Below are 57671 nucleotides of genomic sequence, written 5' to 3'. Positions count from 1 at the left end.
TTGCGCACCAGTTTCAACACAGTGTTGCGCTGCTTCCGCCATTAACTTTGGATCTGCCCCTGCAATTTGTACTGAGCGAATACCAGATTCACCTTCATGTACCATGCGATTTTGGGACTTAGATGTTTTCCACAGTTTTGGATTAGAAGACATCATTTCGCTCACGGCCATGCCTGCGCCGTAACGCATACACAACTCACGAAAAGGCCTATCGGTTACACCAGCCATAGGAGCAACGATAAGATTGTTGTTTAATGTATATTTACCTATCTGCAAAACATCCACACACGTTTGTGTCAGCAAGGGCGCGCATTTTACGCATTTTTTGCTCGCCTGAAAAGACCAAATTTTGAGCATTTACAAATTGTTTGTTCAATTTGTTTATATTTCAGTCAATTAGACGGTTTTATGCCTCAAATTTAGTATTGAGGCATTGAAGTTTTTTCTAGGAAGAGTAGGTCTGAGAGGACATTACTTCTTAATTCCTGAGATTCTACACCATTCTTGTTGCTCAGCAATTGCATCAAGAGTGAAGTTCTCAGAGTAGTATGAAGCGACATCAAGCGCTTGAGTATCAAGTACACCAGACATTGCTAAGACGCCTTTTGGCTTCACGTGAGCGGTGATAATACTTGAAAGCTCACGTAAAGGAGCAGCAAGAATATTAGCAACTACAACGTCAGCTACAAGGTTTTCAGGTTGGTCTTGAGGCAGGAATAACTCAAGTTGATCAGCGACGCCATTACGAGTTGCATTGTCTTTTGATGCCGTGATCGCTTGAGGATCAATGTCGATCCCTACGACTTTTGCAGCACCTAGTTTGATCGCGGCGATCGCCAAAATGCCAGAACCACAACCAAAATCGATAACCGTTTTACCTTTAAGATCGATGCTTTCTAACCATTCAAGACAAAGTGCTGTTGTGGCATGGGTACCAGTACCGAATGCTAAACCCGGGTCAAGCATTACGTTAACAGCGTCAGGTTCTGGGATTTCAAGCCAGCTTGGGCAGATCCATAAACGCTCACCAAACTTCATTGGGTGGAAGTTATCCATCCATTCACGTTCCCAATCTTTGTCTTCTAGTTGCTCAACTTTGTAAGCAAAGTTATCGTCTAGAACGTTACTTGCTTTCAACTGTGTAATCACTAAATCCATGTCGGTTTCTGCATCATAAAGAGCAACAATATCTGTCTCGCCCCATAAACGAGTCTCTCCAGGAAGAGGTTCGAAGATAGGGACATCTTTTGCATCTAAAAATGTGACTGAAAGAGCACCTGTCTCTTCCATTAGCATATCACTGATTTGTTCAGCATTTTCAGAAGTAGCGTTTAGTTTTACTTGAATCCAAGGCATGGGGATCACTTTATTTAGTTGAAAATATCGGCGAATTTTACCATAGAAAAAGGCCGTGAGTGTAATCACTCACGGCCTTTATTTATTTCTTTAACTTAAAGAATCAAATTGGCGTCTTATTGAAGACCTAATTTTTTCTCTAGGTAATGAATATTAGCACCGCCGTGTTGGAAGTTTTCATCGTTCATGATTGATAATTGAAGAGAAGTATTTACGTTAATACCTTCAACAATCATTTCACTTAATGCGTTCTTCATACGAGCAATAGCAACATCACGATTTTCACCGTAAGTAATTAGCTTACCGATCATTGAATCGTAATGTGGTGGCACTGTGTAGCCAGTATAGATGTGAGATTCCCAACGAACGCCCATACCACCAGGAGCATGGAAGCGCGTTATCTTACCTGGAGACGGTAGGAATTTAACAGAATCTTCAGCATTAATACGGCATTCAATAGAATGGCCACGTAGCTTAATATCATCTTGTGTATAAGATAATGGTTGGCCAGCCGCAATACGAAGTTGCTCTTTTACTAGGTCGATGCCCGTTACCATTTCAGTAATCGTATGCTCAACTTGGATACGAGTGTTCATTTCAATGAAGTAGAATTCACCATTTTCGTATAGGAATTCAAACGTACCAGCGCCACGATAACCAATTTCGATACACGCACGAGTACAACGGTCACCGATGTATTTACGCATCTCTTCAGTGATGCCAGGAGCCGGAGCTTCCTCAACTACTTTTTGGTGGCGACGTTGCATAGAACAGTCACGCTCACCAAGATGAATTGCATTACCTTGGCCATCAGCAAGAACTTGAACTTCAATATGACGAGGGTTTTCAAGGAATTTTTCCATGTAAACCATATCGTTATTGAAACATGCTTTTGCTTCTGCGCGAGTCATTGCGATTGCTTCAACAAGATCTTTTTCGGCACGAACAACACGCATACCACGACCACCGCCGCCACCAGAGGCTTTGATGATTACAGGGAAACCGATACGTTTTGCGTGAGCTTTATTTTTAGCTGCATCATCATCTAACGGACCGTCAGAACCAGGTACACAAGGTACGCCCGCTTTTTTCATAGAAGTGATTGCTGATACTTTGTCACCCATCATGCGAATAGTTTCCGCTTTTGGACCAACAAAGATAAAACCAGAACGTTCAACTTGTTCTGCGAAATCTGCATTTTCAGAAAGGAAGCCATAACCAGGGTGAACAGCTACAGCTCCTGTTACTTCTGCCGCACTGATAATACGAGGAATATTTAGGTAGCTGTCGATACCACGAGCAGGACCAATACAAATCGTTTCATCAGCAAGAAGAACGTGTTTTAAATCACGGTCGGCCGTAGAGTGAACAGCAACCGTTTTAATACCAAGTTCTTTACATGCTCGCAAGATACGCAGTGCAATTTCACCACGGTTTGCGATAACTAATTTATCTAACATAGAGGCCTCTATTATTCGATGATAACAAGAGGTTGATCAAACTCAACCGGGTTGCCGTCTTCAACTAGAATCGCGGTAACTACGCCTGATTTATCTGCTTCGATTTGGTTCATCATTTTCATTGCTTCGATGATACATAGAGTATCGCCAGCAGTAACTTGTTGACCAACTTTAACAAATGGTTTTGCATCAGGGCTTGAAGCGCCGTAGAAAGTACCAACCATTGGAGAGCAAACTTTATGACCAGCTACTTCAGCAGGAGCTGCAGCTACTGGAGCCGCCGCTGTTGCAACAGGTGCTGCTGTTGGAGCCGCAACTGGTGCAGGAGCTGCAACTGCTTGCATTGGTGCAAGTTGAGCCATAGGTGCTACCGCACGGCTGATACGTACAGATTCTTCACCTTCAGAAATCTCAAGTTCTGCAATACCAGATTCTTCAACTAGTTCGATCAGTTTTTTAATTTTGCGGATATCCATTGTGTAATCTCTTCTGTTTATATTCAGTGATTAATTTGAACGCAGGCGTTTTATCGCAGCATTCAAAGCAAATTCGTAGCCATCGGCACCTAATCCACAAATCACACCGACCGCTTTATCTGAAAGATAAGAATGGTGGCGGAAAGGTTCGCGTGCATAGACATTAGATAAGTGCACTTCAATAAAAGGAATATCAACCCCAAGCAATGCATCACGCAAAGCGACACTCGTATGAGTAAGCGCGGCTGGGTTGATAATAATGAAATCAATACGTTGATAAGCATTATGAATAGCTTCAATCAACTCATATTCACGATTTGATTGTAAATGCTCGAGTTCAACATCCAACGTATTAGCTTGAATGGTTAGAGCGTTAACAATCTGTTCTAAATTTTGACTGCCATAATGTGCCGGTTCTCGAAGACCTAATAAATTAAGGTTCGGACCATTGAGAACTAAAATTCGCGATTGAGTAGACATTGTGATGCTAAATTCCTTGTTTTTACGGTTAAAGTAAAAAAAGCACATCTTTTATATTAGATTCGATGAGCTTTTGCAATTTTTGTCTTGCGAATGCTCATAAAAAGCAATTATAGACAATATCACAGCAAATCGCAGCAAAATACTGGTCTTATCAGCTCTAAGTTTCATTCTTGGTGTCGTGAATAAAACATTTTTTGGCTCATATATGATAATTAGAATAGTAGAGGACTATTAAGTTCAGTGATTTTATCCGTTAGTTAACAAATACTTTCAACTTGTAGAACAACTATACAGTTTTTTATTTTGTTTATTAGCTTCAAAGAAGGTTGTTAGGAAAAGATCTGTCAATTTGAGCTAAGAGTCACAATAAAAAAACCACTATTATGATTAATAGCGGCTTTGGGGAGGTTAGATTCTTATTTTATCTAAGCAATTTTTCTTTGCTCTTCAATGAGTTTATCGACCACACTAGGGTCTGCAAGTGTAGAAGTATCACCTAAATTAGAGGTGTCGCCTGTTGCGATTTTTCGAAGAATACGACGCATAATTTTACCTGAACGTGTTTTGGGTAGTGAATCAGTCCAATGCAAGAAATCCGGTGTAGCGATAGGACCAATTTCTTTTCTTACCCAATCTTTTACTTCTTTATGTAATTCAGCACTTGGGTATTCACCTGAGTTTAATGTTATGTATGCGTAAATAGCTTGGCCTTTAATATCGTGTGGAACACCGACAATGGCCGCTTCGGCAATTTTATCAAAAGCAACAAGAGCAGATTCTACTTCAGCCGTACCCATGCGGTGACCTGATACATTTAATACATCATCGACACGTCCAGTAATCCAATAATAACCATCTTCATCACGTCTAGCGCCATCACTCGTGAAATACATGCCTTTAAAGGTTGAGAAATAGGTTTGTTCAAAACGTTCGTGGTCACCATAAATGGTACGCATTTGTCCCGGCCAAGAATCAGTAATAACTAAGTTTCCATCGGCAGCGCCTTCAATAAGGTTGCCCATGTTATCAACCAAAGCTGGTTGAACACCAAAGAAAGGGCGAGTTGCAGAACCTGGTTTCAATGCGGTTGCCCCAGGAAGTGGAGAGATTAAAATCCCGCCCGTTTCCGTTTGCCACCACGTATCAACGATAGGGCAACGGGCATCACCAATGGTGTTGTAATACCATTCCCATGCTTCAGGGTTAATTGGCTCACCAACAGAACCCATGACTCGTAATGATGTTCTTGATGTTCCTTCAATAGCATCATTGCCTTGAGCCATTAATGCTCGGATAGCCGTTGGTGCAGTATAAAGAATATTTACATTATGCTTATCCACCACTTCGCTCATGCGGCTTGTGCTTGGGTAATTTGGCACACCTTCAAATAAAATGGTTTTTGCTCCATTGGCCAGCGGCCCATAAATTAGATAAGTATGACCTGTTATCCAACCTACATCGGCAGTACACCAAAACACTTCGCCTTCTTGGTAATCAAAAATATATTTAAAGGTCATTGCTGCATAAACAAGGTAGCCGCCAGTGGTGTGTAATACGCCTTTAGGTTTACCTGTTGAGCCGGAGGTGTAAAGAATGAAAAGAGGATCTTCAGCATTCATTGCTTCAGGTGCACAATGTGCAGAAGCAACAGCGGTCGCTTCATGCCACCATACATCGCGTCCTTCATTCCAATCTACATCATTACCTGTACGTTGGAATACAACCACTTTTTCAATGGTGGTTACTTCAGGATTATTTAATGCATCATCGACGTTTTTCTTTAGAGGGACGGTACGCCCACCACGAACGCCTTCGTCAGCGGTGATCACTACTTTTGCATCTGAATCGACAATGCGACCCGCTAGTGCTTCTGGAGAGAAACCACCAAAAACAACCGTGTGAACTGCACCAATACGAGTACAAGCAAGCATAGCTACAGCAGCTTCAGCGACCATTGGCATATAAATACAGACCACATCACCTTTACGTACCCCTTGGCTTTTTAGTGCGTTTGAGAATTTACATACTTGTTCGTGAAGCTCGTTGAATGTAATTGAGGCATCATCTTGAGGATCATCGCCCTCCCAGATGATCGCAACGTCGTCACCACGAGTAGCAAGGTGGCGATCAATACAGTTTGCTGAGACATTTAACTCGCCATCTTCAAACCATTTAATGTCTACGTGACCAGTATCAAAAGAGGTATTTTTTACTTTAGTGTAAGGAGTCATCCAATCGACTATTTGTCCATGCTCACGCCAAAACCCCTCAGGGTTAATAACGGATTGCTGGTACATTTCACGGTATTTATCTTCATCAGCATGTGCATGTTTTGCGATGTCTTGATTGACTGGGTATACGTGAATGTCACTCATGTTGGTTCTCCTTGTGAATACAGCAAATATCCAGATTAGTATGTCGCTGGATTTATGGCAGCGCCTTCATTGGCTCTGCTTTTTTATTAGTAGGGTTGATATTACTTTCTGCTAGAAATGCGTTTTCAACAATTAGACTTTAGTCAGAGAAAGAAGGGTTTACTGAATTTTTGAACAGATAAGAGTTGGTTTTTGAGAGACAGATCAGTAACTATGGGCATTTCTTATTTTAGGTAGTTCAGGGAAATCTCCATAAGTTAAGCGCACATAAATAAGAGCAGCGGCAATGGCATCTTCAAGAGCATCATGGCGTTCGGCCTGTGGCAGGTCTAAATGTCGAGAAATAGCTTCAATGCTTAAATCGTAATATGCATTAGGTAATAATCTTTCTAATTTATGATGATAAAGGTGGCTCACTTCAATGAGTGAGTTTGGTAGGGGGTGTCTGAAGTGGCGTAGACTGACGCGATCTAAAATCTTCTTATCATAATGAATGTGGTACCCAACAATTGGGCGGCGTCCAATAAATTGAATGAGTTGCTCAAGGGCCTCTTTTTCTGATATCCCATGAGTTAAATCTTGGTGCCTTAGTTGATGTATTTTTATTGAATCAGAAGTAAGGTTCTGTGGAGGCCTTAATTTTAAATGTATGCTCTGGCTTGTGATTACTTTATTATTTTTTATTTTGATGGCGGCAATTGAGACCAATTCGGCATGACTCGGATCCAGACTCGTGGTTTCGCAATCAATCGAAACTAATTCATCTCCAGAATATTGAGTAAATAACTCACGGTGTGGGTGAATTCGTAATTTATAGTGCCACCAGTGACGTTGCAGTCGATTCATTATTATTAATCCCTGATCTGATAATGATAACCAAGCCATTCTTTGAATTTTTTAACTATGTGTAGACTGTGGCGCAATAAATCCCGTTCAGTTCTATCAAGTCGCTCTATGTGAATATGATTCGTGAGTTGAGTTGTTTTCTCTTGTAATTGATGGCGTAAGCGCCATTTGAAAAATAATTTTAATGCCTCACTTAAATTATCTGCGGTAGATGGTTCTAGTATTTTTCGTAGGCGTAACTCGTCAATACGTTGGAAAGTGTTGGTTTTATCTATCCCTTGCTCTAATGACAATGCTCGGATCCCGTGAACAATTGGAAAAATACCGCCTTGCTTGATATCAATGCCTTCTTTTTTATTTTTTATATTGCCAAACAAGGTTAATGGGACAGTAAATTGAAGAGCCGGACGAGTAAAAATACTGAGGATGAGATCGTTATCTTTGAGCTTGTTAGCGATGCATTTTTTTAAGGGAGAAAGTAACTCATGATTACCAGCAATCGCTTGAGAGTCAGAAAATATAGCTAAATTCATCATATTATTGCCATTATGTTCGGTGCATATTTTTTCAATATAACGTAGCCATTCTCCCTCTGTTTTTACCCAATGAGGATTACTTACCATTATGTTTCCTTTACATAATGGGTAACCTAACTGTTGTAGCGTTTGAGTTAACTTTTTCATCAGAGTATGAATATCAGGCCAGTCAACGTTATCTTTAATGATTAAGGCATTGTCTTGATCGGTTTTTAGAACCTGCTCACCTCTACCTTCGGATCCCATGACTATGAAGCAGCAATGATTATGTAAGCTTTTAGGCACAACCAAACTAAATGCTTTTTCAATAATTTGTTCATTAACGGTTGAAATTAATTCCATAATAAATCGAGTGCGAATACCGTTATTAATTAAGGTTTCAATTAGGTGTGTTTGGCTATTGGCGGCTATCGCAAGCTCTTCAATACTTTGTGCTCTGGCGATCCGTAATGTAAGAACATGAGAGTGAGTAGAAAAAAGACTCAAGACCTGAGTCATATCTAACATGCCAATGAGTTGATTATTTTCGAGAACAGCAACGCGTTTTACTCGATGGCGAGTCATTAATGTCATGGCATTAAAGAGATAGTCCCCTTTATTGATATGAACAATAGGGTAAGTTGCTATTGGTCCCGAGGGGTGATTAGGAGTAAGCCCATCAAGCATTAAGGCGTGCAATAAGTCGGTACGAGTAATAATGCCAAAAGGTAAGTGGTTGCTGGTTGCTTGATGTCGTTTGTCGTATTGATTCAATTCTACAAATAAAGCGTCTGCATTATGTTCTTTGAGTAAATGCGTGACATGTTTTAATGATGTATTTCCATCGACAACGAGGCACTCTTGAATCGTATCATTATCTACTTTAGTGAGTATAAATTCGGCGAGGTTTTGTTGTTGGTGTGCTTGTGTAATTAATGCTTTTCGTTTGGCTAAGCTGTTATTGAAATAGGCAGAAAAAGCATGATTATTTTCATATAAAGAGAGAAAAACAGAGCTAGGAAGAAGATGACATAATGTATCTTCGATTGCGTGATAGGAGTGTTTGGCGGAGCCTTCAAATTGAGATCGGATATCAAAAAGATCATCATGGGTATAATGTGCATAGATCTCTCCATTGCTATTTGAACGCTCTTCAACAACGCCTTTTATAATGATGAAGACATTATCAGACGCTTGTCCTTCATGCAGTAATGTATCCCCAGCTCGGAAATAGGCTATATCGACATGACGAGTTAGTTGCTCTTTTTCTAGGGTCGTTAGTGTATTAAATGGAGCAATTGAGACATTGAGTTCACTTGGCATAGCTCCATCCTTTCCTAGGTTAGTGATCTTATTTTCACTATAAATCACTAAGTAATGAAGACGACTTTAGTCTAGGTCTCTTATTAATTGATTAAAAATTGAAGTCGAAGTCACATTTTAAAAGGTGCAGTTTTCATCTGTCTTGTTTTCCCTTTTTATAAATCAATACGATGCCATAATGCTCACCTCTTTTTATTTCCTTTTGGACATTATCATGTTTCGCGTATCTCCCTTTGCTTGGATCTCTCAATATTTTGGTGGATTCTTTTTTGCCTACGGCGTGTATTTACCTTTTTGGGCGTTGTGGTTTGAAGACCAAGGGGTATCAGCTGGAGATATCGGTGTCTTAATTGGTTTAGGATTTGCGACGCGTTGTGTTGCGAATTTAGTGATAACTCCTCGTTTGCATAAAGTGGAATATTTGATCCCTGCATTACGAGTATTGACGCTCGCCTCCTTAGTTGCGCTTGGTTTGTTTTTAATTAATGGCGGTAATTTCTGGTGGATGGCATTTGTCACCGTATTATTTAATTTGTCATGCGGGCCAGCCGTTCCTTTGTCAGATGCGATGACAAATTACTATGCAAAAAATAATTTATTGGATTATGGTCGAACGCGCTTATGGGGCTCTGTGAGTTTTATTGCGGGATCTACGGTTGTTGGTTATCTAGTATCAGGTTTTGGTACTGATATGATCGTTTATACTGCGATTGCAGGGATATTAGCTGCACTATTCTTAGTCATGCGTAATCCTAATCCAATGCCTGTGTCGGTTGCTGAAGAAGATCAAACACGACCAAAATTACTTTCACTGTTGAGTGAAACGCCGGTCTTAAAATTTATTATTTTAGTGTCATTAATCCAAGGTAGTCATGCTGCGTATTATAGTTTTAGCTCTATTTATTGGAAAGAATCAGGGTATCAAGAGAGTACTATCGGTTACTTATGGAGCCTGGGTGTGGTAGCAGAAGTAATGATATTTGCTTTCAGTAAACAATTATTTGCAGGATGGAAAATATCAACGTTATTTAAAGTGGCGGCGGTAGGGGTAATGGTTCGTTGGGGCCTAACGGCAGCTACGACTGATTTATTTGCCTTGGTACTTGTTCAAGCATTGCATGGTGTGACTTTTGCTATGGCGCATTTAGCGGCGATCCAATACATTCAAAAATTCCCTCAAAACAAAATGATACCACTGCAAGCGTTATATAATGCAATTCCTCTTGGTGCGTTTATCGCCTTAATGACGACATTAAGTGGTTGGGGTTATGAAGCGTGGGGCGCAAATATTTTCTGGATAATGGCGGCAATGGGTATTTTTGCTCTGATGATTAAATTAGACAAAGTAAAAGATAAATAGGCCCTAATCACATTTGTCGGCTTGTATAAAAACGAAGCAGTAATAAAACGCTAGAATGGTGCTACAGAGTATTTGTACCCTTCTAGCGTTTTTTTATGGCACTAGAGTGGTATCACCAAGGATGAGTGATGACACAAGGATGGATTGTAGTGCCAGTTTCGTTGGCCTATTTAGGATTATTGTTTTTAATTGCCTGGTATGGTGATCGTCAAAAAGGGTGGTTAGCTCGTTATCGCTCATGGATTTACAGTCTTTCTATTGCCGTTTATTGTACCTCATGGACCTTTTATGGCACCGTGGGCCAAGCCACTAATAACCCGTGGGCTTTCCTTCCTATCTACCTTGCTCCTATTTTTGTTTTTGTCTTCGCATGGCGTTTTTTAGCCAGAATTATCTTAATTGCAAAGCGTGAGCATATCACTTCTATTGCCGATTTTATTGCGGCTCGTTACGGTAAATCTCAAGGTCTTGCTGGTGTGATTACTATCATCGCAGTGATTGGTATCCTTCCTTATATTGCGTTGCAATTGAGGGGAATAACAATGGGATTAGATCTTGTTGCTCCTAATTTAGCTCAAGATTTAGGGTATCAAGATGGTCATATCTCTTGGTTTGTTGGTGGGGCACTTGCTATTTTTACTATTCTTTTTGGAACTCGACATATTGATACCACAGAGCATCATCGAGGCTTAATGATGGCTGTCGCGTTTGAATCTATCGTTAAACTTATTGCTTTTCTTTCTGTTGGTGGGTTCATTGTTTATTTGGCTTATTCAGAGCCAAGTATTGATCTTATTTCGGTTGCAAAAGAGACGTATCAGTCACCAAATCTAATTACGTTATTGTTTCATACTTTGTTAACAATGGCGGCTATCATTTGTTTGCCGAGGCAGTTTCATACTATCGTAGTTGAAAATGAACGAGCTCAAGATCTACGTACAGCACGGTGGGTATTTCCTCTCTATTTATTATTGATGGGGTTGTTTGTTCTTCCTATCTCTTGGGCAGGGCAAGCTCTGCTTTCTGGTGATATTGCTAGTGATGGTTTTATCATTAGCGTTCCGCTTTCTATTGGTGCAGATCACATGGCGCTATTAGCGTTTGTCGGAGGCACCTCCGCAGCAAGTGGTATGGTGATCGTTTCTACTATTGCACTTGCTATCATGGTCTCGAATGATCTTGTTCTGCCTTTGTTATTGCGTCGAGTAAAAACAACGGCTCGAACGTTTGGTCATTTTTCTAATTTATTAGTGACCATTCGACGCTTGTTGATAGTTTTGTTATTAGTTGGGGCTTGGGGGTTTTATCAGGCTCTTGATTCGATAGAATCTTTATCGGTAATTGGTTTATTGGCATTTGCGGCTATCGCTCAATTTGCTCCTGCATTAATTGGTGGCTTGTATTGGCGACAAGGCAATAAAAAAGGGGTCTATGCCGGATTAGCGATAGGTTTTATGGTTTGGTTAATTACCTTAATGAGCCAAACTCAAATGTTGGCAGGAAGTGCTGAAAATAACGTTTTACTATGGATAATTACTCCGCCGGAATGGCTACAGCAATTAGAAGTAAAAGCTTCTGATTGGGGAATGATGATGAGTTTAGGCTTGAATGCTGTCTTATTTATTGTGGTTTCTTTTGTTACTAGAGCTTCACTGAGTGAGCGCTTACAAGCCGCCGCCTTTGTTGGAGCACCTTTGCCTGAGAGTGAAGATGTCAGCGTATATCAAACTCGGGTTACGGTTGGTGAGCTTGAAATGCTGGCTTCTCGATTTGTTGGGCGGAAAAGAGCACGAAAAGCATTTCGTCAGTTCGCAGAGCAACAGAGTGAAGAGTTACTTCCACAACAACAAGCGAGTTCTCAATTAATTAGGCATACAGAGCGTGTACTCGCTGGAGTCTTTGGTGCGTCTTCTTCTCGGTTGGTATTAACCTCGGCATTACAGGGAAGAAATATGCAGCTTGAGGAGGTAGCAACGATTGTAGATGAAGCCTCTGAGTTGTATGACTTTAGCCGTGGTTTATTGCAAGGTGCCATTGAGCATATCAGTCAAGGGATTGCCGTGGTGGATAAGCAAATGAAGCTAGTGGCATGGAATCAGCGTTATTTAGAATTATTTACCTTTCCTTCTGGACTGATTCAAGTAGGGCGACCAATTGCAGATGTTATCCGCCACAATGCAGAGCAAGGTTTATGTGGTCCGGGTGATCCTGAAATACACGTTCAACGACGAGTAGAGCATTTAGAGCGAGGAACGCGTCATGTATCTTCACGGATAAGAGCGGATGGTCAGGTTATTGAGGTACAAGGTAATCCGATGCCAAATGGCGGGTTTGTGATGAGTTTTAGCGATATCACCGTTTTTAGACAGGCAGAAAAAGCATTAAAAGAAACTAATGAGACTTTAGAGTCTAGGGTTCATGAGCGAACCAGAGAATTAGAAAAATTAAATCAACGCCTGGTTGGCGCAACCCAAAGTGCAGAGAAAGCCTCGCATTCAAAAACACGATTACTGGCAGCGGTGAGTCATGATTTAATGCAACCACTGAATGCGGCACGCTTGTTTGCTTCTTCATTAAGCGAAGTCGCTAAAGATGGTGAGACAAAGAAAATATCAGGGCATATTGAAAGTGCATTAGGGGCGGCAGAAGAGTTAATAGGTGATTTACTGGATATCTCTCGTTTAGAAGCGGGTAAGTTAGAAACAAACGTATATGGTTTTTCACTCAACTCAATGTTGTCAAATTTAGAAGCGGAGTTTGGTGCATTAGCCAAGCAACAAGGAATAGATTTTAACGTTATACATTCTAATTTAGTGGTGGAATCTGATCCAAAATTATTACGTCGAGTACTGCAAAACTTCCTAACCAATGCCTTTCGATATAATCCTCAAGGAAAAGTCGTATTGGGGGCAAGAAGAGTTGAGGGAAAAATTCGTCTCGATGTATGGGATAGTGGTATAGGCATTCCCGAAGAAAAACAGCAAGCTATCTTTGATGAATTTACTCGAGTTGATCAGAGCCGGGCCGATCAAGGTTTAGGCTTGGGATTGGCGATTGCTCGTGGGATATCTCATGTACTTGGACATACTATCTCGTTGCGTTCGTGGGTAAATAAAGGTTCGGTATTTTCTGTCACATTAGATCATGGCGTTGAGTTAAAAAGGGAAATGCCTACGGTAGCACAAAAGCCAGAATTACCATTAAGTTCGCTACGCGTGTTATGTGTGGATAATGAACCAGATATTCTGATAGGAATGGAATCTTTATTACAACGTTGGGGCTGTGAGGTGAAAACCGCCACTGATTTGTTTAGTAGTTTACATTGCTTGGAAAATGATTGGAGTCCTGATGTTATTTTCTCTGATTATCGATTGGATAATGATAGGACGGGATTAGAAGTATTACAACAATGTCGCCTGCGTTTAGGGAATCGTTTTGAAGGGGTAATGATCAGTGCAGATAAAACCGATGACTTATTAGAAAGCATTAAAAGCAATGGCTTTGGATTTATTGCTAAACCTGTAAAACCATTAAAGTTAAGAGCCGTGTTGAATCGCCATGTTAGCTCTTAGGTATTGATAAATAATATAAAAAAAGGAGTTAGTAATGACTAACTCCTTTTAATTTTAGCTGTTATTTCTGACGTTATTTATTGTTATTCATATCTTAGTTTAGTGGTCGTGAGCTTCACCCGCACCTTTAGGGTAACGGATTGATTCAACCATATCTTGCACATCTTGAGGTACTTCAGCGGTTACTTTATTTACTGCAATTGAAACAATGAAGTTCACACACATACCTAGCGTACCAATCCCTTCAGGACTAATACCAAACCACCAGTTATCAGGGGTGCTTGCTGTTGGGTTAATGAATTTGAAGTAAACAATATAAGCCGTAGTGAATACCACACCTGAAACCATGCCCGCAATTGCCCCTTCTTTATTCATCTTCTTATAGAAAATACCTAAGATGATGGCAGGGAAGAAGGATGCAGCGGCTAACCCGAAGGCGAAGGCGACAACCTGTGCAACAAAGCCCGGTGGATTTATTCCTAGATAACCAGCACCAACAATGGCGACAGCTGCTGCTACTCGGGCGGCGAGTAACTCTTGTTTATCTGTCATGTTAGGTTTTATCCCTTTCTTCAATAAATCGTGAGAAATTGAGGTAGAAATAACCAGTAATAGACCGGCAGCCGTTGATAGTGCAGCGGCTAAACCACCGGCAGCTAATAGTGCAACAACCCAGTTTGGTAAACTTGCTAATTCAGGAGAGGCTAATACGATGATATCTCGGTTGATGTCCATTTCATTTCGGTCATCACCAGAGTAGAACATCTTGCCATCGCCATTTTTATCTTCCCAACCAACAAGACCGGTGCTTTCCCAGTTTTTATACCAGCTAGGTGCATCAGCAGCAGCAACCCCTAGGCTATCTGGACCATTGATAGTTTCAATCATATTCACACGAGCAAATGCGGCAACCGCAGGTGCTGTGGTGTATAAGAATGAAATAAACAGTAATGCCCAGCCCGCAGAAATACGTGCATCTTTAACGCGAGGAACTGTGAAAAAACGAATGATTACATGAGGCAGGCCAGCAGTACCAACCATAAGAGCTGCACAGATGAAAAACACATCAACCATACTCTTAGATCCGTCAGTATAAGGTGTGAAGCCAAGTTCTGTTGTTAACCCATCTAATTTATCCAGCAAGTAAACTTCAGAGCCAGTAATGGTTGAGCCCATACCAACTTGAGGGAATACGTTACCTGTCATCATGATTGAAGTGAAAACGGCAGGAACAAGGAAGGCGAAAATGAGGACACAGAATTGAGCGACCTGCGTATAAGTGATGCCTTTCATGCCACCTAATACCGCATAGAAAAATACGATACACATACCAATGATGATACCGAGGTTAATATCAACCTCAAGGAATCGAGAGAATACTACGCCGACACCACGCATTTGCCCTGCCACGTAAGTGAAAGAAACAAAGATGGCACAGAACACTGCAACCATACGTGCTGTTTTTGAATAGTAACGCTCACCGATGAAATCTGGCACAGTAAACTTACCAAATTTACGTAAATAAGGAGCAAGACATAAGGCTAAAAGAACATAGCCGCCAGTCCAACCCATTAGATAAACAGCACCATCATAACCAACAAAAGAAATGATACCTGCCATGGAAATAAATGATGCGGCCGACATCCAGTCTGCGGCGGTTGCCATACCATTGGCGACAGGGTGAACCCCACCACCAGCAACATAGAACTCACTGGTTGATCCCGCGCGAGCCCATATTGCTATCCCGATATAAAGGGTAAAAGTGATACCTACTAATATAAACGTCCAAGTTTGGATATCCATGCTAATTCCTCTAGTCTTCTTGTACGTTGTATTTTTTATCTAGTGCATTCATGCGAATCACATAGATAAAGATCAGGGCAACAAAGGTATAAATTGAACCTTGTTGTGCAAACCAGAAGCCTAATTTAAAGCCCCCAATTTGAATCGTATCCAGAACATCGACAAATAAAATGCCTGCACCAAATGAGACAGCAAACCAGACGAAGAGTAGTCCACCCATTATTCCTAGATTTTCCTTCCAATAGGCTTGTGCTTGTTCTTTTGTTTCGAACGCCATAGCTGGCTCCTTTTTAATGTTAATAATATGTAACCAAAAAGAGGTTAGCAGTGAGAAAGGAAGAAAACAGTGCAACTTTAGTCGAGCAGATAAAGAAAAACGCTCGAAATATGAGCGTTTTATGTGAGGTATGTATCGATTTTATTGTGTTAGCGTTATGTTAATTGATACCAAGGTCTAAAGTATTTACCTTAGATATATGCTTAAAAATAGAAATCTTTGATGCCAAGTAATAAGTTATTAACCGCAACTGCCGCCAGAATTAACCCCATAACACGACTAATTATTGCGGCCCCCACATTTCCTATTATTTTATGAATGAAGGTTGCACCAAGAAGTAAACATAGAGTAATCACGAGAACAACAATCATGACAGCTGCGGTAATTGATTGATCTAAAAAAGAATACCTAGAATTATCAGTTAACATCACAATTGCCATCATTGCACCTGGTGACGCAATTGATGGGATAGCTAAAGGGTAAACGGCTAAATCTGCAAGGTCAGAGTGGCTAATATCTTCACTTAATTTCTGCTCTTGCTCTGGTTTGCTTTCGCCAAAAATCATAGTTAAAGCGAAGATCAACAAGACCAAGCCACCAGCTACTTGAAAGGCTGGTAATGGGATTTGCATTGCTTCTAGCAATAATTGCCCAATGACAAGAAAGAATAATAGTACGGCGGTCGCAATAGCAACGGCCTTCAAAGCAACAACTTTACGTTGCTTAGCAGATAGGTGTTGAGTTTGTGAAAGATAGACAGGTACAGAACCAATAGGATCGATAACAGCCCAAAGAACAACGAATTGAGTAACGAGGATGCTTATCATGAACTCTCCCAGAGTTAGGTTAAACAGAGGGATAAAATGAACGGGTAATATACCTTAACTTATAGGCTAGTGTGTTATATCAAGGTTAACTTTCAGTCTGTTGCAATAAAATAACTGCTTGAGTTCTGTTTTTTACCCCTAACTTTCTAAAAATGGCAGTCATGTGTGCTTTTATTGTTGCTTCAGATACTTCTAAGTCATAAGCGATTTGTTTGTTTAGCAATCCATCAGAAAGCATTCCGAGAACTTTATATTGCTGCGGAGTAAGGCTCGTAATTTTAGTCGCTAAATCATCACAGGCCGCTGAGTTCTTAATTGAGCCTTCTGGAAAATAGGAATCGCCAGATAAAATTTGATTTAGTGCTGATATTAGTGAACGCATGTCACTTGATTTAGGAATGAAACCAAAAGCACCATGACTCTTAACTTGAGAGATAATACTAGGTTCTTCACTGGCAGAGACAACAACAATAGGTAAATCAGGGTACTGAGAACGAAGTTGTATTAACCCAGACATTCCATTACTGCCAGGCATTTTTAAATCTAAAAGCAGTAAATCAGGATCGGGCTCTTTTTCTAGTACGTTAAGTAACGCACTAAGAGAATCGGCTTCGAGTAGGTTCGCACCGCTGATAGCCATGTGAATTGATTGAAAAAGTGCATTGCGAAATAAGGGATGATCATCCGCAATAATAATGGTGTAGTTATCGTCCATGGCTACAATATTCCTCATAAGTTATTTAATAAAATTAACATCTAACCGTCTTTTGAGCAATTTTTAGACGCTAAAGTCTGCGCTGTATCTCTAACTCATTTCTCGTTTTCATTAAATAAGATCAGATCTCGAGATCTTAATATTTAAAACGAATTAATTTCTAGCTCTAGACAATCAACTAAAACGAAACTAAACTTCTTTCAAATCGAAACTTAATGAGTTTTTTATGTCGAAGAGAAACACAAAACAACGCCGTCATATGATCCTGTCTTTATTAATAGAGAAGGGAGAAGTTACTGTTGAAGAGCTTTCTGAGCTTTTTGATATCTCAGAAGTGACTATTCGTAAAGATCTAACTGAGTTAGAGAAGAATGGTTTGCTAATGCGTAAGTATGGCGGAGCGGTATTAATGCCTTCGAATATTATCCAAGAAGATACTTGTGAAGAAGTTTCGAATCGAAAGTTGTCTTTGGCAATTTCAGCCGTTGAACTCATTAAAGATCATAACAGGATCATTATTGATAGCGGGAGTACAACTGCGGCACTGATTAATCAACTCTCAAAGAGAAATGGATTGGTGGTAATGACAAACTCGCTACCTGTAGCCAATGCGTTGCAAGAAATTGAGAACGAACCTACGTTATTAATGACAGGGGGTACGTGGGACAGCCATTCGGACTCATTCCAAGGTCAAGTGGCAGAATCTGTATTACGATCCTATGATTTTGATCAGTTGTTCATTGGTGCTGATGGTATTGATTTAGAACGCGGAACAACCACCTTTAATGAATTAGTCGGGTTAAGTCGAGTGATGTCTGAAGTCGCCCGTGAAGTTATTTTAATGGTTGAATCAGAAAAAATTGGCCGAAAAATTCCTAATGTGGAATTGCCATGGGACAGCATTGACGTGTTGATTACCAATAACGATTTAAGCCAAGAACACCAACAAAAAATTGAATCACATAGTGTAAGAGTTATTAGAGCTCAGTGATTTAATTAGGGTTAATAAGCCCTTATACCGCTGATATTTTGCTGCCAATCAGCGGTTATTACCAAGGAACGGAAACCGTTTCTTAAACGATAAGAATTTAAGATTAGAATAATTGGAGTATTGCCATGTGTGGAATCGTTGGTGCAGTTGCACAAAGAGATGTAGCTGAAATTTTAGTGGAAGGATTACGTCGTTTAGAATATCGCGGCTATGATTCAGCAGGCGTTGCGGTTGTTGATGCCGATAGTAACTACACACGTTTACGTCGTTTGGGTAAAGTAAAAGAATTAGCGAGTGCAGTTGAAGAATCCCATGTCGTTGGCGGTACAGGTATCGCTCATACCCGCTGGGCTACTCATGGCGAACCTTCTGAAATTAATGCTCACCCTCATGTTTCCGGTGATATTACGATTGTTCACAATGGCATTATCGAAAACCATGAAGTTTTGCGCTCTTTATTGCAAGAGCGTGGTTATGTGTTTGTCTCTCAAACCGATACAGAAGTGATTGCACATCTTGTTGAGTGGGAGCTGCGCTCGTCGAATTCACTTATTGAAGCGGTACAAAAAACAGCGATTCAACTTGATGGTGCGTATGGAACGGTAGCAATGGACCGACGTGATCCTGACCGTTTGGTTGTCGCTCGTTCTGGTAGCCCAATTGTTATTGGTCGTGGTGTAGGTGAAAACTTTTTAGCGTCTGATCAATTGGCATTATTAAATGTTACTCGTCGTTTTATGTATCTTGAAGAAGGCGATGTTGCTGAAATTACACGTCGTGATGTCGTTGTCTTTGATGCAAATGGTGAGCAAGTTGAACGTGAAGTGACTGAATCAAACGCTGAGCATGATGCGGGTGATAAAGGTCAATACCGTCACTTCATGCAGAAAGAAGTGTTTGAACAGCCTAAAGCGTTAATCAATACAATGGAAGGGCGTATTACTCACGACTCTGTTGTTACTGAGAGTATTGGTGTTAATGCCGTTGAGATTTTAAATAAAGTTGAACACGTGCAAATCATTGCGTGTGGGACCTCTTATAATGCAGGTATGACGGCTCGCTATTGGTTCGAATCATTGGCAGGTGTGAGTTGTGATGTCGAAATTGCTTCTGAGTTCCGTTACCGTAAATTTGTTACTCGCCCAAATAGCTTATTAATTACTTTGTCTCAATCAGGGGAAACGGCTGATACCTTAGCTGCCCTTCGTCTTGCAAAAGAGCGTGGTTACATGGGGGCAATGACGGTATGTAACGTAGCGGGTTCATCATTGGTTCGTGAGTCTGATTTTGCCTTCATGACTCGTGCAGGAACAGAGATAGGTGTGGCATCAACGAAAGCTTTCACCACACAACTTGCTGCATTATTGATGTTAGTGACAGCTCTAGGTAAACAACAAAATCGTATCTCAAAAGAGAAAGAAAAAGAGATAGTTGAAGCTCTACATGCTCTGCCTGCACAAATTGAAAAAGCATTGGCGTTTGATAAAGAGATTGAAGCTTTAGCGCCTGATTTTGCTGATAAGCAACACACGCTATTTTTAGGTCGTGGTGAGTTTTATCCAATTGCCGTTGAAGCGTCTTTGAAGCTAAAAGAAATCTCATACATTCATGCTGAAGCGTATGCGGCTGGTGAGCTAAAGCATGGTCCATTAGCGCTTATTGATGCAGAAATGCCAGTTGTCGTGGTTGCTCCTACTAATGACTTATTAGAAAAATTAAAATCTAATGTGGAAGAAGTTCGTGCCCGTGGTGGATTACTTTATGTGTTTGCCGATGAACAAGCAGGCTTTGAAGCGGATGAGAACATGAAGATAATTACTATGCCTCATGTAAGTGATATTACTGCACCTATTTATTACACGGTTCCGATGCAATTATTGTCTTATCATGTTGCTTTAATTAAAGGAACGGATGTCGATCAGCCTCGTAACTTAGCGAAGGCGGTAACGGTAGAGTAAGTTTACTTATAAGATTGAAATAAAAAACGGCAGCCTTAAATAAGGCTGCCGTTTTTGTTTGCATCAGTGATGCTTTTTTTCTGTTCCTTTTCTTTATACATAGAGGCATCAGCATTCATAAACATGTCTTTTAGCGTGGTTGTTGAGTTATGAGGTTCAAGATGCTGACCAATACTGATATTACTGATATTCAAGCCTGACTGATATTGTGTTTTCTCTTGGTAATGTTGACGAATACGTAATGAAAGGGCGCTTAGCTCGGTTTCTTGTTCTTTATTTAATAACGTTAAGACAATAAATTCATCACCACCAGTACGAGCGATAAGATCTGATTCTCTGACTTCATTTTTTAGAATATTAGCTAAAATTTGAATGCATTGATCTCCAGTTGAGTGACCAAAGTTATCATTTACCTGCTTTAGATTATCAATATCAAGATAAAGAATACCGATACTGTCTTGGTATCGTTTCGCGTCTTTTCGTTTTTGTTTACCTAAAATTCCTAATCCTCGACGATTAAGTAATTCAGTCATTGAATCAGTAAGAGCCATTTGTTTATGCTGCTCAGCTTCTTCTGCCATTTTTAAGTCAGCAGTGATTAGTTTTGAAAGGTGGAGTAATAGTTTAATTAATGCATTTTCATAATCGGTATTTTTTGTATCTATCGCACAGACAGTGCCATAAATAGAACCGTTAGGGTGAAAGACGGGAACCCCACAATATGATCTTACTGGGCCATCTTTAACGGCTGGTGCGTTAATCCAATATTTACTCTTTAATGCATTAGGAACATATAGTTCTTTGCCTGTTTCAACAATCGTACGGCAAAAACTTTTATTGTCACAGGACCATTGAGAGCCTTGGTGAAGAAAGCTTGTTTCATTATTACTGCTTACAAGAGTATGAAAAGAATGACCTGTAAACTCAATAATAGCGCCACAATCTGCGCCAAAAATATCAACAATTAAATCTGCAAGCTCTTGCCATTTTGATAGGTCAATTATGCTGTCTTGTGAATTAAAACGAGAAGTAAAGAAAGCTGTCATACGCACATCCATGTAAAGCGGCTATTATTTAAATTTTGTATAGTTATAAAACTATCATTATTAAATGTTAATTTCATTGCATTAAGTTTAAAACCACACTATTTATCTTTTAGTTTAGAAAAGTGATTGCTGAATCGCTATTTTTTCTATTGATTTTTGTATTATAGTGCATATGATATATGGAAATGCACATATCCATATTTAAGGTTCATTATGTTACCTCATCAATTTTTCAAACTGCTTTCTGATGAAACACGGATCCGTTGTTTACTACTTATCGCGCGCGAAGGTCGTTTATGTGTAAACCAGTTGACGGAAGCATTAGGTGAAAGTCAGCCAAAGATCTCTCGGCATTTAGCGCAGCTACGCCAGTCAGGTGTATTGATTGATACTCGTGAAGGACAGTGGGTGTATTACCAAGTGAGTACTGAACTACCAGGTTGGTTAAACAAAATTATTGAAGGTTTGAAGCAATCAAATTGTTTACAAGCTCAATATCAAAAAGACACAGATAAATTAAACGCCATAAAAACGTGTTGCTAATTTCATTTAGGGGAAAAACGATGACAATTAAAGTAGGGATTAACGGATTTGGTCGTATTGGACGTTTGGCATTAAGAGCGGCATACGATTGGCCAGAATTGGAATTTGTGCAAATAAATGACGTCGCGGGAGATGCACATACTTTAGCGCATTTACTTGAATTTGATTCAATTCAAGGACGTTGGAACCATGCAGTGACCACCGATGGAAGCACTATGATCATCGGTGACCAAAAGCTAATAACCACTCAAGAAAAAGACATTGATGCTGTCGATTGGTCCGGTTGTGATGTCGTTATTGAAGCTACGGGCGTGCATCGCACACGTTCATTTTTAGATAAATATTTAGCGCAGGGCGTTAAACGTGTTGTTGTTTCTGCTCCGGTAAAAGAAGACGGTGTCGCGAATATTGTGGTTGGTGTGAACGACGATATTTTTGATCCTGCTGTTCATCAAATCGTCACTGCGGCATCTTGCACTACAAACTGCCTTGCTCCAATTGTTAAAGTTATCAATAGTGAGTTGGGTATCGAAAACGCGGCATTTACTACCATTCATGATTTGACCAATACACAAACCATTTTAGATGCACCTCATAAAGATCTTCGCCGTGCGCGAGCGTGTGGAATGAGCCTAATCCCTACTACAACAGGTTCTGCAAAAGCGATTGTTGAGATTTTCCCTGAGCTTAAAAATAAAATCGACGGTCATGCGGTACGAGTTCCTTTAGCGAACGCATCACTGACTGACATTATCTTTGAAGTGAAAAGAGATACGACTGTTGAAGAAGTAAATCAGTTATTAAAGGATGCGGCTTATGGTGATCTAAAAGGTATTTTAGGTTACGAAGAGCGCCCTCTTGTCTCTATTGATTATAAAGGAGACCAACGTTCAACGATTGTCGATGCTTTGTCTACTATGCTTGTTGGTAAACGTATGGTGAAGATTTATGCGTGGTATGACAATGAAATGGGTTACGCCACTCGTACTGCGGAATTAGTTAGAAATGTTGGTTTGGCTTAAGCATTGAGGAATCTGAAATGACACATCCTACTTGGGAGTTACCCGTTACTGACACTTATGGCGCATTGATTTTGACGCCTTGTCCTGGCACAAAAGGCGTTGAGTTAATTGAATCTTTAACGCAACTAAAAGCACAAGGTGTAGCTGCGATTGTCACTGCATTAAGTCAAGATGAGCTAACAGAAAAAGGCGTTGGTTCTCTTGGTGAAGAAGTACAGCGTCTAGGAATGAAATGGTTTTACCTTCCAATTGAAGACGATTGTGCACCTGATGATAAATTTGCAGCAGAATGGAAAGCAGCGACGCCTGAATTACAACAAGTGTTAGAAAATAATGGCAAAGTAGCAATGCATTGCATGGGCGGTTCAGGTCGTACAGGTTTACTTGCAGGACATTTACTGTTGGATTTAGGTTGGGATTTAGATGTAATTAAACAACAAGTCCAAGCGTTACGTCCAGGTGCTTTTACTAAGCCAGTGCAAATAGAATATATAAATTCTATTGCTTACAAATAATCAGCGTTAAGGTTATCTCAGGAGAATATTATACTTCTGAGATGGCTTAATCTCATTTAGGTTCTCTATTTTATGCTCTCTCAATTAAGCCATAGTGTACGTCAGTACATGATTGTGACATTTAATTATTGGAACTTCACCATTACTGATGGCGCGTTGCGTATGTTGGTGGTGCTCTATTTTCATGATTTGGGATACAGTACTTTAGCCATTGCGTCTCTCTTTTTGTTTTATGAATTCTTTGGTGTGGTGACTAATTTATTGGGGGGGTGGTTAGGCGCTCGGTTAGGGTTAAATAAAACCATGAATGTTGGCTTAATAATGCAGGTATTTGCGTTGTTAATGTTGGCATTACCGAGTGTTTGGTTAACGATTCCGTGGGTTATGGCTGCACAAGCATTATCTGGAGTTGCAAAAGACCTCAATAAAATGAGCGCTAAAAGTGCAATTAAAACCTTAGTTCCGAGCGATCAAGAAGGGGCGCTCTATAAGTGGATAGCGATTCTTACTGGGTCTAAAAATGCACTCAAAGGCGCAGGGTTCTTTCTTGGTGGCTTACTCTTAACAACCATCGGATTTCAATTGGCTGTTATAGCGATGGCGAGTGTTCTTTTCGTTGTTTTTATCGGCAGTGTTTTCTTGCTTGATGGTGACATGGGAAAAGCAAAATCAAAGCCTAAATTTACTCAGCTATTTTCTAAATCTAAGGAGATTAATACCTTATCAGCCGCACGATTATTCTTATTTGGTGCGAGAGATGTGTGGTTTGTTGTCGCGTTACCAATTTACTTAGGCAGTGTCTTTGGTTGGGATCATTCTCTTGTCGGTGGTTTCTTAGCGTTATGGGTTATCGCATATGGATTTGTGCAAGGCTTTGCTCCTAAAATCACGGGAAAAGCACAAGGTCGAACACCTGATGGTAGGTCTGCTTTATGGTGGGTAGGATTACTTACTGTCGTGACAGGGATTATCGCTTATCTGGTTCAGATTGAATGGCAAGCTGAATATACGATTGTGATTGGTTTACTTATTTTTGGTGCAGTATTTGCGATTAATTCTTCACTGCATTCGTACCTAATTGTCAGCTATGCCAAAGGCGATGGCGTCTCTATGGATGTTGGTTTTTACTATATGGCTAATGCAATGGGACGTTTAGTAGGTACTGTTTTATCTGGATTGGTATTTCAATTAGCCGGATTTTCGGCGTGTTTGTGGGTATCGTTTAGTTTCTTGGTGCTAACTACGTTGATATCGGTAAAGTTACCTAAAGCAGAAAGTGAGTAAAAGAAAGTCGTTAAAATGGACTTTCTTTTTGTAATTCAGAGCAAATATCAACAATAGCAAGTGAAAGTCCAGAACGGATCATTTGCTTTTGTCTATCAATTTGCATTTGATAAAAAGCCAAATCAGTATCGTCATTAAGAGGAGTGATTTCTAATTGAATCATTCCCATTCTTTTTACAAGATTGAGTGCATTAATTGGTGTGATAACCTGCGGATCGGTAAATTGAAGTTCATTCATTTCTAAGTTCAATTTATTACGTAGTTGTATTAGTCCTTCAATATCATGATAAGTATTATTTGGTAATACACCTAAACCAAATAGGAGTTTAAGTCTTACGCTTAAATCGCCTAATGGACCGGAATCTTGAAGTAATGGGCCAATAACAGATTGAACTGCAAAATCATCTTTACGAAAAATGCGCTGAATTAAGCCGTCGATAGATTCATTAAGAATATCGACAGCAATGATGAAAAAACCACGCACAGAAGGTGCATCGTCTAGTCGTTCAATGATGTTAGATTCATTTATTACTTCTGTCATAAAATAGCCATAAAAAGAGAGAGGCATTACACCTCTCTAATTGTTTTTTATTAATTTAATGTATTAAAGATCGCTTCAATCTTTTTCGCTTCTGAACTGTTTTCAGTTAATCCTGTGTAATACGCAAGTGTTGCTTTTAAACCTGATTCACATAAACGAGTTTGTAGTTCTACAGCTTGTGGATCAGTGTTATTTACGTATTTAAACGCGGCGGCAATACCTTTTAATAGCGTTTTGTTCTCAGTGCCGTATTCTATTGTACCTAATAAGGGTTTGATTAAGCGATCATTTTTACCTAATTTGCGAATTGGTTGGCGTGCAACGCGATCAATCTCATCTCGTAAATATGGATTAGCAAAGCGGCCTAGAATTTTTTCGATATAAGCTGCGTGCAATTCTTTATCAAAACCATAGCGACGGATTAATACTTCTCCACTTTCTTCCATAGCCGTTTTTACTTCAGCTCTGATTTCAGGGTCTTGAATTGCGTCTCGTACTGTTTCATGTCCTTTTAATGAACCAAGGTAAGCAGTAATACAGTGACCAGTGTTCAGTGTGAAAAGTTTACGTTCAACAAATGCCATGAGGTTGTTTGTTTTTTCCATTCCAGCAATTTCAGGAGCGCCACCTTTGAACTGTTGTTCATCAACAATCCATTCGCTAAAGCTTTCAACAGTTACCTCTAATAAGTCATCATTAGCTGATTCAGAGGGTGGAACAATACGGTCTACTGCTGAATCTACAAAACCAACCAACTCATTACAGCGAGTATGATAAGACTCATCAAGGTGTGAATACACTTCATTTTTAAGATGAGTTGTACCACGAACCATATTTTCACAAGCGATGATATTTAAGGGTGATTCATTGTTTGCATCGAAACGTCTTGCTAAACCTTTTGCGATGGTTTTTGCGATAATATCCAACACGTTAGGACCGACTGCTGTGGTTACTAAATCCGTTTTTACAATGCGTTCAATAACGTCATCACTGGTAGAGTTAACGGCTGTAACGTGTGTAACTGTCTCTATTTGGCACTCAGAGCCAACTACTTTTACCTTGTATGATTGGTCATGTGAAAGTTGATCTACCAACGGAGCATCAACATCTGCGAATGTAACGGCGACGTTTGAGTCAGAAAGAACTTTACCAATAAAACCACGACCGATGTTGCCTGCGCCAAAATGTACTGCTTTCATAATAATTACCTTCAATTTGATATTAGGAGATAGATCAACCCTATAGGGGGAAAGTTGACCTATGTTTTCTATGTGATCGTTATGCTGCTTGTTCGCCTGAAAGAATTTCTAAGATTTCACTAACGCTGTTAGTGGATGTTAGTTTTTCAATGGCACCAGGTTCATCAAGCGCATTGGTAATTGATGTAATTACTTGTATGTGCTCGTCATTTTTAGCTGCGATACCTATAACCAATTTAGCTACATCATCTTCGTCTTCAGTGAATTGAACACCTGATGGATACTGACAGATGACTATGCCTGTTTTGATTACACGGTCTTTGGCTTCTATTGTTCCATGTGGTACGGCAATAGACTCACCAAGGTAGGTTGGTACTAGTTTTTCACGGTCAAACATCGCCGCTACATATTCTGGTTCTGCGTATCCAAGAGACACAAGTTGTTCACCTGCGTATTGAATCGCTTCTTCTTTAGTTTTAAACGTTAATCCAAGATGGATGTTCTTTGCTTCTATTTTAAATGGTTGTGCATTTTGCGGGGCAAAAAATTCATCATTCGCAGCCACTGGAGAGATTTGTGGTATTTCATCATCGTTCGCGGCTTCTGGGTAAGTTGATGCCATGATACGTGCGATTAAATCGTTATAGATATGACTATCTAAGAAGTTTGTTAATGAAATATGCTCTGCATTTTTTGCGTGCTTACGTGCACGGTCCGTTAAATCTTTATGAGTAATCACAATATCGACATCCGTAGGTAAGTTATTGATAGCACAGTTTGTTACGCTAATATTTAGGCCAGCAGCTTGGATTTTTTTACGAAGAAGCCCTGCACCCATGGCACTTGAACCCATACCGGCGTCGCACGCTACGATGATTTTTTGGATATTAGTTAATTTAGTTGAATTGCTTTTTTCTGCGGTAACTCCAGCAGGACTGCCTTTTGAACCAGATTTCATGTCACGCATTTTTGATGTTGCATCATCTAATGAAGTACCGTCGTCTTCATCTGATGTCGCTTGAGTTTTCATTAGGATTGCTGCAACAGTAAATGAAACGGCAGTTGCAGATAAGATTGAACAGATAACGCCAACAGCTGATGCTTTCGGTGTTAATAACAAAATGGCAAAGATAGAGCCAGGAGATGCAGGAGCGACCATACCTGCGTTAAATAAAGTTAGAACGAATACACCAGTCATACCACCAGCGATAGCTGCAAGGATTAAACGTGGATTCATTAAAATATATGGGAAATAAATTTCGTGAATACCACCAAAGAAATGAATGATAGATGCGCCACCAGCGGTCTGTTTTGCGGATCCTTTACCAAAGAACATGTAAGCAAGAAGAATACCTAAGCCTGGGCCTGGATTTGCTTCAATTAAGAAGAAAATAGATTGACCAACATCGTTTGCTTGTTGGATACCAAGAGGAGAGAAGATACCGTGATTAATCGCGTTATTTAAGAATAGAATTTTTGCTGGTTCAACAAAAATAGAAGTCAGTGGAAGAAGGCCTGCTTCTACTAAGAAATTTACCCCTCCAGCAAGACCTGCAGACAGTACTTTTACAAAAGGGCCGATAAAGTAGAAAGCAACAATTGCACACAGCATACCAATAATGCCAGCAGAGAAGTTGTTTACTAGCATTTCAAAGCCGCTTTTGATTTTTCCATCGACTTTTTTATCGAAAATCTTAATCGCTAGTCCACCCATAGGACCAACCATCATAGCCCCCATGAACATGGGAATATCAGTACCAACAATCACACCCATAGTAGTGATAGCACCAACGATAGCACCACGTTCGCCACCGACTAATTTACCACCGGTATAACCGATAAGTAGTGGAAGCAAATAAGTAATCATTGGCCCAACAAGTTTCGCTAACGCTTCGTTAGGGATCCAACCTGTTGGGATAAATAAAGCCGTGATAAAGCCCCATGCGATAAACGCACCGATATTAGGCATTACCATATTTGATAAAAAACGACCAAAATTTTGTATCTTGATCTTTGCATCTGGTGATATCATAAGTGATTCCCCGTTTGAGGTTTTATTAAATTTTTTAAAAATGGCTCGCCAAAGCCATTGGTTAATTTCTAAGTACAGATGTAATTTACCATAGATTTTTTAATAGAACCGATAACGGGAAATTCGTGACTCTCTCCACAAAACCTCAGCAACTAATTCAAATAAAGTAGATCTATATAACGTTATTGATATGAAAATTTACAACAAATATTGTAATTTGAAATTGTCAATAATAATTAAATGCGCAATATCATACTTTTTGATATTTAGTTAATACCAAAAAGGTGATCTTTATCACTTATGTTGAATTTATATTTAAATAATAAAATCCCAATCAGATCTAGATCTCACTTTGTTATTTCTTTCACGATTCGAATTAAATCGCTTGATAGTCAACGCTTTAAAATGGAATTTTATTACAGATATAATTACTACTAAAGGGTGAGGGGATCATGTTTGATGTGCCCTAAATAATAAGATTGGTTTGTAATAAAAAAGAAAATTCTATTAAAAGGTAGGTCGTGGGGAGATAAGACAGACGAAATGTTTTAGGTGATGTGATTAATGCGATTAATAAAAAAGGAGAACCTAACGTTCTCCTTTTGATATTTTAATTAAAGTAGAAAATTATACGTGAGTGATATTTTCAGCTTCTAGTTCTTTAAAGTATTTTACTGTTTTCACTTTCAGTTCTTGCTGTGAAGGTTCATCACAAACGATTACTGATTTAGGGTGAAGTTGAAGTGCTGATACTGTCCACATGTGGTTTACAGAACCTTCAACAGCAGCTTGTAGAGCAAGTGCTTTGTTGTGACCTGTAATTAGGATCATAATTTCAGCTGAATCAAGCAGAGTACCTACGCCGATAGTTAATGCGTACTTAGGTACTTGGTTGATGTCGCCATCAAAGAAACGAGAGTTAGCAATGCGAGTGTCTTCAGTCAATGTTTTGATACGAGTACGAGATGCTAAAGAAGACGCTGGCTCGTTGAATGCGATGTGACCATCGTTACCCACTCCACCCATGAATAAGTTAATGCGACCGTAAGACTTAATTTTGTCTTCGTAACGTTGGCATTCTTCTTCGTGGTTATCAGTATTACCGTTTAGAAGGTTAATGTTTTCTTCTTGAATATCTACATGGTTGAAGAAGTTTTCAAACATGAAAGTACGGTAAGATTCTGGGTGGTTAGCATCAAGGCCAATGTACTCATCCATGTTGAATGTTACTACATTCTTAAAGCTCACTTCGCCAGCTTTATGCAGTTCGATTAGCTTTTTGTAAGTATTAAGAGGAGTACCACCAGTTGGAAGACCAAGAACGAATGGACGATCTGCTGTTGGGTTAAACTCATTGATGCGGTTAACAATGTGCTGTGCTGACCATGCGCCTACTTGTTCTGCTTGGTTTAATGGAATAAGTCTCATCATATACCTCAAAAAATTAATGTAATAGTTTGCTTAATTGCGTTAATTCGCATTGTAAAATAAGTGCGATGCTAATGCTAATGATTTTGGTCAATAAAGGACCATATTATTTAACCAAGCTCACACTTTGCTTTAAATGCTGAGTAAATGGATCTGCTTTCATAAATCCAGTTAGGCGCGATGCTGATAAGTATTCACCGTTCGCATTCCAAAAATCGATAGTGGGTAAGCCAAGGACTTTCAGTTGCTTAAGCAGTTCGATATCTTCTGGGCTGTTTTTTGTTACGTCAGCTTGCAGCAAAATAAACTCACCTAAAAGTGGTTCAACTTTTTTATTATGAAAGGTGTACTTTTCAAATTCTTTACACGCTACACACCAGTCTGCATAGAAGTCGAGCATCACTGGTTTGCCTTGTGTTTTTGCGGCTTCCAATTCTCGGTTTAAGTCTTCAATCGTACTTATCTTTTTAAATGTTACAGCTTGAGTTGTCGTTCTTACTTCGGTATTCGTCTTACCTGAAATTGCATCAATAACAGGGATTGCAGAACCGACAATACCTAAAATAGCGATAATGCCAGCAATGCTTGTTTTCCATGATTGAGGCATGGTCGCTTTGACATGATATAACCAACCAAATGCTGCAATTCCAAGAGCAGACCAAATAAATGGTGTGATGTTATGAGGAAGAATTCGCTCTAGTAAGAAAACAGGAACAGCCAGAAGAATAAAGCCAAACAGCGTCTTCACATGCGTCATCCATACGCCTGCTTTTGGTAGTAATTTATTACCAAATACTGCCGCTAGAATTAATGGAATACCCATGCCAATAGCCAAAGCATACAGAGCAACGGCACCAGTAAGTAAATCCCCACTTTTTGCTACGTAAAGCAGTGCTCCTGATAATGGTGCAGTCGTACATGGTGAGCAGACTAAACCTGAGATAGCACCCATGGCAAACACACCACCTAAGTTTCCGCCTTTTTGCTGGTTACTGATGTCATTAAGTTTGGTTTGTAGGTTACTTGGTAATTGAATGGTGTAAGCACCGAACATCGACAGAGCGAGCAGCACAAACATGATGCTCAAGCCAATTAACACATAAGGATGTTGTAATGCTGCCTGAAATTGCATACCTGCCGAAGCAACCACTAACCCAAGTAAGGTATAGGTTAATGCCATGCCTTGAACGTAAACAAAAGAAAGCTTGAAAGCCTTACCGTGAGAGAGCTTTCCGCCACCTAAAACAATACCCGTAAGAATAGGGTACATAGGTAATACACAAGGTGTAAACGCAAGACCAATACCAAGTGCTAAGAATAAGAACGGTGTCCACCAAGCGTCACCTAGATTATCAGCCAGCTCTTGTTGCTGCGTTTGAGATATGACTTTTGGTTCAGGATCTAATGATGTGTTCTTTTCTATGCTAACGGGTGCACTATCACTTTTAGCTACAACATGTGTATTTGCCGTTTCATCTTGATATGAACTTGATGCAGTTAATGCTGATAATGGAATTTTACGGATCTCTGGTGGATAACAGAACCCTGCTTTTGCACAACCTTGGTAACGAACGGTTAATTCTGCATTATCACTAACAGAAATTAATGGCACCGTAATGGTCAGTGGCTTTGTGTAGATATTCACATTACCAAAAAATTCATCGTTATGAGGTGTGCCTTCTTCCATAACTAAATCCGTAATTTCAGCCCCATTAGAGGAGACTGAGATACGTTGTTGATATAAATAGTAATCAGGCTTTACTTGCCAATCTAAATAAACTCGATCCCCTTGTTGCATAAAATTAAAAGGAAACGCTTCATTTACCGTTACAAAAGAAGAATCTTGTTGGTTTTGTAATTTAGTTAAATCAAACGCAGCCAAAGCTTGTGGAGCGAAAGAGATAAACAGAATGAAGAATGATAAAAGGGCAGCTCGAAATCGGAGTAAATTCGTCATGTGGAAGTCTTTATAAAAATAGATACGGGTATGACTATCGAAATGGTCAAGAGTTCGACAAGTATAGTATCAATTACATTAATGATCTGCTCATTTCTCTTTTGACACTTAGGTAATTATTTTTGATTTGTTGCGGTTTCGAGATCTCTACGACACTATTTTTACCTGACTAAAACTATGCTTATTCTATTAATAGACGAAGAGGGCGTTGTGATGAAATACAAACATATCCTTGTGGCATTGGATCTGTCAAAAGAGAGTCATGTTCTGATTGATAGAGCGGTTTCTATGGCTGGTTTAGTCGGTGCAAAAGTGTCTTATATTCATATTGATGGGACTCATGGAGAGATTTATCCAGAGCTTGTCGATATACAAGCAGAGCCTGAACGTAAACCGCTTAATGAGCCTTCAAATAAATGGCTGGCTGATTTTCAGCAGTATACTGATTTTCCGATTGAGAGCTTTTGGGTAGGAACTGGAGATCTTAGTCATAAAGTTGAGGCAGCGGTTAAAGATAATGAAATTGACCTATTGATTTGTGGTCATCACCATGATTTTTTGAGTAAAATTATTTCGTATTCTCGACCTCTCATTCATCACTCTCCTATTGATATATTGGTTGTACCGATTACGTCATAACTTAAAAGACATAAAAAATGGCAGCTAAATTAGCTGCCATTTTTGGTGGTATATGTGCATTTTCTTAATTAAAGAATAATACCGCCAAATACAAAGCCTAGTGCAACAGAAGTCGAAATCGTTGCAACACCCGGAATGAAGAATGGGTGGTTAAATACAAGATTACCAATTCGTGTTGAGCCAGTATCATCCATCTCAACCGCCGCCAGAAGCGTAGGGTAAGTAGGAAGTACGAACAATGCACTCACTGCCGCAAAAGAAGCAACCGCAGTAATTGGTGCAACACCAATTGCTAATGCTGCAGGCATTAATGCTGTTGTTGTTGCGCCTTGAGAGTAAAGAAGCATAGAAGCAAAGAATAAAACAATCGCTAGCATCCACGGGTATTGTGCAAGGATCTCAGCTGAGAACTCTTTGATTTCACCAATATGAGAAGAAACGAAAGTATCGCCAAGCCATGCAACACCAAGAACACACACACAAGCACTCATACCTGATTTGAATGTTGCTGCGTTAGCAATTTTAGATGCATCAATTTTAGTGAAAGTAACGATAGCCGCTGCCGCTGTTAGCATTAGCGCCATGATAGCTTCGTTACGGCCAATTGTTGGATGTTCAATCAGGCCAACACTGCCACTGATCATCGTTGCATAAGCAACAACAGCGACGATAGCAACACAGAAGATATAAACAGATGCTTTTGCTGTTGGTAAAATTTCACGTTTACCAGCGCCGTTCATCTTAATTAGGCCTTTTGCAAGACGTTCTTGATAAACCACATCGTCTTTCAGTTCACAGCCTAGGAAGTTAGCAACGAACGCACCAACCATGCATGCTAGGAATGTTGATGGAATACATACTGCTAATAGTGTTAAGTAATCCACACCTAGAGGCTCAAGGATACCAGAGAAGAAAACAACTGCCGCAGAGATTGGAGACGCAGTAATTGCAATCTGAGAAGCAACAACAGCGATAGAAAGTGGGCGAGAAGGACGAACACCTTGTTCTTTAGCAACTTCTGCAATAACAGGAAGTGTAGAGAATGCAGTGTGACCTGTACCTGCTAGCATCGTCATGAAATAAGTCACGATAGGTGCGTAGAAAGTAATACGTTTTGGGTTTTTACGTAAGAATTTTTCTGCTAGGTCAACCAACCAATCCATACCGCCAGCCACTTGCATTGCAGCAATAGCCGTGATTACAGACATGATGATTAAAATAACATCGATAGGGATAGAGCCCGCGTCTAAACCTAAGATCATGGTAAGGACAAGAACGCCCGCACCACCCGCAAAACCAATACCAATACCGCCGATACGTGCACCTAAATAGATGAACAGCAGTACGACAAGAAGCTGTACAGCAATCATAATATAACTCCAATGTTTAAGTTTAAATTTAAAATAATTATTCAGATTTTTATTGCATAGCTATATACAGCAAATCAATAAAAGTATGAATGATTACTTGACCTGTTTGTCAGTAAATTTTTTAGTATAAAAAAAAGCGAGCTTCAGTGAGCTCGCTATTTGAGGTGTTACGGATTAATCGTAACGTTTTGCTTTGTATTGCGGGTGCATTAGATTTTCTACAGAGAAGATGTCATCTAATTGCTCTTCAGTTAGAAGACCACGCTCAAGAACTACATCACGAACGTTTTTGCCTGTTTCAGCACAAATCTTACCAACAATGTCACCTTCGTGGTGGCCAATGAATGGGTTTAGGTAAGTAACGATACCGATAGAGTTAAATACGTGAGCTTCACATACTTCTTTGTTTACCGTGATACCGTCGATACATTTGTCACGTAAGTTCACACATGCATTTTTCAAGATTTCGATAGATTCGAAAAGAGCTTGACCAATTACTGGTTCCATTACGTTTAATTGCAGTTGACCTGCTTCAGCAGCGAAAGTCACTGTAGTATCGTTACCGATTACTTTGAAGCAAACTTGGTTTACAACTTCAGGGATTACTGGGTTCACTTTAGCAGGCATGATTGAAGAACCAGCTTGAAGCTCAGGTAAGTTCAATTCATTAAGACCAGCACGAGGACCAGAAGAAAGAAGACGTAAGTCATTACAAATTTTAGACATTTTAACCGCAGTACGTTTTAGCGCACCGTGGATCATAACGTAAGCACCACAGTCAGACGTTGCTTCGATTAAGTCTTCAGCAGCAACACACTCTAGGCCTGTTACTTCAGCTAGATGACGAACCGCTGCTTCTTGGTAACCAGTCGCAGCGTTTAAGCCAGTACCGATTGCTGTCGCGCCGATGTTTACTTCTAAAAGAAGTTGCGCTGTGTAGTTAAGGTTTTTCACTTCTTCTTGAAGTAGAACACCCCAAGCGTGGAACTCTTGACCAACAGTCATTGGAACAGCGTCTTGAAGCTGAGTACGACCCATTTTCAAAACGTTACGGAATTCTTGATCTTTAAGATCGAATGCACCTTTTAGGTATTCAATCGCTTCGATCAGTTTCATCATGCTGTTGTATACAGCAATACGGAAGCCTGTTGGGTATGCACAGTTAGTTGATTGAGAACGGTTTACGTGATCATTAGGGTTAATGATGTCGTATTCGCCTTTCTCTTTACCCATAAGTTCAAGAGCAACGTTAGCAATAACTTCGTTAGCATTCATGTTAACTGAAGTACCAGCACCGCCTTGGAAAACATCTGATGGGAATTGATCCATGCACTTGCCAGTTTCAAGAATTAAATCACATGCTTTGATGATGTACTCACCAACTTGTGAAGGGATAGCACCTAATTCTTTGTTAGCTAAAGCGGCTGCTTTTTTAGTGTAGATCATGCCACGAACAAACTCAGGAACATCAGAAATAGTTACATTTGAAATGTTGAAGTTTTCCATAGCGCGAAGGGTATGAATACCGTAGTAAGCTTCAGAAGGAACGTGACGTTCACCTAGCAAATCTTCTTCAATACGAGTTGCAGTATTCGTTTTTTCTAAATCAAGCATCTGAGTCATAGTAAGCCTTTAAGGTTCTATATTTTAATTATTGGATTCTGTCCAAGTGATCATATCTGCGAGTAGAGTCCGTTCGTCAGAGGGTGATCAATATCGTACCTGATGCCTTGTTTTAACGTCATCATACACCTCTTTAGTGGTAAAAGTGTTAACTTGATCACTTTTTAAGTCTAGTTTTTGCAAAATATTTCAAATTGAGATAATGCTCTCACTAGTTGTTAATATCTTTACTTTATAGGTTATATAACTGCTACTTGAGTTAATGAATTTGATGGCTGTTTACACTCTTTTACAGAGTTCTTTCTTGAAAATCGAGGGGATGTGCCGCATCTATCATAATAGAGAGAGAAAAAGTGGTTTGCGGTTAATGCCTGCTACACTAAATAAGATATATAAAGTGAAAGATCGTATTAAATCCAATCGAGGTGTGTTGTGTTTCCTATTTTATTACTGATGTTTATTTTTGTTCCCATTATTGAAATTGCACTGTTTGTGCAAGTTGGGGGCATGTTAGGTATGTGGCCGACACTTGGTTTGGTGCTTATCACCGCTTTTGTTGGAGCATCATTAGTTAGAAGCCAAGGGATCCAAACCTTGATGTCGGTACAATCAAAATTACAGCAAGGTGAATTACCAGCGCAACAAATCGTAGAAGGCATGATGCTTGCGGTTGCTGGTGTACTATTACTTGTTCCTGGCTTTATGACCGATGCGCTAGGTATGTTGGTTTTATTACCTGCACCAAGAGCCTACTTAGCAAAACAATTAATGAGCCGAGTAAAAGTGAATGGCATAGGAGCATCCCAAGGTGGCTTTCATGCAGGTTTCGGTGGTGGTTTTGATCAAAATGGTCCGTTTAATCAAGGTAACCCATTTGATCAAGCAAATCAGAATGATCAGCAAGGTGATGTATTTGAAGGTGAATTTCAACGTAAAGAAGATGATCCAAACAAAACCTTAAAATAATTTATTCGCTATATGAATTGAATAAAAAAAGCCACGTTATCCTCCTGTTACTAAATAGAGATAACGCGGCTTTTTTAATATCTGAATTACTGATTAATTAAGTAATGATTAACGCTTTAACCAAGAACGGGGGTTCTGCGCTTTACTGTTGCGACGGATTTCAAAGTACAGAGAAGGTCTGTCTTGACCACCACTGTCACCAACCACTGCAATGGTTTCACCTGCACGTACTTTATCGCCTTCTTTTTTCATTAAACTTTGATTGTAGCCATATAAGGTCATATCGCCCTTACCATGGTCAATAAGGATCATTAATCCATAACCACGTAGCCAATCAGCAAAAACGACCTTGCCTGAATCAACGGCTTTAACTGGTGCTCCGTATTGGCTGGCGAATACCATGCCTTTCCATGTTAATTGACCGGTTTGTTTAGTGCCAAAACTATGCAATGTTTTAGGATTATCGATTGGCCAAGGTAGACGACCTTTTTGACGCGCAATTCCATCCATAGGGACGTTGTTTTTTGCTTTGGCTTTTGCAATAGCAACTTTTAAGCGTTTTTCATTTTGTTGTAGCTCGTTTAAATAACCACTTTCACTTGAAATACGATTTTTAATACTTGAGACGGTTTTCTTACGTTTATTTTGAGATGTTTGTAGTGTCTGCTTTTCTTTAGTGTACTGGGCAAGCAGGTCACTTTGTCGTTGCTGTTGCTCAAGTAAAGACGCTTCTTTCTCTTTCAGTTGCATTGTGGTGAACTCTAATTGAGAGATAGCACCTACCCTGGCTTCTGATAAACGTTGAGCGTATTGAGTCATACGATCGATTTTATTAACATCATCACCGCTCAAAACGTTAGACAGTTGATTGTTTCGGCTCGTGAGGTAGTAGTTAACTAACAAGTCTTTCAGAATTTCAATCTGACCTACTTGTTGTTGGGTTAGCTCGGATTGCTGTTGCTTTAACCCAGCGATCGATACTTTTAATGAATTTAGTTCTCGCTCTGCGTTGCGCGTTTTTTGAGACGCGTTCGCAATGGACAACTCATGTTTTTTCAAACTAGTTTGCAGACTAGAGAGTTCTTTTTTCTGTTTACTTAATAGTGAGTTTTGGCGAGATATTTCTTGTTTCATTCCCTTTAATTCTGCGTCATTAGCATGAGAGGTTAGAGGAAAGCTAAATGTCAGGCACACTAACGCCGTCGTACAGATTTTACGAAAAGAAAAAAACGTATTTGAAAGGGATATGTTCATCGCAGCATTATTTCAGATAGAGTGGGTCCTGACTAGACAGAGTTTGTGTTTGGTCTCAATTGTAAAACCAATATCACAGCATTTTAGCTGTATTCGGCTGTTTTTTTATCCTCGCTAGTTTCAAAAGAAACCCTAGGGTATACTTTCGCCTTAATTTTAGCGCCTATGGTAACTGAACTGTCTAATGACATGTGGTTATCCAAAAAATCAGAGATAAAGAATATGGAAACGTCAATCATCGATTTTGTAACCAACAACATGATTTTAGCCGTTGTTTGGGTTGGTATTATTGTTGCGTTAATTCAAAACGTAGTAAAACAAAAAACATCTGGCTACCAAGAAATAGATTCAGCACAAGCAACGATGCTGATGAACCGCGAAGATGCGATTGTTGTAGATGTTCGCTCTAAAGATGAATATAAATCAGGTCATATTACGGATGCTCGTCACATTTTACCAAGTGACATCAAAGCAGGTAACTTATCTGGTCTTGAAAACTCAAAAACTACCCCAATTATTGTTGTATGTAAAACAGGTCAAACAGCTCAAGCGGCAGCAAATGATTTGCATAAAGCTGGTTTTGAGCAAGTTAAACTTCTTAAGAACGGTTTGATCTCTTGGAATGAAGCTAACCTACCGTTAGTAAAAGCGAAGTCGGTAAAAAACAAAAAGTAATTGCCCATTTCCTAAGCAATTGATTCATTTTGATGTGATATCTGGCTCATTTTTTAGATATCACGAATGCAGAGTAATATCACATCGTTATTCTGCATTCATACATATTTAAATATAAAGGACTTTTCCCATGGCTGAAGCAGCACAACAAGAACAACAAAACTTTGCAATTCAACGTATCTTCCTAAAAGACGTATCTTTTGAAGCGCCTAACTCACCAACTATGTTCCAAAAAGAGTGGAATCCAGATGTTAAACTGGATCTTGATACTCAAAGCCGTGAACTAGGTGAAGGTGTTTATGAAGTAGTTCTACGTCTAACGGTTACCGTTAAGAACGAAGAAGAAAATGCATTCCTATGTGAAGTTCAACAAGGCGGTATCTTTACTGCTGGCCAAATGGAAGAAGCTCAACTAGCACATTGCCTAGGTGCGTTCTGCCCGAACATTCTTTTCCCATACGCTCGTGAAACAATCTCTAGCTTAGTTGTTAAAGGTACGTTCCCACAACTTAACCTTGCGCCAGTTAACTTTGACGCATTGTTCATGAATTACCTACAAAACCAAGCTCAAGAAAACGCAGAAGCACCAGCTCAAGCGTAATTCTTTTGGATATGAAGAATTGATGGCATTGCGCTATTGATTAATTTGTAGAGAATAAATGCACTTTTTTATCTAATATGGTTCTATATTTTTGTATAGCTTCTATATTTTGATAACAAGTGCATTTTGTTTTTATTACTACTGTATCTTTTGATACTTGTTTTGGATGGTCACAATGACAACACAAACTGATTACTCTGATATTTCAATGACCGTACTTGGTGCTGGTTCATACGGAACTTCTCTTGCTATATCTCTTGCTCGTAACGGTGCAAAAGTGATTTTATGGGGCCACGAAGAAGCACATATGGCTCGCCTTGAAGCGGATCGTGCAAATGAAGAGTTTCTACCTGGTGTTGCCTTTCCACCATCATTGATTATGTCGACGGATCTTGAGAAATCAGTTCAAGCGAGCCGTGATTTACTTGTTGTTGTTCCAAGCCATGTGTTTGGTTTGGTATTAGGGAATGTAAAACCATTCCTACGTGAAGATTCACGAGTATGTTGGGCGACAAAAGGGCTAGAGCCTGAAACAGGTCGTTTATTAAAAGAAGTGGCAGTAGAAGCATTGGGGGAATCTCATTCTCTGGCTGTACTCTCTGGACCTACTTTTGCTAAAGAACTTGCTTCTGGTATGCCAACAGCGATTGCTGTCGCGTCACCTGATCAGCAATTTGTTAAAGATCTTCAAGAGAAGATTCACTGTTCAAAAACGTTCCGAGTGTATGCGAATAACGATTTCACTGGTATGCAACTAGGCGGTGCTGTGAAAAATGTGATTGCTATCGGCGCTGGTATGTCTGATGGCATTGGTTTTGGAGCTAATGCTCGTACGGCATTGATCACTCGTGGTTTGGCTGAAATGACCCGCTTAGGTGTTGCATTGGGTGCCGAAGCGGAAACCTTTATGGGTATGGCTGGTTTAGGTGACCTAGTATTAACGTGTACCGATAACCAATCTCGTAACCGTCGCTTTGGTTTGGCTTTAGGTCAAGGTGGTGATGTAGAAAGTGCTCAAGCTGAAATTGGTCAAGTCGTTGAAGGTTATAGAAATACTAAAGAAGTGTTTTTACTTGCAGAACGTATGGGCGTAGAAATGCCTATAGTTGAGCAAATTTATCAAGTATTGTATCAAGGAAAAGATGCAAGAGTTGCTGCGCAGGATTTACTAGCACGAGATAAGAAATCAGAATCATAATTCAAGGATGGTATGAAAATGAAAGAATGTAAAAAACATCAAGTATGGGAATGTATTGTTCGAGAAGCGCGTGAGCAATCAGAACAAGAACCCATGCTTGCAAGCTTTTATCATGCCACCATTATTAAACATGAAAACCTTGCTGCGGCATTAAGTTATATTCTTGCTAATAAATTAGCGACAGCATCGATGCCAGCAATGGCGGTACGAGAGGTGGTTGAAGAAGCATTTGCCTCTGACCCTTCTCTTACTGATGCCGCGGCTTGCGATATTTGTGCGACGGTAACACGAGATCCTGCCGTCTCTATGTACTCAATGCCTTTACTGTATTTAAAAGGGTATCATGCATTGCAAGGCTACCGAGTATCCAACTGGCTTTGGAAGCAAGGGCGTGTTGCTTTAGCTACCTATCTGCAGAATGAAATATCAGTCGCTTGTCAGGTGGATGTTCACCCTGCAGCAACGATAGGTAAAGGGATCATGTTTGACCATGCTACCGGTATCGTTATTGGTGAAACGGCTGTGGTAGAAAATGATGTTTCTATTCTCCAAGATGTAACCTTAGGTGGTACAGGTAAAGAGTGTGGTGACCGTCATCCTAAGATCCGTGAAGGCGTGATGATTGGGGCTGGAGCTAAGATTTTAGGTAATATTGAAGTTGGTGTCGGGGCTAAGATTGGTTCGTGTTCTGTAGTACTTCAGGCCGTTCCTCCTCATACAACGGTAGCTGGGGTTCCGGCTAAAATTGTTGGACGTCCTAGTTCTGAAAAACCGTCTTTCGATATGGACCAGCAGTTCAATGGTAAATCTCAGACGTTTATTTCGGGTGATGGAATTTAATAAACTCTATCCTTGATATGTATAAAAATAGCCACTAAATAGTGGCTATTTTTGTATGCGAGAATAAAAAATTGAATTTATAACCCGCCTTCAAACCCCATTTGACGCCATGCTTCAAATACGATGATAGCAACAGAGTTTGATAGGTTTAAACTGCGGCTGTCTGGCATCATTGGAATACGAACGCGTTGCTCCATAGGTAGAGCATTGATTAAATCAGCAGGTAGGCCACGCGTTTCTGGGCCAAACAATAATACGTCGCCTTTCTGGTAGCTTGGTGTTGTGTGGTGCCCGGTGGTTTTGGTGGTACAAGCAAAAATACGGTGTTCGCCTTCGCTTTCATTTTCTAAATACTCAAGAAAAGCAGCGTAATCTTTATGGCGCTTTACATGAGCCAAGTCATGATAATCTAACCCTGCTCGGCGAAGTTTCTTTTCTTCTAAATCAAATCCCAATGGTTCAATTAAATGCAGGTTTGCACCACAGTTAGCAGACAGTCGAATAATATTACCTGTATTTGGGGCGATTTCAGGTTCGTACAGCGCAATCTCAAACATAATGAACTCTTGAATAAACGGAAATTAAACGCAGTATATCTAATTGATTGGTATCGGGGTAGAGCGTACTCGTAACAACATGGCTTACTTTGAGATAAGCCATGTTGTCTGAGGTTGTTATTGTTCGATAGGCAAAGTAATCGTCATTCGTAATCCACCAAGAGGGCTTTTGCTTGCAATGATGGTTCCGCTATGTTGGTGCATTGCACTCTCAGTAATGGCAAGACCTAAGCCTGTACCACCGCTGCTTCTGTCTCTGGCAGTTGAAACTCGGTAAAAAGGTTTGAAAATATCATTCAACTCATCTTCTGGTACACCTTCACCATTATCATCAACATGAATAACAAGTGAATTATCGTGTACGGCGAGATGAATCGTGATGACATCATTACCATATTTTATCGCGTTTCTTATTACGTTTTCTATCGCACTCATTAGTAGGTTTGGATTTCCAAAAATAGGCGTTTCTGTTAACCCAACATATGAGAGTGTTTTGTTCATGTGCTCTGCTTCGAATTTAGCGTCTTCTAAGATATCAAACCAAAGCGTATAAGCATCTGTCTTCTCTCGTTCTTGGTGGCTGTTCACTTGAATACGAGATAGCTCTAATAACTCTGAAATCATCTGTTCAAGTCGGTCTGCTTCCATATCAATACGAGATAATTCAGCGCTTTCTCCTTGTTTACGGGTAGCAAGTGCGGTGGCCATTCGTAAGCGAGTTAATGGTGAACGCAATTCATGTGAAATGTCAGAAAGTAATCGCTGTTGACCTGAAATCATGGTGTTTAATGAGCCCACCATTTGGTTAAAGCTTTGTCCTGTTTTTCTGAATTCTTTAGGGCCTCTCTCTAAAGCTTCGTCTTTTTCGAATTGACCTCTGGCAACCCGTTCGGCCGCTTTTTGCAATCGCCTTGCCGGTTGGCTTAATGCCCAAGCTAACCATAATAGAAATGGGGTACTAACGAGCATGGTCACTAATAAAAGCTGTATTGGTTTATCTAAAATACGAAGGATAAAGGGAGGAGGCTTTTTCCAATATCTTCCTACATACATATAAACAGTTTCATGAGCGATCACAATATCAAACGGACCTGCCATCATCGTTCTACCATAGAGCTTTTGTTGTGGTAGCTTTGGATCATCAGATAAGGTCAAAAAATTAAGTAATGCTTTTTTTCTGCCTCGTAATTCTTTTGGTTTATCTAAAATTTCACCAGTTGGTGTTGTAAAAAACAGGTCTAGATTTTCGTCGTGTTTATGTGCTTTATGACTGATAACTCTTAACGTGGCCTTGAGGTCATCTCGTTCTGAGTATTTTCCAGTAATATAAGCCGCAATTTGCGTCATCTTAGTTAGATGCTCTGTTGCAATATTGTGGCGAGCACGTGGATCAAAATTAGGGCCAATAACAACCCCGATTAATACGAGTAATAAGGTGAACCAAAAAATGGCAAAGATACGACCATATAAACTTGAGATTAAAGGAAATTTCATTTTCTTAGCAAACAAGAGTTATCCCTCTACAAATAAATAGCCACGACCACGTAGTGTTTTAATGCGAGGCTTACCTTCTGTCAGTGGTGGCAGTTTTTTACGTAAATTAGATACATGCATATCAATGGCACGATCAAAAGGCGCAAGACGTTTTCCAAGCACTTCTAAGCTGAGGTCTTCTTTTGAAATGATTTCTCCAGGCTTTTGAATAAACTGAGACAGTAATCCAAATTCTGTTCCTGTTAAATCTAATAAATCACCATTATGATAGGCTTCTTGTTTACCTATGAATATTTCAATGTTTTGATATTTAATACTGCTGCTATTGTGGTTTTCTTTAGTTTTGCTTTGTGTTCTACGTAAAATTGCACGAATGCGAGCAAGCAGCTCTCTATCGCTAAAAGGTTTTGGTAAATAGTCATCCGCGCCAAGTTCTAAGCCAATTACTCGATCAATTTCTTCCCCTTTAGCTGTTAGCATCAATACGGGGGTTTCATTGGTCTCACGTAATTTACGTAGCATGTCCATGCCATTCATTTTTGGCATCATAATATCAAGTAAGATAAGATCAAGATCATCACTAATTGCGGCTAATCCTTCTATCCCATTGTTGGCTTCAACAACGTTATAGCCTTCTAAGCTTAAAATATCTTTAAGTAATGCGGTTAGCTCCACATCGTCATCAACTAATAAAATCTTTGCCATTATTATTCACCTGCGTAATACCTTATGGATATAGTATCGCCAAATAAACAGGTGAATACCAACCTTCAAAATACTCTTTACGTTGATTTACGCTCAAAAGACACTCATTTACTTTGCTTGCGCTATTCTTAGTCCATACCAAGCAGCACGAAAGTGAACTGCATTTAATTACACTGAATTTTCTGCCACGGAGATAGACACAATGAATATGATGAAAAAAATGATTTTAGGCGCAGTAGTACTTCCTCTTTCTTTCGCTTCTGCTTCTGCATTCGCAGCGGGTGGTAGCCATCATGAAGGTGGAATGAAAGGCGGTGAAGGTATGCACGGAAGTAAGTGCATGATGAAAGCTAATAAGAAAGCGTTCAAAGATTTAGACCTAACTGATGCACAAGAAGACCAATTTGATGCAATGCGTGATGCACGTAAAGCTGAACACAAAGCTAAAAAAGGTCACAAACGTCAACCAACGGCTGAAATGAAAGCGGATCATCAAGCAATGCAAGATTTGATGTTAGCGGATAATTTTGATGAGCAAGCAGTGCGTTCATTAGCTGAAAAAATGTCAGAGCGTCAAATTGATCGTCGTGTAGAAATGATGAAGAAACGTCATGAGATGATGAATATTTTAACACCAGAGCAAAAAACAGAATTTAAAGCAAACCAAGATAAATACATCGCAGATTGTGCTAAATAATTAGATTTAATCAGAAATAGATAAGAACGAGCCTTTATGGAAATAGAGGCTCGTTTTTTTATATTATAATTTTGTTGAAGAGATATTAACAATTGGAATAACGATTATTGAATTAAGGCTTTATACTAAGGGTTGATTTTTTAGGTAATGGAAAAAAGATGACCCAACGATACGCTTCTTTAGTCACAATGGCGGCATGGCTTGCAACCATTGTTGCGACGATATTAATGTTATTCAAATTAGGGACTTGGTGGGTAACAGGCTCGGTGAGTCTTTTAGCATCTTTGGTGGATTCTCTGCTTGATATGGGGGCGTCTATTACCAATCTTTTAGTGGTTCGTTATGCATTGCAACCGGCTGATGAAGAACACAGCTTTGGTCATGGTAAGGCTGAATCATTAGCGGCATTAGCTCAAGCGATGTTTATCTCTGGCTCTGCTTGTTTCTTATTATTGAATGGTGTAGAACGTTTTTTCCGTCCTCAAGATGTTATCGCTCCTGAACTCGGAGTTTATGTGAGTGGTTTTGCGATTGTTTTAACCTTTGGCCTTGTGATGGTGCAACAATGGGTAGTAAAGCAAACGGGCAGCCAAGCAATTGCAGCGGACTCATTGCATTATAAAACCGATTTATTTATGAATGCCGCAATCATGCTAGCTTTAGCACTAAGCTGGTATGGATGGCACGAAGCAGATGCTATTTTTGCTCTTATTATTGGTGTTTATATTTTAATTAGTGCCTTTAAGATGGCATATGAAGCAATTCAATTACTATTAGATAGACAACTACCAAAAGAAGAATTAGAGCAGATTAGAGAAGCATGCTGTCGTGTTGACGGAGTAAAAGGAATTCATGATTTAAGAACCCGCCTTGCAGGACCGACTCGATTTATTCAGCTGCATTTAGAGCTTCCAGATCAAATGCCATTGGTTGAAGCGCATCGAATTGCTGACAAAGTAGAAGATGAACTTTTAATAGTTTTCCCACATTCTGATATTATTATTCATCAAGACCCGCTTTCAGTTGTGCTAGACTCAGACAGAGAGCAAATTCAGTTCCAGTAAGAATTAGTAGTATTATTAGCAATTATTGTTTTTTCGTAACAGAAAAATGAAATAGTCGTGATTGATTCTGATGTGAATCAACGAACTTTTTCAGTAAAATGGTAATACTCTTACATAAGAAAAAAAATTACAGATTATTAATGGTGAGCAGATTAGGGAGTCTGCTTGCTGTATTAGAAATTGAAATTGAAATTCCCAACCATATTAGAGGGTAACCATGGTCAAGAAGATTGGTGTTTTAACAAGTGGTGGCGATGCGCCGGGTATGAATGCGGCAGTTCGTGGTGTTGTTCGTACAGCATTAACGGAAGGCCTAGAAGTATTTGGTATTCATGATGGCTACTTAGGTCTTGTTGAAGATCGTATCGAGAAATTAGAGCGCCATAGCGTATCTGATATGATCAACCGCGGCGGTACATTCTTAGGTTCAGCACGTTTTCCTGAATTTAAAGAAGTAGCTGTTCGTGAAAAAGCGATTGCAAACCTTAAGAAACATGACATTGATGCGTTAATCGTTATCGGTGGTGATGGTTCTTACATGGGTGCTAAGAAGCTAACTGAAATGGGTTACCCATGTATCGGTCTTCCTGGTACTATCGATAATGATATCGCAGGTACAGATTACACTATCGGTTACTTAACGGCATTAAACACTGTTATTGATGCCATTGACCGTTTACGTGATACATCGTCTTCTCACCAACGTATCTCTATTGTAGAAGTTATGGGCCGTCACTGTGGCGATCTAACATTAATGGCTGCAATTGCGGGCGGTTGTGAGTATGTGATTACTCCAGAGACTGGCTTAAACAAAGAAGCACTAATTCAAAATATTCAAGACGGCATTGCGAAAGGTAAAAAACACGCAATTATTGCTATCACTGAATTAATGACTGATGTAAATGCATTAGCAAAAGAAATTGAAGCTGATACTGGTCGTGAGACTCGTGCTACGGTTCTTGGTCATATTCAACGTGGCGGTCAGCCTGGTGCATTCGACCGTATCTTAGCGTCTCGTATGGGTAACTATGGCGTTAAGCTTCTAATTGATGGTCATGGTGGTCGTTGTGTTGGTATTCAGAATGAGCAGCTTGTTCATCATGATATTATCGATGCGATTGAAAATATGCGTCGTCCTGAGAAGCTAGATCTTTATAAAGTAGCGGAAGAGTTATTCTAATCTAAGAATATCTTGAAGCTATAAAAGAAAAACCGAAGTTTTAGGCTTCGGTTTTTTTATGCCTGAAATTTAGGGACTATCTTAATGTATTATTCTTAATGCTTGCTTTATTCTAAATATAAGTCGAGTGGTGTTTTACTTTTACGACCACCGATTTCTCTTGCTAATGTTGGTACAAGATAGCCTGATACATTTTCGATTAATTCTCCCATCAATCGTTTTGCTTCTTTATCAGAAATAAAGAAGTGAGCAGCTCCCTGAACCTTATCTAATACATGAAGGTAATAAGGTAAAATACCGGCATCAAATAATGCTTCACTTAAATCAGTTAAAGCTTCTGCTGTATCATTCACACCTTTAAGTAAAACACCTTGGTTTAATAAGGTTACGTTAGCGTGCTTTAATTGAGTCATTTTTTCAATTAGCTCAGAACTGATTTCATTAGCATGATTGATGTGCGTAACTAAAATTATTTGAAGTGAAGTTTCAGAAAACAACGAACATAATTTCTCTGTAATTCGGTTAGGTATGACGACAGGTAAACGGCTATGAATACGAAGACGCTTAATATGAGGGATGCTTTCTAACTGAGCGATTAACCACTCTAACTCATGGTCTTTTGCCATCAACGGATCACCTCCAGAAAGTATCACTTCATTTAATTCTGGGTGTTCGGCAATATAATCTATGGATTTTTTCCATATCGATTTATTGCCTTTGTTGTCTTGATAAGGGAAGTGGCGGCGGAAGCAATAACGACAATTTACTGCGCAACCTCCTTTTAATATCAGCAAAACACGGTTTTTGTATTTATGCAGAAGTCCAGGTTGTTCATTGTCTTGCTCATCAAGAGGATCGGTTGAATATCCGTCATGTACTTCGAATTCTTGATCTAAAGGCAATACTTGGCGTAATAAAGGATCAAAAGGGTTGCCAAACTCCATTCGATCGACAAAACTTGTCGGCACACGTAACGCAAATAACCTTTTCGCTTCTAATCCTTTCTCCCAAGGTGAGCTATCAATTCCTAGAGTTGAAAGCAGTTGATGAGGATCTGAGATCGCATTTGAGATCTCTTTGAGCCAGTTTTGCTCAACAGGAGCGTCATTTCGGGTTATTATGTGTGACATTATTTATAACTCAACGATGTTAAGAGGAAATCATGGCGTCAGTAAGTACCAATGAATTCAAAGGCGGTTTGAAATTTATGTTAGATAATGAGCCATGCTCAATTATCGATAACGAATATGTGAAACCTGGTAAAGGCCAAGCATTCAACCGTGTAAAACTTCGTAAACTGCTTTCTGGTAAGACACTAGAAAAAACATTTAAATCAGGTGAAAGCTTTGAGCTTGCTGATGTAGTAGATGTAGAGCTTGACTACCTATACAGCGATGGCGAATTCTACCATTTCATGAACAGCGTAAGCTTTGAGCAAATCGCTGCTGATGTTAAATCAGTGGGTGACGCTGCTAAATGGTTAGTTGAAAACGACACTTGTACACTGACTCTTTGGAATGATAATCCAATTACAGTGACACCGCCAAACTTTGTTGAGATCGAAGTAACCGAAACAGATCCAGGTCTGAAAGGTGATACTCAAGGTACTGGTGGTAAACCAGCTACATTAGCAACAGGCGCTGTTGTTCGTGTTCCACTGTTCATCGCTATCGGTGAAGTAGTAAAAGTAGATACTCGCACGGGTGAATACGTAGGTCGTGTTAAATAATATCAATTATTATTGATATTTACACGTCAGAGAAAAGGTCGCTTCGGTGGCCTTTTTTATTGCTTATTATTTTATTAGTTATTCTACAATTAACAATTTCAACGCAGTTATCGAGCATTTTAACCAGTTAGAGTGATCAGTTATTTACTATGGTTGGCATTATATGGCAGAAACAAAAAAGGTTGGCATCAGCCAACCTTTTTTTATTAATCTGAATTCAGATTAGATCATAAAGATAAACACAACAGAAAGAACAGTTGCCAGTGCAGCAATTGCGTAACACGCAATTTTACCAGCCGTTCCTGTGTGGAATTTAAGATCGTGCATACCGTGATGTAGACGGTGCATTGCGTGCCACATTGGCATTGAGATTGAACCAATTACAAATAGAGCACCAATGATACTAGTTACAAAACCAGCAACACGTAGGTAGTTCATTGATTCAGCACCAATAACACCCAGTGGAACTAAAATACCAAGAACAAGAATTGTTACTGGTGTCAGCATTGCAAACCAAGTGCCACCAGCACCGAATAAGCCCCACCATACTGGTTCGTCAGAACGCTTTGGATTACGATTTACCACAATAACTCTCCTTAAACGATAACCAGTACAAGTAATGTAATTGCTGCAACTGCAGCCCACTGTGCAAGTACAACCACTTTCTTATCCAGTGTTTTACCACTGATACGAATTGGCATTACTTGCGGCATCATGCTAAAGAAAGTTTGAGCATGGAATAAGCTACCCGCTAAAGCAACAATGTTCAAAGCGACTACAATAGGGTTTGCCATGAAATCTAACCAAGAAGCCCAAGCAAGTGGACCTTTAACTAAACTACCTAAACCTACAAGTAGACAGATAGTAAAGAAAATTAACGGTAGAATGGTTGCTTCACGAACCATGTAGAAGCGGTAGAAAGGGTGATCTTTCCACCAAGTACGTGTCATTTCGCGAACGTAAGGTTTACGGTTGCTCATCCTTATGCCTCCTGAGGTTTAAGCATTGCGATAACAAAGTCTTGAGACGATGCGATCTTGCCTTGGTTTACTGCCGCAGCAGGATCAACGTGTTTTGGACATACTTCAGAACAGTAGCCAACAAAAGTACAGCCCCACGCGCCATTGTCACCATTGATAAGTTTCATACGTTCAGCAGAACCATTATCACGGCTATCAAGATTATAACGGTGTGCTAATGTTAGCGCTGCTGGACCGATAAATTCAGGGTTTAGACCGAATTGAGGACACGCTGCGTAACATAGACCACAGTTGATACAACCAGCGAATTGTTTGTATTTCGCCATTTGCTCAGGAGTTTGGTTGTTAGGACCTTGCTCAGGAGTACGGTCATTACCAAGAATATAAGGTTTAATTGCTTCTAAGCGCTCAATGAATGGCGTCATATCAACAATTAAATCTTTTTCGATTGGGAAGTTAGCCAGTGGTTCAATCGTTAAGCCATTTGGATAATCACGTAAGAACGCTTTACATGCAAGCTTAGGTACGTTGTTTACCATCATGCCACAAGAACCACAGATCGCCATACGACAAGACCAACGGTAAGAAAGGTCTTTATCTAGGTTATCTTTGATGTAACCTAATGCGTCTAATACAGATGTTGTATCATCACAAGGTACATCAAATGTTTGTAGATGTGGTTCAGCATCAGTCATCGGGTTGTAACGCAGAATGCTTACTTTTTGGACTCTTTTGCCAGCTGTCATTATGCTTGCTCCTCTGCGTTTTTCGCTGCTTTTTCTGCGGCCGCTTCTTCTGCTGCTGCTTTTTCTGCTGCTTCACCATATAGGCGAGCTTTTGGTTGAGATTTCGTGATTGTTACGCCGCTGTACTTAATTGTTGGTGCAGCATCTTCATTGTAATACGCTAATGAATGTTTTAAGAAGTTCACATCATCACGCTCTGTACAACCTTCATCTAAACGTTGGTGTGCACCACGAGACTCTTTACGCAGAATTGCAGAGTGAGCCATTGTTTCAGCAACTTCAAGACCGTAACCAACTTCGATTGCGTATAAAAGGTCAGTATTGAATACTTTTCCTTTGTCTTTGATGCTAATTTTTTTGTAGCGTTGCTTCAGTTTAGCCAATGTGTCAATCGTATCTTGCATTTCGTGCTCTTTACGATAGATACCACAACCAGCTTCCATTGAGTGACCCATTTCAGTACGGATATCAGCCCAGTTTTCATCGCCTTCTTGTGCTAATAAAGCATCAATACGAGCTTTAACCGCTTCGATTTGCGTTTGGATAGAAGCATCGTTCCAAGCTGTGAACTCAGCAGCGCGTTCAGCGGCTTTCTCACCAGCTAGACGACCAAATACCACTAACTCAGCAAGAGAGTTTGAACCTAGACGGTTTGCACCGTGAAGACCAACAGAAGAACATTCACCAACAGCGAATAGGCCTTTGATGTTTGTTTCGTTGTTCTTGTCCGTTTCAATACCGCCCATGGTGTAGTGAACAGTAGGACGAATTGGAATAGGCTCTTTCGCTGGATCAACGTTAACGTATGCTTTTGATAGTTCACAGATAAACGGTAGACGCTCATTTAGGTACTCTTCACCTAGGTGACGAAGATCCAAATGCACAACATCACCTAGAGGGTGTTTAATTGTATTGCCTTTTTGTTGTTCGTGCCAAAATGCTTGAGAAACTTTGTCACGTGGACCCAGTTCCATATATTTGTTTTTAGGCTCGCCAACAGGAGTCTCTGGACCCATGCCGTAATCTTGTAGGTAACGGTAACCGTTTTTATTAACGATGATACCGCCTTCACCACGACAACCTTCAGTCATCAAGATGCCAGTACCTGGTAAACCTGTTGGGTGATATTGAACAAATTCCATATCACGTAGAGGAACACCATGACGGAAAGCCATAGCCATACCATCACCAGTAACGATACCGCCGTTGGTATTACAGTGGTAAACACGACCAGCACCGCCTGTTGCTAATACAACAGATTTTGCTTTAATACAGATAAGTTCGCCTTCTGCCATATGAATAGCAATTAGACCTTGAACTTGGCCTTCTTCAACAAGAAGGTCTACAACAAAGTACTCATCATAACGATTGATTTGAGGGTACTTCATTGAAGTTTGGAATAGAGTGTGAAGCATGTGGAAGCCCGTTTTATCGGCCGCAAACCACGTACGTTCAACTTTCATACCACCGAAACGACGAACGTTAACTTCACCATTTTCTTTACGGCTCCAAGGACAACCCCATTGTTCTAATTGAGTCATCTCGCGGTATGCATTTTTTACAAAGTATTCAACAACATCCTGTTCACACAGCCAATCACCACCACCAACAGTATCGTTGAAGTGATTGTCTAGTGTATCTTCTTCCTTGGTCACGGCTGCTGACCCACCTTCTGCGGCAACAGTGTGCGAACGCATAGGGTAAACTTTTGAGATTAGAGCGATTTCTAGCTCTGGGTTTGCTTCTGCTGCTGCAATGGCAGTACGTAGACCTGCACCGCCCGCGCCGATCACTGCGATATCTGTGGTTATAGTTTTCACAGTTATTCTCCGGGATAAAAGATAAAAAATTAAATTAACCATTCAAATATGATTAATTATGAGAATCTAGCCTGCTCGTGTGACAAATAAAGAGCAAATAAAACTTAAAAATTCTGATGTCTATTCTATGTGAGCTTTTGTAATAAAAATTGATATGGATAAAGTTTTGTAGTGCAAGTACCACTAATGGGGTGGTTTGTTGCTAATAATGTGATCTCCGTCAACTAGTTACAGCTGTTAATTTTGGCGTTAAATTGTAGTTAAGTTGTTGCTTTGTAAGTGATAATGGTTCTTATCGAACCTGTATCCCTTTGATGATTAAGGGTATTTATAAAGTTAAAAAATAGGTAACCTTAAAATTGGGAATCGGGTATCATTTTGGATAAGTTTTTCTAATGTGTAAAATTATGACTAGTCAAAACTGGATGCCTAGTGCATCAATTGAACAATTACAGCAGCGCGCTGATATTTTAAGTAACATTCGTCTATTTTTTTCAGAACGTAAAGTGATGGAAGTGGACACTCCAGCAATGAGTCACGCAACAGTTACTGATGTTCATCTTCATACCTTTCAAACGGACTTTGTTGGGCCAGGCTATGCGGATGGCGCACATTTGTATTTTATGACCAGTCCTGAGTTTCATATGAAACGCTTGTTGGCAGCTGGCAGTGGTGCGATTTACCAAATTAATAAAGCCTTCCGTAATGAAGAAGCTGGACGTTTTCATAATCCCGAATTTACGATGTTAGAGTGGTACCGTCCTACATTTGATCATCACCAGTTAATGGATGAAATGAACGAGTTGCTAAAACTTGTTTTAAAATGTGATAACGCAGAACGAATGACGTATCAACAAGCCTTTATTCAAGTGCTTGGTGTTTGTCCGTTAGAAGCTCCAATGGATGCTCTTCGAGCAGTTGCGGGGCCGTTAGGTTTGTCAGATATTGCTGATATTGAAGAAGACAGAGATACATTACTGCAATTGTTATTCAGTATGGGCGTAGAGGAGAAGATTGGTTTAGACGTTCCTGCTTTTGTTTATGATTTTCCTGCGTCTCAAGCGGCTCTTGCTAAGATTAATCCGACGGATCCGCGAGTGGCTGAGCGTTTTGAGGTGTACTTTAAAGGAATCGAATTAGCGAATGGTTTTCATGAACTTGATAATGCCAAGGAACAACTTGTTCGTTTTGAAGAAGATAATGCAAAGCGTAAATCTATGGGCTTAATTGAGCAGCCTATTGATTATCATTTGATTGCTGCATTAGAAGCTGGATTTCCCGATTGTGCTGGTGTTGCGTTAGGTATCGATCGCTTGATCATGTTAGCAATGGGAGAAAAGCACATCGATCAAGTGATGGCTTTTCCTTTTGATAGAGCTTAATTCTTTAAATAAAACTAGCTAACGATTAACCCTGTACCAATTACAGCTAAAAAAGCACCTAACCAAGCAAAGCGGTTCGGTGCTTTTTTTGTATATAGCCACAGTAAAGGTAAGATCATGATTGGTGTCGTCGAAGAGAGTAGGGCGACCATACCCACATTTCCTTTTTGTAGAGCATATAAGATTAGAGTCATGCCGACGGTCATCGCAAGAAATCCATTTAAGGCAACAATACCTAATATGCGTAAGTTAATTGGAGTGATAGGGCGTGAGATAGGTAGATTAGTTATTCTTAATAGGCTATGAGCGCCAAAAGCAGAAGCCATTCTAATCGCTGAGGCTGCGATAGGGTCAGCGCTGGTTAACATTACTGGTTTTGCAATTACACCACCAAGCGCTTGGCAAAATGCGGCGAGTAAGCCCAGTGCTATCGCAATCCAAATATTCCCTTTAACTTCTTCCCACGTGTGCTGATTATCAGTTTTTTTTCCAAAGAAAATAGCAATAGAAACACCAGAAAAAACAGAGATTGCCCCTATAAGCTCCCATCCTTGCAAAGTTTCATTAAATAACCAATAACCAAGTACAGCAGAGAACAGAGCATGGCAAGAAAAAAGCAAACCCGCTTGTCGAGGGCCCATTCGATTAAAACAAGCAAATAAAGCGGTATCACCAATAAAAATACCAATTAAACCCGACAGCATCATTGGAAATAAATGGGAATATTCAATAGAAGACCAGCCACCCGTAAACCAAGCAAGGCTAGATAACATAATCGTTACGCAGCCCATCCGCCATCGGCTATAAGCAAATGCGCCAAGATGACGAGCTGGTGCAACTGAAATCATGCTTGATAGTGCCCATAAGCACGCAGCACCAAGTGCTAACCATTCATATCCCATTATCATTCCATTGATTATTTTGATTCGTTAGTTTCAGATTATCTGAACTTAAAAAAATAGCGAACACAAGGTTCGCTATTTTGGTTTTATTTTAAGTAAATTATTTATTTTGCAATATGCGCAAATGGAGTACCCATACGAGTTGGAACACCATTTTCCATTGATGCATCAAACTTAATTGAATTAGGAGCAAATAGGTTAATAACTGTCGAGCCTAGCTTGAAACGCCCCATTTCTTCCCCTTTCTTAAAGCAAATCATATCATCGCCAGAAAGTGGGTAATGCCACGTCTTAACCGCAGGACCTGTTGGTGGAGTAACCGTATCTGCCCATGTAGTTTCAATACTACCAACGATGGTTGCACCAACAAGAACTTGAGCCATAGGACCAAACTCAGTATCAAAAATACAAACAACACGTTCATTACGAGCGAATAGGTTTGGTACGTTTTCTGCTGTTAATGGATTTACAGAGAAAAGGTCGCCAGGAACATAGATCATTTTACGTAATGTCGCATCACATGGCATGTGAACACGATGGTAATCTCGTGGTGATAAATACAGAGTTGCGAATTCGCCACCCATAAATTCTTCAGCAAGTTCTTCATCGCCACCAAGCAATTCTTGAGCAGAATATACATGCCCCTTTGCTTGAACTAATTGACCGTCAGTAATCGGGCCAAATTGGCTTACACAAGCATCTGCAGGATGAGAAATGACACCTTCATCTTCATTGATTGGGCGAGCACCGTCTTTTAATTCACGAACAAAGAAGTTATTGAACGTAGTGTATGCTTCAGGATCTGGATTCTTAGCTTCGTTCATATCAACTTTATACTGTTTAATGAACCATTTAATTACCGCTGTGGTTAACCAACCCATTTTTGCTGAGGCTAATTTGCCAGCTAAACGAGTAAGTGCGTGTTTTGGGGTTAAATACTGTAACCCTATTTTTAAATTATCTGACACGTTATTTGCCTACTAGTTATCAATTAAGATGGATATTACCACATCTTTACTTTGTTTATTAATCGGCTTTTTTGCCGCGAGAGAATTGACGGTTCGCCTTATTCTCAGACATGCTTTCAATGATTCGGTGATAGCTATCAAAACGTAACTTAGCAATCTTGCCATCTTTAACGGCTTCCTGAAGAATACAGCCCGGATCATCTTTATGCTTACAGTCTCTAAATTTACAGCCACCTAAGAAGTCTTTAAATTCGATGAACGATTCGGTAACTTCTTCTTTTTCTAAGTGCCATAAACCAAATTCACGCACTCCTGGGGAGTCAATAAGATCGCCACCGTGAGGGAAGTGATATAAACGAGCCGCGGTTGTGGTATGTTGGCCAAGACCTGAATTTTCAGAGACTGCACCTTCCATAATTTCAAGTTCTGGCATTAATGCATTTACTAAACTTGATTTACCAACGCCAGATTGACCAACGAAGATGTTAATATGATCTTTTAGTTCAGCTTCTAATTCTTCGATACCATAGCCCGACTCTTTACTGACGAATTTTACTTTATAACCAATATCTTCATATAAACTTAAAATCTGTCTTACATCGATAAATTCTTTATCAGACAGTAAGTCGACTTTGTTTAATACGATTAATGGTTTTATATGCAACGTCTCAGAGGCGATAAGGTAGCGGTCAATAATATTTAGTGATAGCTCAGGAAGAATAGAAGAGACAATAACCATTTGGTCAACATTCGCTGCAACTGGTTTGATGCCGTCGTAATAATCAGGGCGAGTCAGCATTGAAGTTCGTGGCTTAACCGCTTCAACAACACCTGAAATACCAGCAAGTACTTCTGTACCTGGACGCCAAATAACGCGATCGCCAGACACTAAGCTTTCGATACCTCGACGTAAATTACAACGGTGTATCTCTTTGGTGTCTGGATCTTCAATATCTGCGTGTTGGCCAAAGCGAGTGATCACTAGACCTTCTTTAGCTGCTTCTAATGAAGATTCATCCCACTCAACAGTGGTTTTAATTTTTTCTATACGCTTACTTTGATTAGAGCGTACTCGGCGTACTTGGCCTTTGGTTAGCTTTTTTTTCTTTGCCACGAAATGATTTCACTTGTAGGTTGGCTTTCAGTTTTATGTTGAAAGATAAATCGGCCCGAGTATCATACCCTTTTTAGTTACAAAATAGGCAACTCTCTATGGCAATTAATGATCAAAACCTGATTTGGGTTGATTTGGAGATGACAGGTTTAGATCCTGAAACTCATAAAATCATCGAAATCGCATCCATTGTAACTGATGCTCAGCTAAATATTTTAGCAGAAGGGCCTGTTATTGCTATTCATCAATCAGAAGATGAGTTGGCTAAGATGGATGATTGGTGTACCAATACTCACACTAATAGTGGTTTGGTAGCTAGAGTAAATGCAAGCGAACATGATGAAGCGTCTGCGATTGAAGAGACAATTGCGTTTCTTGAAAAGTGGGTACCAAAAGGGGTTTCACCAATTTGTGGTAATAGCATTGGCCAAGATCGCCGTTTTCTTTATAAGCACATGCCAAAGTTAGAAGAATATTTCCATTACCGTTATGTTGATGTAAGTACAATTAAAGAGCTTACTCGTCGTTGGAAACCAGAAGTACTTGATGGCTTTGAAAAAACAGGCACGCATCTAGCACTAGATGATATTCGTGAATCAATTGCTGAATTGAAGTATTACCGCCAACATATTTTCACTATTTGATCTTTTTGATGGTTTGTTGAGCGAAACAGGCGGGTTTTAAAGATTTTTTAGTTTTTTTTCAAAATCCGCTTGCATCATCACGTTTTACTCGTATAATTCGCAGCCTCTGAACGAGGAGCTACTCCTTATCAGATTATCAGTATGCGACACTAGCTCAGCTGGTAGAGCGCAACCTTGCCAAGGTTGAGGTCACGAGTTCGAGCCTCGTGTGTCGCTCCAATTTCTCTTTAGTATTTAGGTACTTCTCGAAAATTGAAATTGGTGTAAAGTCTCATTGTCTTAAACAATGCATCCGGACGCGGGATGGAGCAGCTTGGTAGCTCGTCGGGCTCATAACCCGAAGGTCGTAGGTTCAAATCCTGCTCCCGCAACCATATTTAGATTGAATGCTTTATGCGTTGATCATGCGACACTAGCTCAGCTGGTAGAGCGCAACCTTGCCAAGGTTGAGGTCACGAGTTCGAGCCTCGTGTGTCGCTCCATTTTCTCTCTTGAAGAGTAAGATGGTTATAGTCTCATTGTCTTAAACAATGCATCCGGACGCGGGATGGAGCAGCTTGGTAGCTCGTCGGGCTCATAACCCGAAGGTCGTAGGTTCAAATCCTGCTCCCGCAACCAT

Annotated in this window: 52 protein-coding genes and 4 tRNA genes (1 of these 56 running past the window's edge); 24 read left to right on the top strand and 32 right to left on the bottom strand. The window is 39.9% G+C overall.

Annotated elements, in window-relative coordinates; genetic code table 11:
- The 8 genes from dusB to BTO23_RS11130 all read right to left on the bottom strand — a co-directional run.
- Positions 1-276 carry the beginning of a tRNA dihydrouridine synthase DusB gene (gene dusB / locus BTO23_RS11165; protein ID WP_170066729.1) on the bottom strand. Its footprint begins 693 nt before the window's first position, so only the first 276 of its 969 coding nucleotides appear in the window; the start codon lies at positions 274-276; its stop codon lies beyond the left edge, outside the window.
- Positions 277-471: 195 nt separating this feature from the next.
- Complete coding sequence (prmA, locus tag BTO23_RS11160) at positions 472-1356, bottom strand: 50S ribosomal protein L11 methyltransferase (RefSeq protein ID WP_061005653.1); 885 nt, start codon at positions 1354-1356, stop codon at positions 472-474.
- A 116-nt stretch (positions 1357-1472) separates the two neighbouring features.
- Positions 1473-2816, bottom strand: a complete 1344-nt coding sequence (gene accC / locus BTO23_RS11155; RefSeq protein WP_061005654.1) for an acetyl-CoA carboxylase biotin carboxylase subunit — start codon at positions 2814-2816, stop codon at positions 1473-1475.
- Positions 2817-2827: 11 nt separating this feature from the next.
- Complete coding sequence (accB, locus tag BTO23_RS11150) at positions 2828-3292, bottom strand: acetyl-CoA carboxylase biotin carboxyl carrier protein (RefSeq protein WP_060992712.1); 465 nt, start codon at positions 3290-3292, stop codon at positions 2828-2830.
- A 30-nt stretch (positions 3293-3322) separates the two neighbouring features.
- A complete protein-coding gene (gene aroQ / locus BTO23_RS11145; RefSeq protein ID WP_170066716.1) occupies positions 3323-3772 on the bottom strand; it encodes a type II 3-dehydroquinate dehydratase in 450 nt (149 codons plus the stop codon).
- Positions 3773-4200: 428 nt separating this feature from the next.
- Positions 4201-6150 carry an acetate--CoA ligase gene (gene acs, locus BTO23_RS11140; protein ID WP_061012942.1) on the bottom strand — a complete coding sequence of 650 codons (1950 nt, stop codon included), beginning with the start codon at positions 6148-6150 and terminating at the stop codon, positions 4201-4203.
- Positions 6151-6354: 204 nt separating this feature from the next.
- Positions 6355-6996 (bottom strand): 3'-5' exonuclease, encoded by a 642-nt coding sequence (locus tag BTO23_RS11135; protein ID WP_061012940.1) that lies wholly within the window; start codon positions 6994-6996, stop codon positions 6355-6357.
- Between the two features lie 5 nt (positions 6997-7001).
- Complete coding sequence (locus BTO23_RS11130) at positions 7002-8834, bottom strand: DUF294 nucleotidyltransferase-like domain-containing protein (protein WP_061012938.1); 1833 nt, start codon at positions 8832-8834, stop codon at positions 7002-7004.
- A 214-nt stretch (positions 8835-9048) separates the two neighbouring features.
- Between BTO23_RS11130 and BTO23_RS11125 the strand changes: the two genes are divergently transcribed.
- Positions 9049-10194 (top strand): 3-phenylpropionate MFS transporter, encoded by a 1146-nt coding sequence (locus BTO23_RS11125; RefSeq protein ID WP_061030585.1) that lies wholly within the window; start codon positions 9049-9051, stop codon positions 10192-10194.
- Between the two features lie 128 nt (positions 10195-10322).
- Positions 10323-13766: a PAS domain-containing hybrid sensor histidine kinase/response regulator gene (locus BTO23_RS11120; protein WP_105063491.1), complete on the top strand. Its 3444-nt coding sequence runs from the start codon at positions 10323-10325 to the stop codon at positions 13764-13766.
- Positions 13767-13865: 99 nt separating this feature from the next.
- Here BTO23_RS11120 and BTO23_RS11115 read toward each other — a convergent pair whose 3' ends face one another.
- The 4 genes from BTO23_RS11115 to BTO23_RS11100 form a co-directional block, all read right to left on the bottom strand.
- Complete coding sequence (locus BTO23_RS11115; RefSeq protein ID WP_061005669.1) at positions 13866-15569, bottom strand: sodium:solute symporter family protein; 1704 nt, start codon at positions 15567-15569, stop codon at positions 13866-13868.
- Between the two features lie 10 nt (positions 15570-15579).
- Entirely contained in the window at positions 15580-15846 is a 267-nt protein-coding gene (locus BTO23_RS11110) for a DUF4212 domain-containing protein (protein WP_061005671.1), read from the bottom strand.
- 203 nt (positions 15847-16049) lie between these two features.
- Positions 16050-16673 (bottom strand): MarC family protein, encoded by a 624-nt coding sequence (locus tag BTO23_RS11105; protein WP_061005676.1) that lies wholly within the window; start codon positions 16671-16673, stop codon positions 16050-16052.
- Positions 16674-16758: 85 nt separating this feature from the next.
- Complete coding sequence (locus BTO23_RS11100; protein WP_061030588.1) at positions 16759-17388, bottom strand: response regulator transcription factor; 630 nt, start codon at positions 17386-17388, stop codon at positions 16759-16761.
- A 226-nt stretch (positions 17389-17614) separates the two neighbouring features.
- On the opposite strand from BTO23_RS11100, the gene BTO23_RS11095 reads away from it, so the two are divergent.
- Positions 17615-18379, top strand: a complete 765-nt coding sequence (locus BTO23_RS11095) for a DeoR/GlpR family DNA-binding transcription regulator (protein ID WP_061005678.1) — start codon at positions 17615-17617, stop codon at positions 18377-18379.
- Between the two features lie 125 nt (positions 18380-18504).
- Positions 18505-20337, top strand: a complete 1833-nt coding sequence (gene glmS, locus BTO23_RS11090; RefSeq protein ID WP_061005679.1) for a glutamine--fructose-6-phosphate transaminase (isomerizing) — start codon at positions 18505-18507, stop codon at positions 20335-20337.
- A gap of 35 nt (positions 20338-20372) precedes the next feature.
- Here the strand turns inward: glmS and BTO23_RS11085 are convergent, their stop codons facing one another.
- Positions 20373-21383, bottom strand: coding sequence for a sensor domain-containing diguanylate cyclase (locus BTO23_RS11085; protein WP_245922094.1), 1011 nt, complete (start codon positions 21381-21383; stop codon positions 20373-20375).
- A 213-nt stretch (positions 21384-21596) separates the two neighbouring features.
- Here BTO23_RS11085 and BTO23_RS11080 point away from each other — a divergent pair, with 213 nt between their 5' ends.
- From BTO23_RS11080 to arsJ, 4 genes are all read left to right on the top strand, one after another.
- Entirely contained in the window at positions 21597-21926 is a 330-nt protein-coding gene (locus BTO23_RS11080) for a metalloregulator ArsR/SmtB family transcription factor (protein WP_105053840.1), read from the top strand.
- A gap of 20 nt (positions 21927-21946) precedes the next feature.
- Positions 21947-22948 (top strand): ArsJ-associated glyceraldehyde-3-phosphate dehydrogenase, encoded by a 1002-nt coding sequence (locus tag BTO23_RS11075; RefSeq protein WP_061005685.1) that lies wholly within the window; start codon positions 21947-21949, stop codon positions 22946-22948.
- A gap of 17 nt (positions 22949-22965) precedes the next feature.
- A complete protein-coding gene (locus BTO23_RS11070; RefSeq protein ID WP_105053842.1) occupies positions 22966-23463 on the top strand; it encodes a phosphatase domain-containing putative toxin in 498 nt (165 codons plus the stop codon).
- Between the two features lie 72 nt (positions 23464-23535).
- Entirely contained in the window at positions 23536-24747 is a 1212-nt protein-coding gene (gene arsJ / locus BTO23_RS11065) for an organoarsenical effux MFS transporter ArsJ (protein ID WP_061030590.1), read from the top strand.
- A 10-nt stretch (positions 24748-24757) separates the two neighbouring features.
- Here the strand turns inward: arsJ and BTO23_RS11060 are convergent, their stop codons facing one another.
- The 5 genes from BTO23_RS11060 to BTO23_RS11040 all read right to left on the bottom strand — a co-directional run bounded on the left by BTO23_RS11060 (position 24758) and on the right by BTO23_RS11040 (position 31904).
- A complete protein-coding gene (locus BTO23_RS11060; RefSeq protein ID WP_061012953.1) occupies positions 24758-25288 on the bottom strand; it encodes an MltR family transcriptional regulator in 531 nt (176 codons plus the stop codon).
- Positions 25289-25338: 50 nt separating this feature from the next.
- A complete protein-coding gene (locus tag BTO23_RS11055) occupies positions 25339-26487 on the bottom strand; it encodes a mannitol-1-phosphate 5-dehydrogenase (protein ID WP_061012917.1) in 1149 nt (382 codons plus the stop codon).
- Between the two features lie 79 nt (positions 26488-26566).
- Positions 26567-28519, bottom strand: a complete 1953-nt coding sequence (locus BTO23_RS11050; RefSeq protein WP_105063489.1) for a PTS mannitol transporter subunit IICBA — start codon at positions 28517-28519, stop codon at positions 26567-26569.
- 627 nt (positions 28520-29146) lie between these two features.
- Positions 29147-29947 carry a glucosamine-6-phosphate deaminase gene (gene nagB, locus BTO23_RS11045; protein WP_060992692.1) on the bottom strand — a complete coding sequence of 267 codons (801 nt, stop codon included), beginning with the start codon at positions 29945-29947 and terminating at the stop codon, positions 29147-29149.
- A 106-nt stretch (positions 29948-30053) separates the two neighbouring features.
- Positions 30054-31904, bottom strand: a complete 1851-nt coding sequence (locus BTO23_RS11040) for a protein-disulfide reductase DsbD (RefSeq protein WP_105063488.1) — start codon at positions 31902-31904, stop codon at positions 30054-30056.
- A gap of 213 nt (positions 31905-32117) precedes the next feature.
- On the opposite strand from BTO23_RS11040, the gene BTO23_RS11035 reads away from it, so the two are divergent.
- Positions 32118-32543: a universal stress protein gene (locus tag BTO23_RS11035; protein ID WP_060992690.1), complete on the top strand. Its 426-nt coding sequence runs from the start codon at positions 32118-32120 to the stop codon at positions 32541-32543.
- 68 nt (positions 32544-32611) lie between these two features.
- Here BTO23_RS11035 and BTO23_RS11030 read toward each other — a convergent pair whose 3' ends face one another.
- The gene (locus tag BTO23_RS11030; RefSeq protein WP_060992689.1) at positions 32612-33913 is read right to left on the bottom strand and encodes an anaerobic C4-dicarboxylate transporter; all 1302 of its coding nucleotides are present in this window, start codon (positions 33911-33913) and stop codon (positions 32612-32614) included.
- 174 nt (positions 33914-34087) lie between these two features.
- Positions 34088-35536, bottom strand: a complete 1449-nt coding sequence (gene aspA / locus BTO23_RS11025; protein ID WP_060992688.1) for an aspartate ammonia-lyase — start codon at positions 35534-35536, stop codon at positions 34088-34090.
- Positions 35537-35968: 432 nt separating this feature from the next.
- On the opposite strand from aspA, the gene BTO23_RS11020 reads away from it, so the two are divergent.
- Positions 35969-36502: an FxsA family protein gene (locus tag BTO23_RS11020; RefSeq protein ID WP_060992687.1), complete on the top strand. Its 534-nt coding sequence runs from the start codon at positions 35969-35971 to the stop codon at positions 36500-36502.
- A gap of 108 nt (positions 36503-36610) precedes the next feature.
- Here BTO23_RS11020 and BTO23_RS11015 read toward each other — a convergent pair whose 3' ends face one another.
- The gene (locus BTO23_RS11015) at positions 36611-37756 is read right to left on the bottom strand and encodes a murein hydrolase activator EnvC family protein (protein WP_105063487.1); all 1146 of its coding nucleotides are present in this window, start codon (positions 37754-37756) and stop codon (positions 36611-36613) included.
- Positions 37757-37978: 222 nt separating this feature from the next.
- Here BTO23_RS11015 and BTO23_RS11010 point away from each other — a divergent pair, with 222 nt between their 5' ends.
- The 4 genes from BTO23_RS11010 (at position 37979) to cysE (ending at position 41070) form a co-directional block, all read left to right on the top strand.
- Positions 37979-38431 (top strand): rhodanese-like domain-containing protein, encoded by a 453-nt coding sequence (locus BTO23_RS11010; RefSeq protein ID WP_060992685.1) that lies wholly within the window; start codon positions 37979-37981, stop codon positions 38429-38431.
- A gap of 130 nt (positions 38432-38561) precedes the next feature.
- Complete coding sequence (secB, locus tag BTO23_RS11005) at positions 38562-39032, top strand: protein-export chaperone SecB (RefSeq protein WP_060992684.1); 471 nt, start codon at positions 38562-38564, stop codon at positions 39030-39032.
- Between the two features lie 166 nt (positions 39033-39198).
- Positions 39199-40230: an NAD(P)H-dependent glycerol-3-phosphate dehydrogenase gene (gpsA, locus tag BTO23_RS11000; RefSeq protein WP_105053848.1), complete on the top strand. Its 1032-nt coding sequence runs from the start codon at positions 39199-39201 to the stop codon at positions 40228-40230.
- A gap of 18 nt (positions 40231-40248) precedes the next feature.
- A complete protein-coding gene (gene cysE, locus BTO23_RS10995) occupies positions 40249-41070 on the top strand; it encodes a serine O-acetyltransferase (RefSeq protein ID WP_060992682.1) in 822 nt (273 codons plus the stop codon).
- Positions 41071-41147: 77 nt separating this feature from the next.
- Here cysE and BTO23_RS10990 read toward each other — a convergent pair whose 3' ends face one another.
- The 3 genes from BTO23_RS10990 to BTO23_RS10980 form a co-directional block, all read right to left on the bottom strand.
- Positions 41148-41627 (bottom strand): tRNA (cytidine(34)-2'-O)-methyltransferase, encoded by a 480-nt coding sequence (locus BTO23_RS10990; protein WP_060992681.1) that lies wholly within the window; start codon positions 41625-41627, stop codon positions 41148-41150.
- Positions 41628-41744: 117 nt separating this feature from the next.
- Positions 41745-43121 (bottom strand): envelope stress sensor histidine kinase CpxA, encoded by a 1377-nt coding sequence (gene cpxA / locus BTO23_RS10985; RefSeq protein WP_060992680.1) that lies wholly within the window; start codon positions 43119-43121, stop codon positions 41745-41747.
- An 18-nt stretch (positions 43122-43139) separates the two neighbouring features.
- Entirely contained in the window at positions 43140-43826 is a 687-nt protein-coding gene (locus tag BTO23_RS10980) for a response regulator (RefSeq protein ID WP_060992679.1), read from the bottom strand.
- Between the two features lie 202 nt (positions 43827-44028).
- Here BTO23_RS10980 and BTO23_RS10975 point away from each other — a divergent pair, with 202 nt between their 5' ends.
- From BTO23_RS10975 to pfkA, 3 genes are all read left to right on the top strand, one after another.
- Positions 44029-44523 (top strand): CpxP family protein, encoded by a 495-nt coding sequence (locus tag BTO23_RS10975; protein WP_061037429.1) that lies wholly within the window; start codon positions 44029-44031, stop codon positions 44521-44523.
- Positions 44524-44681: 158 nt separating this feature from the next.
- A complete protein-coding gene (fieF, locus tag BTO23_RS10970) occupies positions 44682-45587 on the top strand; it encodes a CDF family cation-efflux transporter FieF (protein ID WP_105063486.1) in 906 nt (301 codons plus the stop codon).
- A 217-nt stretch (positions 45588-45804) separates the two neighbouring features.
- Positions 45805-46767 (top strand): 6-phosphofructokinase, encoded by a 963-nt coding sequence (gene pfkA / locus BTO23_RS10965; RefSeq protein ID WP_060992676.1) that lies wholly within the window; start codon positions 45805-45807, stop codon positions 46765-46767.
- A gap of 107 nt (positions 46768-46874) precedes the next feature.
- On the opposite strand, the gene epmB is transcribed toward pfkA, so the two are convergent.
- On the bottom strand, positions 46875-47897 hold the full coding sequence (gene epmB / locus BTO23_RS10960) for an EF-P beta-lysylation protein EpmB (protein ID WP_105063485.1): 1023 nt from the start codon (positions 47895-47897) through the stop codon (positions 46875-46877).
- A gap of 32 nt (positions 47898-47929) precedes the next feature.
- On the opposite strand from epmB, the gene efp reads away from it, so the two are divergent.
- Positions 47930-48496, top strand: coding sequence for an elongation factor P (gene efp, locus BTO23_RS10955; RefSeq protein ID WP_060992674.1), 567 nt, complete (start codon positions 47930-47932; stop codon positions 48494-48496).
- Between the two features lie 222 nt (positions 48497-48718).
- Here the strand turns inward: efp and frdD are convergent, their stop codons facing one another.
- From frdD to frdA, 4 genes are read right to left on the bottom strand one after another with little or no spacing between them, the layout of a single operon-like run.
- Positions 48719-49081, bottom strand: coding sequence for a fumarate reductase subunit FrdD (gene frdD / locus BTO23_RS10950; protein ID WP_060992673.1), 363 nt, complete (start codon positions 49079-49081; stop codon positions 48719-48721).
- Between the two features lie 11 nt (positions 49082-49092).
- A complete protein-coding gene (gene frdC, locus BTO23_RS10945; RefSeq protein ID WP_045101069.1) occupies positions 49093-49476 on the bottom strand; it encodes a fumarate reductase subunit FrdC in 384 nt (127 codons plus the stop codon).
- A 2-nt stretch (positions 49477-49478) separates the two neighbouring features.
- On the bottom strand, positions 49479-50222 hold the full coding sequence (locus BTO23_RS10940; RefSeq protein ID WP_060992671.1) for a succinate dehydrogenase/fumarate reductase iron-sulfur subunit: 744 nt from the start codon (positions 50220-50222) through the stop codon (positions 49479-49481).
- Positions 50222-52042: a fumarate reductase (quinol) flavoprotein subunit gene (frdA, locus tag BTO23_RS10935; RefSeq protein WP_060992670.1), complete on the bottom strand. Its 1821-nt coding sequence runs from the start codon at positions 52040-52042 to the stop codon at positions 50222-50224. Before frdA ends, BTO23_RS10940 begins: the two co-directional genes overlap by 1 nt.
- 407 nt (positions 52043-52449) lie before the next feature.
- Between frdA and epmA the strand changes: the two genes are divergently transcribed.
- Positions 52450-53424, top strand: coding sequence for an elongation factor P--(R)-beta-lysine ligase (gene epmA / locus BTO23_RS10930; RefSeq protein ID WP_172795139.1), 975 nt, complete (start codon positions 52450-52452; stop codon positions 53422-53424).
- A gap of 14 nt (positions 53425-53438) precedes the next feature.
- Here the strand turns inward: epmA and BTO23_RS10925 are convergent, their stop codons facing one another.
- The 3 genes from BTO23_RS10925 to rsgA form a co-directional block, all read right to left on the bottom strand.
- Positions 53439-54326 (bottom strand): DMT family transporter, encoded by an 888-nt coding sequence (locus BTO23_RS10925; protein ID WP_060992668.1) that lies wholly within the window; start codon positions 54324-54326, stop codon positions 53439-53441.
- Positions 54327-54430: 104 nt separating this feature from the next.
- Positions 54431-55294, bottom strand: a complete 864-nt coding sequence (gene asd, locus BTO23_RS10920) for an archaetidylserine decarboxylase (RefSeq protein ID WP_061005697.1) — start codon at positions 55292-55294, stop codon at positions 54431-54433.
- 58 nt (positions 55295-55352) lie between these two features.
- Entirely contained in the window at positions 55353-56408 is a 1056-nt protein-coding gene (gene rsgA / locus BTO23_RS10915) for a small ribosomal subunit biogenesis GTPase RsgA (protein WP_060992666.1), read from the bottom strand.
- A gap of 98 nt (positions 56409-56506) precedes the next feature.
- On the opposite strand from rsgA, the gene orn reads away from it, so the two are divergent.
- The 5 genes from orn to BTO23_RS10890 all read left to right on the top strand — a co-directional run bounded on the left by orn (position 56507) and on the right by BTO23_RS10890 (position 57670).
- Entirely contained in the window at positions 56507-57052 is a 546-nt protein-coding gene (gene orn / locus BTO23_RS10910; RefSeq protein ID WP_060992665.1) for an oligoribonuclease, read from the top strand.
- Positions 57053-57195: 143 nt separating this feature from the next.
- Positions 57196-57271, top strand: a tRNA-Gly gene (locus BTO23_RS10905).
- Positions 57272-57349: 78 nt separating this feature from the next.
- Positions 57350-57426: transfer RNA gene (locus BTO23_RS10900), tRNA-Met, on the top strand.
- A 32-nt stretch (positions 57427-57458) separates the two neighbouring features.
- A tRNA-Gly gene (locus tag BTO23_RS10895) sits at positions 57459-57534 on the top strand.
- A gap of 59 nt (positions 57535-57593) precedes the next feature.
- Positions 57594-57670 (top strand) — tRNA-Met (locus BTO23_RS10890).
- The last annotated feature ends 1 nt before the right edge of the window (position 57671 follow it).

The organism is Aliivibrio sifiae (assembly GCF_002954715.1).
GTDB classification, from domain to species: Bacteria; Pseudomonadota; Gammaproteobacteria; order Enterobacterales; family Vibrionaceae; genus Aliivibrio; species Aliivibrio sifiae.
Note: the sequence above shows the minus strand (reverse complement) of the source record. Positions and strands in the feature narration are given on the sequence as shown.

Excerpts from the sequence above, each read along its gene's own strand:
- prmA (WP_061005653.1), bottom strand. The coding sequence starts at position 1,356 with ATGCCTTGGATTCAAGTAAAACTAAACGCTACTTCTGAAAATGCTGAA.
- accC (WP_061005654.1), bottom strand. The coding sequence starts at position 2,816 with ATGTTAGATAAATTAGTTATCGCAAACCGTGGTGAAATTGCACTGCGT.
- accB (WP_060992712.1), bottom strand. The coding sequence starts at position 3,292 with ATGGATATCCGCAAAATTAAAAAACTGATCGAACTAGTTGAAGAATCT.
- aroQ (WP_170066716.1), bottom strand. The coding sequence starts at position 3,772 with ATGTCTACTCAATCGCGAATTTTAGTTCTCAATGGTCCGAACCTTAAT.
- acs (WP_061012942.1), bottom strand. The coding sequence starts at position 6,150 with ATGAGTGACATTCACGTATACCCAGTCAATCAAGACATCGCAAAACAT.
- BTO23_RS11135 (WP_061012940.1), bottom strand. The coding sequence starts at position 6,996 with ATGAATCGACTGCAACGTCACTGGTGGCACTATAAATTACGAATTCAC.
- BTO23_RS11130 (WP_061012938.1), bottom strand. The coding sequence starts at position 8,834 with ATGCCAAGTGAACTCAATGTCTCAATTGCTCCATTTAATACACTAACG.
- BTO23_RS11125 (WP_061030585.1), top strand. The coding sequence starts at position 9,049 with ATGTTTCGCGTATCTCCCTTTGCTTGGATCTCTCAATATTTTGGTGGA.
- BTO23_RS11120 (WP_105063491.1), top strand. The coding sequence starts at position 10,323 with ATGACACAAGGATGGATTGTAGTGCCAGTTTCGTTGGCCTATTTAGGA.
- BTO23_RS11115 (WP_061005669.1), bottom strand. The coding sequence starts at position 15,569 with ATGGATATCCAAACTTGGACGTTTATATTAGTAGGTATCACTTTTACC.
- BTO23_RS11110 (WP_061005671.1), bottom strand. The coding sequence starts at position 15,846 with ATGGCGTTCGAAACAAAAGAACAAGCACAAGCCTATTGGAAGGAAAAT.
- BTO23_RS11105 (WP_061005676.1), bottom strand. The coding sequence starts at position 16,673 with ATGATAAGCATCCTCGTTACTCAATTCGTTGTTCTTTGGGCTGTTATC.
- BTO23_RS11100 (WP_061030588.1), bottom strand. The coding sequence starts at position 17,388 with ATGGACGATAACTACACCATTATTATTGCGGATGATCATCCCTTATTT.
- BTO23_RS11095 (WP_061005678.1), top strand. The coding sequence starts at position 17,615 with ATGTCGAAGAGAAACACAAAACAACGCCGTCATATGATCCTGTCTTTA.
- glmS (WP_061005679.1), top strand. The coding sequence starts at position 18,505 with ATGTGTGGAATCGTTGGTGCAGTTGCACAAAGAGATGTAGCTGAAATT.
- BTO23_RS11085 (WP_245922094.1), bottom strand. The coding sequence starts at position 21,383 with ATGACAGCTTTCTTTACTTCTCGTTTTAATTCACAAGACAGCATAATT.
- BTO23_RS11080 (WP_105053840.1), top strand. The coding sequence starts at position 21,597 with ATGTTACCTCATCAATTTTTCAAACTGCTTTCTGATGAAACACGGATC.
- BTO23_RS11075 (WP_061005685.1), top strand. The coding sequence starts at position 21,947 with ATGACAATTAAAGTAGGGATTAACGGATTTGGTCGTATTGGACGTTTG.
- BTO23_RS11070 (WP_105053842.1), top strand. The coding sequence starts at position 22,966 with ATGACACATCCTACTTGGGAGTTACCCGTTACTGACACTTATGGCGCA.
- arsJ (WP_061030590.1), top strand. The coding sequence starts at position 23,536 with ATGCTCTCTCAATTAAGCCATAGTGTACGTCAGTACATGATTGTGACA.
- BTO23_RS11060 (WP_061012953.1), bottom strand. The coding sequence starts at position 25,288 with ATGACAGAAGTAATAAATGAATCTAACATCATTGAACGACTAGACGAT.
- BTO23_RS11055 (WP_061012917.1), bottom strand. The coding sequence starts at position 26,487 with ATGAAAGCAGTACATTTTGGCGCAGGCAACATCGGTCGTGGTTTTATT.
- BTO23_RS11050 (WP_105063489.1), bottom strand. The coding sequence starts at position 28,519 with ATGATATCACCAGATGCAAAGATCAAGATACAAAATTTTGGTCGTTTT.
- nagB (WP_060992692.1), bottom strand. The coding sequence starts at position 29,947 with ATGAGACTTATTCCATTAAACCAAGCAGAACAAGTAGGCGCATGGTCA.
- BTO23_RS11040 (WP_105063488.1), bottom strand. The coding sequence starts at position 31,904 with ATGACGAATTTACTCCGATTTCGAGCTGCCCTTTTATCATTCTTCATT.
- BTO23_RS11035 (WP_060992690.1), top strand. The coding sequence starts at position 32,118 with ATGAAATACAAACATATCCTTGTGGCATTGGATCTGTCAAAAGAGAGT.
- BTO23_RS11030 (WP_060992689.1), bottom strand. The coding sequence starts at position 33,913 with ATGATTGCTGTACAGCTTCTTGTCGTACTGCTGTTCATCTATTTAGGT.
- aspA (WP_060992688.1), bottom strand. The coding sequence starts at position 35,536 with ATGACTCAGATGCTTGATTTAGAAAAAACGAATACTGCAACTCGTATT.
- BTO23_RS11015 (WP_105063487.1), bottom strand. The coding sequence starts at position 37,756 with ATGAACATATCCCTTTCAAATACGTTTTTTTCTTTTCGTAAAATCTGT.
- BTO23_RS11010 (WP_060992685.1), top strand. The coding sequence starts at position 37,979 with ATGGAAACGTCAATCATCGATTTTGTAACCAACAACATGATTTTAGCC.
- secB (WP_060992684.1), top strand. The coding sequence starts at position 38,562 with ATGGCTGAAGCAGCACAACAAGAACAACAAAACTTTGCAATTCAACGT.
- gpsA (WP_105053848.1), top strand. The coding sequence starts at position 39,199 with ATGGTCACAATGACAACACAAACTGATTACTCTGATATTTCAATGACC.
- cysE (WP_060992682.1), top strand. The coding sequence starts at position 40,249 with ATGAAAGAATGTAAAAAACATCAAGTATGGGAATGTATTGTTCGAGAA.
- BTO23_RS10990 (WP_060992681.1), bottom strand. The coding sequence starts at position 41,627 with ATGTTTGAGATTGCGCTGTACGAACCTGAAATCGCCCCAAATACAGGT.
- cpxA (WP_060992680.1), bottom strand. The coding sequence starts at position 43,121 with ATGAAATTTCCTTTAATCTCAAGTTTATATGGTCGTATCTTTGCCATT.
- BTO23_RS10980 (WP_060992679.1), bottom strand. The coding sequence starts at position 43,826 with ATGGCAAAGATTTTATTAGTTGATGACGATGTGGAGCTAACCGCATTA.
- BTO23_RS10975 (WP_061037429.1), top strand. The coding sequence starts at position 44,029 with ATGAATATGATGAAAAAAATGATTTTAGGCGCAGTAGTACTTCCTCTT.
- fieF (WP_105063486.1), top strand. The coding sequence starts at position 44,682 with ATGACCCAACGATACGCTTCTTTAGTCACAATGGCGGCATGGCTTGCA.
- pfkA (WP_060992676.1), top strand. The coding sequence starts at position 45,805 with ATGGTCAAGAAGATTGGTGTTTTAACAAGTGGTGGCGATGCGCCGGGT.
- epmB (WP_105063485.1), bottom strand. The coding sequence starts at position 47,897 with ATGTCACACATAATAACCCGAAATGACGCTCCTGTTGAGCAAAACTGG.
- efp (WP_060992674.1), top strand. The coding sequence starts at position 47,930 with ATGGCGTCAGTAAGTACCAATGAATTCAAAGGCGGTTTGAAATTTATG.
- frdC (WP_045101069.1), bottom strand. The coding sequence starts at position 49,476 with ATGAGCAACCGTAAACCTTACGTTCGCGAAATGACACGTACTTGGTGG.
- BTO23_RS10940 (WP_060992671.1), bottom strand. The coding sequence starts at position 50,222 with ATGACAGCTGGCAAAAGAGTCCAAAAAGTAAGCATTCTGCGTTACAAC.
- epmA (WP_172795139.1), top strand. The coding sequence starts at position 52,450 with ATGACTAGTCAAAACTGGATGCCTAGTGCATCAATTGAACAATTACAG.
- BTO23_RS10925 (WP_060992668.1), bottom strand. The coding sequence starts at position 54,326 with ATGGGATATGAATGGTTAGCACTTGGTGCTGCGTGCTTATGGGCACTA.
- orn (WP_060992665.1), top strand. The coding sequence starts at position 56,507 with ATGGCAATTAATGATCAAAACCTGATTTGGGTTGATTTGGAGATGACA.